A 57671-nucleotide genomic window follows, 5' to 3' on the forward strand; every position below is an offset into this window, starting at 1 on the left:
CGACCCAGCAAAATGCGGCGTTAGTTGAGCAAGCGGCGGCGGCAGCGAAATCAATGCAGGATCAGGCTGGGCATCTTGAGGAGCTGGTAGATAAATTTAAACTTTCTGACAGTAGACACGGCTCTAGTTCGAAGAAGGCATTGAGTGCTGGTGTAAGAAAGCATCCTGAAGTTACGGCTTTGCAGGTTAAACGTGTAAGCGCAACTCAAAAAAATGTAACAGGTCTGCCTCCATCATCACAACGGGATGATGAGTGGGAAGCTTTTTAGCAATTGAGAATGAGTGGGTTGATGATGACGTTAATTTACAGGGTATGGTTGGATGTGCGTTTCATTAGAAATAAAATGAGTTTGGTGAATAAGATAAAATTAGGAGCAGGATAATGTTGAAAAATCTAACAATTAAATCAAAGCTCATTTTTGTGATCAGCTTTCTCAGCCTGTCATTGGTTGGTGGGGGCGTGATGGGTATCTATTTTCTTGGTTTGTCCAATAGTACTGTGAAAAGTATGTATGAAGACAAGGTGATGAAATTAAGTGAGCTTGATTCGCTGGTACGGTTGATGAATCGTAATCAGTTGCTGTTAGCACAGGCAGTATCAGGGAAAATGGCCGCATTCCCGGACGATGATGCCAAAACAGCCAAGTATGTAGATGAGGCCGAACAGCAAATTCAGGATATCAATAAAATTCAGAAACAGTTGTTGGCACGACAGTGGGCGCCAAGTGAAAAGGAACAACTTGATAAATTACTGAGCGCTCGCCTACGTTATGGGAGGGAGGCTTTTCAGCCTGCATTAGCAGCACTTAGGGCGCATGATTTCCAACAGGCGACTGAAATTCTGCAAGGTCCATTGCTTGATCGTTTTGCCGAATTGACCACAATTTTTAATTCCCTGATTACGATGCAGGTCGAAGCATCAAAGAGCGCTTATGATCATGGGCAGGAGCACTACGAGCTGGTCAAACTCCTCGCAATTATGTTGACCGTGGCAGGGGTGCTTATTGCAGCTATCATGGCCTGGTGGTTATTGAATTCCATTACTCGCCCTTTACAAGAGGCGGTGAATGTTGCCAAGCGCGTTGCAGCAGGTGATTTAAGTCAGCATATCCATGTGAATTCTCATGACGAGACTGGCGTGCTGATGCAGGCCATGAAGGAGATGAATGATGGTTTGCATGATATTGTTAGCCAGGTAAGAACCGGCACTGAGGCGATTGCATTGGCATCACAGGAAATTGCAGCAGGTAACCTGGATCTGTCAAACCGAACTGAATCGCAAGCCCATGCCCTGTCCATGACTGCAGCAGCAACAGCACAGATGACGACCGCCGTTGAACAGAATACCGAGAGTGCACATCATGCGCAGAAGGTTGCGGCAACGACGCGGGATATCGCTGAAGCCGGTGGGCAGACCATGACGGAAGTGGTCAGTACCATGGCAGAAATCAGCACCAGCTCGAAAAAAATTGTCGATATTATCAGTGTCATTGAAGGTATCGCATTCCAGACTAATATTCTGGCACTTAATGCAGCAGTGGAGGCAGCCCGGGCAGGAGAGCAGGGGCGTGGTTTTGCTGTCGTCGCAGGTGAAGTAAGAAGTCTGGCTCAGCGCAGTTCTGCGGCGGCTAAAGAAATCAAAACATTGATTAATCATTCCGTACTGAAGGTTAAAGATGGTTCCCGTCTGGTTGAAGAAGCCGGTGAGAACATGGAAGAGATTTTGACGGTTGTTGGCTTGTTCACCGATTTGCTGGATACCATATACAACGCATCTTCACAGCAGAGTTCGGGAATTGTCAATATTAACAAATCTGTTTCCGAGATGGATGAAATGACTCAACAAAATGCGGCATTGGTGGAGCAGGCTGCTGCTGCTGCACAAAGTATGCAAGACCAGGCAATGAATTTGGAGCAGGCTGTAAGCGTCTTTAAATTAGCTAAAAATGAAAAATCAACTCATCAATTCCAGTCCGCTTCTTATGATGACGAACCGTCGGCCAGCAAGGCTGCACCAAAAAAATCGACCGACATCGAGGGTGTAGGTGAAGAGTGGGATGAGTTTTAGTCTATAGTAATTCACTTTATTATATTGATCGATGACTTTTACGTTGATACGTATTGTTTTACCTATGGTGAGAAGGTGAGCTAGCATGGCTTTGGCAGGTAAAGAACACGTTGCAACAAAAGAGTTCATCTTTACTGCACGCGATTTTTCGCTGGTTCGGGAGTTGATTTATCAACGGGCGGGTATTTCACTCTCCGGGAATAAACAGGATATGGTTTATAGCCGGTTGGCTCGGAGGTTGCGCGCGGTTGGTGTCGATACGTTTACTAAGTATTTAAGTGCACTGCAACAAGATCCGGATAGTGAAGAGTGGGAAGCGTTTACGAATGCATTGACCACAAATCTGACTTCTTTTTTTCGTGAATCTCACCACTTTCCAATTCTGGCGAATTTTGTAAAGACCAGGCAGTCGGAAATTAATATCTGGTGTTCTGCGAGTTCGACGGGTGAAGAGCCTTATTCAATAGCCATGACGGCATGTGAAGCTTTTGGTACGTTGACACCACCTGTGAGCATTATTGCGACTGATATTGATACTAATGTACTGGAAGTGGCAGCTACCGGAGTGTATACCGCAGATAGGCTGGATAAAATGTCCCCGGAGAGAATTAGACGATTCTTTCTTAAGGGTAAAGGCAGTAATGAGGGGACGGTTCGAGTACGTAAAGAGTTGCGAGACCTAATAACTTTCAAGCAACTTAATTTATTAAGTGCCCAATGGCCTGTTAGCGGGCCATTTGATGTTGTATTCTGCCGTAATGTAATGATTTATTTTGATAAACCGACGCAAGCGAAAATTTTGAATCGATTTGCTCCATTGATGAAGCACGACGGGTTGTTGTTTGCCGGGCATTCAGAGAACTTTCTGAATATAACTGATACTTTCAGTTTGCTCAGCAAAACCGTATATGAGTTAAATAACCAGTCAGCAAAATCTAAATCATAAGTATAAGGAGGGAGCAATGAGCTGGGAGGCGGCGGAAGAGCACTTCGCAAGCAATATATATTATGACGCAACATTTAAATGTGATGCGGCCAAATTATTGCCAGGTGAGTATTACTACACCGACAAAGAAATGCTGATTGTGACTGTTTTGGGGTCATGCGTTTCGGCGTGCATACGCGATAGGGTAAAGGGTATCGGTGGTATGAATCACTTTATGCTGCCTGATCCAGGTGGGGATGGTGATAGCCCGGTTTCACCCTCTATGCGCTATGGTACGTATGCAATGGAAATTCTGATTAATGATTTGTTGAAAGCAGGCGCTAAACGAGAGAATTTGGAAGCCAAGGTTTTTGGTGGCGGTAATGTATTGAAGGGCTTTAGCAGTATTAATGTGGGTGAGCGTAATGCACAGTTCGTACGGGATTTTTTACGAGCTGAACGGATGCGGGTGGTTGCAGAAGATTTGAATGATGTCTATCCCAGGAAAGTGTATTTCTTCCCCCGTACCGGGAAAGTTCTTGTTCGTAAAATCAAAGAGTTGCGTAACTCTACGCTTGCGCAGCGTGAGGCGGAGTATGCTAGCCGGTTGAAGGTAAATACAGTGTGCGGTGAAATTGATTTATTTTAAATTTTATCACTTGATACATTGTTGAGTGAGTGGGATACAGAATAGCATGATGAAAATTAAAGTACTGATCGTTGACGATTCTGCATTGATTCGTAGCGTTATGTCGGAGATCATTTCTGATCAGCCAGATATGGAAGTGGTTGGCGTTGCTCCCGATCCTATTGTCGCCCGTGAAATGATCAAGGCCACTAATCCGGATGTGTTGACGCTGGATGTGGAAATGCCAAAGATGGATGGGTTGGATTTCCTTGAAAAGCTAATGCGCTTGAGGCCTATGCCAGTCGTTATGGTCTCTTCGTTGACCGAAAGAGGATCAGAGATTACGATGCGTGCCTTGGAGTTGGGTGCCGTTGATTTTGTGACTAAGCCTAAAATTTCAATTAAAAACGGCATGATGGAGTATGCTGAGCTCATTAGTGACAAAATACGCGCTGCATCTAAAGCGCGTGTAACAGCGCGTAAAATTCAAACTGAAGGTGCTTCAGCATTGCTACCCTCGATGGGCAATCCGTTACTGAGTAGTGAAAAACTGATTATGATTGGTGCTTCGACGGGTGGTACTGAGGCCATAAAAGAATTTTTGATTCAGATGCCATCCGACTGTCCTGGTATTCTTATTACTCAGCACATGCCGGAGGGATTTACTAAGTCATTCGCTAATCGATTGAATAGCTTATGCAAGATAGCGGTAAGTGAAGCTGCGGGTGGTGAGCGTATTTTGCCCGGGCATGCGTACATAGCGCCAGGCCATTCTCATTTATTACTGACGCGCAGCGGAGCGAATTATATGACACAATTAGACCAAGGCCCGCCGGTAAACCGACATCGTCCCTCTGTTGATGTTTTATTCAATTCAGCAGCAAAGTTTGCTGGTAAAAATGCGATAGGTGTAATCTTGACGGGTATGGGTAAAGATGGGGCTCAGGGCATGATGGAGATGAAACGCGCCGGATCTCAGAATTTTGCGCAAGATGAAGCTTCATGCGTGGTGTTCGGCATGCCGCGTGAAGCTATAGCAATTGGTGCAGTTGATGAAGTTGCGGCTATCAAGGATTTACCGGGTAAGGTGATGCATTATTTAGCGGCACAGGGTAGCCGTTCCTTGCGAGTTTAGTCTCGATTACTGGCTGCCTGTTTAATAGATTGTTTACGATGGAGTGATGTATGGCGGATGCAAATTTAAAGTTTTTGGTTGTAGATGATTTTTCGACTATGCGACGCATTGTCCGTAACTTATTAAAGGAACTTGGTTATTCCAATGTGGATGAAGCTGAGGATGGCGTGATAGGTTTGTCGAAATTGAGAAGTGAGCATTTCGATTTTGTTGTATCCGATTGGAACATGCCGAACATGGATGGTCTGACGATGTTGCAGCATATTCGTGCGGATCCTAATCTGGCAAAACTGCCGGTGTTAATGGTTACTGCTGAAGCAAAGAAAGAAAATATCATTGCGGCAGCACAAGCCGGTGCGAATGGGTATGTGGTGAAGCCGTTTACGGCGGCAACACTGGATGAGAAATTGTCAAAAATATTCGAAAAATTAGGTATGTAAGAGGGTGAAATGAATAGCGATAATAATAATCCTGTTACAACGATGGAGGATGATGCGAGTTCAACCCCGCCAGGCGAGTTGTTGTCCCGGGTAGGGCATTTAACTCGTACACTGCATGATAGTTTGCGTGAGCTAGGTTACGATCAAGCCATTCAAAATGCGGCACATGAAATACCCGATGTCCGGGATCGTCTGAATTACGTGGTTAAAATGACTGATCAGGCGGCTCAGCGGGTACTCAATGCCATCGATCTGGCATTGCCGTTGCAGGAGAAAATCGCTACTGAAGGCGCAGTGCTGAGCAATGATTGGCAAAGACTATTGGATGGGCCTTTTGATGAGGCGGCTTACCGACAAATGGCGAGTTCGACAGTGCGGTATTTAGGTGATACGAATAGTCATTCAGATGCCACCAAACAGCAATTGATGGAAATCATGATGGCACAGGATTTCCAGGATTTGACAGGGCAGGTTATTCGCAAAGTTACGGATATTGCGCATAGCCTGGAGAATCAGCTGGTCCAGCTTTTGCTCGAATATGCACCAACAGAAATTAAACGTGAGAAAAACTCAGGATTGCTGAATGGGCCTCAAATTGATCCTGAAAACACAGTTGATGTGGTTTCAGATCAAGGTCAAGTGGATGATTTGTTGGATAGCTTGGGCTTCTGATTGATATACTGGGAATGTTATGAGTTATGTGCGTTTAGTTGTTAGAGAGCCTTTATTAGATACCCAGCAGCAAGTCGTCGGTTATCAGTTTTCCTGGATGCAAGACGTATTGTCGGCTGCAGATGAAATAGATGATACGCGCAAACTCATTGATTTAATCTTAAGTACGCTGAACAGCAATGATGACGAGCTCTCATCATCAAAATATATTCGGTTTTTACGTGCTCCGGCAGCATTATTGCTGGAGGATGCATTCGCATTGCTGCCACCAAGAAATACCAGCTTGATTGTTACGGTAGATGATTTGGCTGATGAGGCAGTTTATGCCGAGGTAAAAGTATTGCGCAAGGCAGGGTATGGGATTTTGTTGCGCGGGGTCGATATGAAAGATTTAAACCCCAAGCAGCTTATTTTGTCGACTGCCATCGAAGTGTATTTCGATCCGAATAATTTTGCGTCTCAAGCACGTATATATGGTGTCTTGAAAAATTCGCCAATTCGCATGCTCGCTCGTAGAGTGAGTAATTGGCAAGAATATGATGCATGCTGCACGCTGGGCTTACAGTCATTTGCTGGGCAGTTTTATTTGTTGCCAAAAGAAGCCGTACTTAACAGTAACGGCTTAAATCCTTCTCAGATCATGTTGTTGCAATTGATGGAGCTGGTCCGTAACAATGCGGAAATTCATCAGATAGAAGAAAAGCTGAAACACGACCCGGCAATTTCATACAAACTGTTACATTATATTAACTCTGCTGGATTTGGTCTGGGCTTTGAAATTGAATCCATGCGCCATGCAATTCAGGTGCTTGGCTATAATCCATTGTATCGTTGGCTGTCCGTATTATTGGCCAGCGCGAATCCGACTACGGCTTCGCTAGTGTTGATGCAAACTGCTATTACCCGTGGTCGGATGACAGAACTTTTGGGTAAAGCTTATCTGTCAAAATCTGATGCTGAGAATTTATTCATAACGGGTATGTTTTCATTGTTGGACCGCTTACTGGGTGTTTCCATGGAACAGGCCTTGGAACAAATTCAGTTGCCTGATGCTGTGCTGGATGCGCTGATTTCTCGCGAAGGTATTTATGCCCCATTTCTAAGGCTGGCTGAAGCATGTGAAGCATCTTCTGATGCACCTGAGCAGCAGTCATGCGAACTAAATATCGATGCGGATACCGTTAATCGTGCCCATTTGTCTGCGCTGGCATGGGCGCAAAGTTTAGAAGCCTAATGTCGATTCTGGTTATTAGTTACGGAATAGCTGCTGTGTAAAGTTAAATCCTTGCTGCATCAGTGCCTGCATGGGTGTCGCCAGATATGGTAACGCCAACGTTAATACAATGAAACCTATGCCCAGGGTGATAGGAAATCCTATCCCGAACAGATTCAGCTGTGGTGCTGAACGGGTAAGTATGCCTAAAGCAATGTTCGTAATCAATAATGCTGCAACCATGGGCATGGATAACTGTATGCCGGCACTAAAAATAGTTCCTCCCCAATTTGCCAATTGTAGAAAGCCATGGTCGTTAATTGGCAGCATCGCGATGGGTAATGTAGTAAAGCTCTCGACTAGCCCTTCAATAAGAATTAAATGGCCGTTAATCGCAAGAAAAACCAGTGTGACTAACATGGTTAGTAGCTGGCTTATGGCGACAGATTGCCCTTGCGTCTGCGGATCAAAAAAACTTGCAAAACCAAATCCCATGGTCATGCCGGTAATTGTGCCGGCCATATCAACGGCCATGAAAATAATGCGCATAGCAAAACCCATTGCTATGCCTATGATCAGTTGTTGAATCAGTATCATTATGCCTGCGAGGGAGGCTGGGTTAATGGTGGGAGCCTGGGGAATCGTAGGGCCAATAATAATTGCCAGAATCACTGCCAACCCTATCTTGCTGGTAATAGGGATGCTGTTGTGACTAAAGACAGGCGCTGCACTGATTAATCCCAGAATGCGTGTAAGTGGCCATATGAACCCGCCTAGCCAGGCGTAGATTGCTGTGTCAGTAAACGAGATCATGGATAGGCGTGGCGCTGCTATCCGACCAAATTGGGGATATTGGTAAATACTTCACGCATATAATCAACCATAACAGATAACATCCAGGGGCCTGCAATAACGAGGGTGATGAAGATACCTACCAGTTTTGGAATAAATGAGAGTGTGGCCTCATTGATTTGCGTGGCGGCCTGAAAAATACTCACTATCAGACCAATAATCAGTGCCACTAATAATAGCGGTGCAGATAACATCAAGGTGATTTCCAGAGCATGCCTGCCGATGGTCATTACACTTTCCGGACTCATGTCGACTCCTTAATAAAAGCTTTGAGCAAGTGAACCCATTAATAACTGCCAGCCATCTACCAGAACAAACAGCATGAGCTTAAAGGGTAATGACACTATAGATGGTGACATCATCATCATACCCATTGACATCAGTACGCTGGCAACGACCATGTCGATAATCAGGAATGGGATAAAAATGGCAAAACCGATTTGAAAAGCTGTTTTAAGCTCGCTGGTGACATAAGCGGGAATAAGTACTCTTAATGGAACATCCTCTGGCCCTTGTAACGCTGGCGTATTGGAGATCTTAACAAATAATGCCAAATCAGCCTGTCGGGTCTGTTTCAACATAAAGGCTTTTAACGGGACGGCGCCTTTACTTAGCGCATCATTAAAACCGATTTTATTTTCGGAAAACGGCTGGTAGGCCTCTGCATATATTTTGTCAAATACCGGTCCCATTACGAACAGTGTCAGAAATAAAGCTAACCCAACCAATACCTGGTTGGGTGGTGACCCCTGAGTACCTAATGCCTGCCGTAGCAATGAGAGCACGATGATGATACGGGTAAAACTCGTCATCATCAGTAATGCGGCGGGTAAGAAAGACAGTGAGGTAAGAAATAACAGCGTTTGGATACTGAGCGAATAGGTTTGCCCTCCTGCACCAGGTGCGCTGGTAAACGCAGGAATTGCAGCGGGCTCGGCTAGTGCCAAAAGCGGCATCAGACTCAATGTTGTTACGATGCCGATGAGTGTCGATCGGGTTCGCGATGATTTAAGCATGACCTTTATCCATCATTTGCTTAAGCCAGGCAGAGAAAGCTTTAGGTTGTTCGGTATTGGGTGGTGGTGTGACAGTCTGGCGTGGCATTGTTGTCAGCGTGCTGACATGTCCAGGCGCAACACCAATAACTACCCATTGCTCACCGATTTCCAATAATAAAACTCGTTCACGCCCCCCCACATTGATGCCGCCTATCATTTTGATAGCAGTGCCTGCGTGGGTGTTAATCGTTAAATAGCGTTTTGCCATCCAGGCGGCACCAATGATCAATGCCAGTATTACCAACAAACTCAATACTACTTGTAATAAACCCAGAGTAGGGGAGGTGGTGCTGGTAGATGCCGTCGCTGCATGTGCAATTGTTTGGCTACATAAAACGGGTAAGGGGAGTAAGTGTTTGTAATTCATTTATTTAACTTGCGAATGCGTTCAGCAGGACTAATGATATCTGTGACGCGTATACCAAACTTGTCATTCACCACCACCACTTCGCCTTGGGCTATCAAAAATCCATTGATGAGTATGTCCATAGGTTCGCCAGCCATACCCGCTAATTCAACGACAGAGCCTTGAGCTAACTGCAGCAGATTTTTGATTGCTATTTTAGTGCGACCGAGTTCAACTGTAAGTTGTACAGGAATATCAAGAATGAAATCAATATCGTTGTGTGTGTCAGTTGGCACACTGCTGCCGGAGAACTCCTTGAAAATGGAAGGATTGGCAACGGATTCTGCCGCTTCAGGTGCTGGTTCAGAAGCGGCTTGTTCCGCCATCGCGGCGCCCCAGTCATCCATTGCTGAGTCGTCTTCGGTTGCTTCGGTCATGATTTCTCTCCTTGATTGGCATCTTGTGTGCTGTATGAAATGAGTTTCTCCACGCGCAACGCATATTGCCCATTTAATGTCCCATAGCTACATTCCATAACCGGTACCTGGTCAACGGTAGCTTGAATGACTTCGGTAATGTTTAGGGGGATTACATCACCCACCTGCATATTCAGGACGTCACGTACTGACGAATCGGCCGTGCCCATGTTGGCGACGATTTCCACTTCGGCAGTCTGGATCTGCTGAGTCATCAGGCGTGTCCAGCGTTTATCTACATCAAGCGTTTCACCTTGTAGGCTGCTGCTGAGGAGGTCACGAATCGGTTCTATCATGGAGTAGGGCATGCAACAGTGAATTTCACCGTTTGATGGGCCTATTTCCAGTGTGAAAGTCGTGGTAACTACGACCTCATTCGGTGTGGCAATATTGGCAAACTGGGTATTCATCTCCGAACGCACATATTCAAATTCGATTGGGTAGATGTGTGACCATGCTTTTGAATAGTTTTCGAAGAAGATATTTAAAACCCGTTGAATGATACGTTGTTCAGTTTGGGTAAAATCTCTGCCTTCAACCCGCGTATGAAAGCGCCCGTCGCCGCCAAAAAGGTTGTCGATAATTAAAAAAACCAGAGTGGGGTCAAAAACGATTAATGCTGTACCGCGTAATGGCTTGATTTGTACCAGGTTCAGGTTGGTCGGTACGACAAGGTTGCGAATGAATTCACTGTATTTTGTAACGCGTACGGGGCCGACTGATATTTCAGCGGTGCGGCGCATAAAGCTAAACAGTCCTATGCGAAAAAGTCGGGCAAAACGCTCATTAATGATTTCCAGTGTAGGCATACGCCCGCGCACAATTCGTTCTTGTGTGGCAAGGTTGTATGGACGTACACCGGAAGTATCTTCCTGAATCTCAGTATCATCCTGTTCGCCAGTGACGCCCTTGAGCAGAGCGTCAACTTCGTCCTGAGAAAGGAAATTTTCTGCCATGATGTGTTACTGGATAACCAAAGAGGTGAAGAAAACGCCAGTGACTTTTTGTGCCTCAGCATTGGCCTCAAAGGGCTTATTTACCTCAGTCATGATGTCTTTGGCTAGTTTGGTTTTGCCCGGTTCATTGGACAGATCAGATGCTTTTTTGCTGGAAAGCAGCAGCAATATCCGGCTACGTACCTGTGGCATACGTAATTTCAGTTCTTCTGCGTCTTTCTCTTCAGGAACTTGCAATGTTAAAGCCGTCTGCAAATACTTATCCCCTTCAGCGCCTTCATCAGGTGTAAGGTTAACGGTGAAGTTCTCCAGTGTTACAAATACTGGAGGTTTGGCGGGTTCAGCCTTTTTTTCTTCATGATGTGAGCTTGGTTCGCGTGTCAGGAACCAAGCTGCTGCACCGCCACCACCGGCGAGCAACACAACGACAGCGCCGATAATAATAAATAAGGTTTTTTTAGATTTTCCTGCAGGCGCTTCATCTGTCGCTTCAGGTTTTGCCGGGGCTTTTGCCATTTTGTATGCCTCTAATTATTAAATTCAGGTGCGACTATTGTAATTGGATTTAGACAAATGTGTTGACCAAACCTTGGCTGGTTACGGTTTTTCTTGGAATATTGATATTTTCCGTGGTTATCTCCGATATTGAGCTGGACTGGCGGGGTGTGCGTGAATCAGGCTGCGAGCCTTGCTGGCTGGAGTTGTCTGCACTTACGTTTGCTTGCCCTAGCTGTATTCCAGCATCGCTCATCATCTCACGTAATTTGGGCATGGCCGCCTCAATAGCCTGTCGAACTTCGGGTTGGGCAGCGATAAAGGTGGCGCTTGCCTGATCGTTAGTTACGTTGAGCACAACTTGTAGCGGACCTAAATCAGGCGGGTTAAGTGAAATGGATGCCGTCTGTGTAGCACCTCCCACCATCCATACTATTTTTTGTCCTAATGCCTGATCCCAGGCAGGAGTGCCTACTCGAGGTGTCAGTTTGTCAGTAAGCTGGCCCGCCAGATTTTGCGCCATATCAATAGTTGACGGTTGGGCGACTGCGGCAGTAGCCAGTAATTGGTTTTGTGCTTGTGTGTCTAGCGCATTAATGTTGTTGTCCATACGTATGTTTCGTGGATCGGCCAGCATAACATCAGCATTTTTCAGCGTGTCCGCGAACTTTGCGTCTGCACGTAATTCCTGCATAGTATCCGGCTTGGCAGAGTCCATGGCGAGTTTATCCGTGACCAAAGATGCCGACTGCCTGGTTGTCAGCGCATTGTTTTGCGCGATATCCTGACCAGCGAGGTTGTTTGCAACAGCCGCTTGCAGGTTACGGCCTGATATTGCTGCCAGCATATCCTGGGATGATCCGGCTGCTTTAGTGCCTGCCAATAGAGGCTGGCTATCAGTTTTGGCCACATGATCTTGTGGCAGGGTAGTTGCGGGTTGCAGATTGCCTAACATGGCCAACATCTCAGCTGATGCCTGCGGTGATGTATCCTCGATTTGCGTTTTGCTATCAACCTTATCAGACGATTGTTGTGTGTCGACCTTGCCATCTTTGCTTGCACTTTTGCCGGATGTTTTTGGCTGTTGGTGTTGTGCCATTTCGTTAGATAAAACCCGATTGAACGGTACATCGGGTGTAGTCGTATTAGCTGTTTTATCAACGCTTGCCTGTGGCGTTATGGTGATAGGGGTCACTGCCATTTTGTTTATCCTCGTCTCGATAACAACGTGATTATTCGTGCCCAATTGAATGCTTGTAAATGTGCCCTTTATTTGCCGAATTTCTGTTGGCATATTCATCCGTCGCCTTTTGTTCACGGCGTACAGCTTGCTGCTGCGCTTGTTGCTGCGCGCGATGCGCCAGCGTATCAAAGGACATGCGTTTACGTTCAGCGGTTTGCCACGCTTGACGCTCCACTTCTATATGATGTTGTGAATGTTTGATAATCTCACGTTGACCATCAATGGCATCGTCCAGCTTGTTGAGAAAAACCCTGAAATTCTGATAGCCTTGAGTCGATAAGCCCGAGGACAAGTCCTGCTGGCAACGATTCGCATAGTCTTCACGGTACTGTAGCAGTAGCGTCAGTTTTTGCTCATTATCTTCGTGTGTGCGCATAGCGACACCGAGCCGTCTGGCGAACTCATCCACTTCCTTGCTGGCTAACTCTATGAGTGTTTGAATTGCCGAATGATTTGCCATGCTCAATTCCCCACAGGAAGTCGTAAAACAGGATACTTAACTACCCCTACAGTACTAATTGTAATCCTGTTTTTTAAATTCAATCACTCGAATAGAGCGGAAAGTTGCCCTAAGCTCTCTTGAATGCCCGCTCTTTCGTTTATGTTTTGTTGCAAGAAATGTTCAATATTGGCATGGCGAGCAATTGCGTCATCCACTACCGGGTCGCTGCCGGCACTGTATGCGCCGACATTTATCAGATCCCGGTTGCGTTGATAACTTGAATACAGCTGTTTGAGTCGCCGCGCATTCTGTTGATGTTCTACAGAGGTAATGTTATGCATTGCGCGACTAATAGATTGCTCAATATCGATGGCTGGATAATGACCGCTTTCAGCCAGACTGCGGTTCAGCACAATATGTCCATCCAGAATCGCGCGTGCGGCATCAGCAATTGGGTCTTGTTGGTCATCACCTTCGGTAAGTACCGTGTAAAACGCCGTAATTGACCCGCCGCCGGCCTTGCCGTTGCCGGCGCGCTCCACCAGTGTTGGTAATTTGGCGAATACCGATGGCGGGTAGCCTTTGGTTGCAGGCGGCTCACCTATCGCCAATGCGATTTCCCGTTGTGCCATGGCGTAGCGGGTGAGTGAATCCATGATGAGTAATACATTTAATCCCTGGTTGCGGAAATTCTCTGCAATCGTCGTTGCGTAAGCAGCACCTTGCAGGCGCATCAGTGGCGGGGTATCGGCAGGTGCCGCAATGACGACGGCTCGGGCTAGCCCTTCGGGTCCGAGTATTTGTTCTATGAATTCTTTGACCTCACGGCCGCGTTCGCCAATCAGACCGACTACAATCACATCGGCACTGGTATAGCGGGCCATCATACCGAGCAATACGCTTTTACCGACACCGGAGCCTGCAAACAGCCCCATGCGTTGGCCTCGGCCAACCGTGAGTATGCTGTTAATCGCACGCACACCGACATCCAGAATCTCGGTAATAGGTGCTCGGCCCAGTGGGTTGGCTGCACGTACGCTAAGTGGTGCTGTTTCCATGGCGGGCAGAGGGCCCAATTGGTCGAGTGGGCGGCCGGCACCATCCAGTACACGGCCTAATAAATCTGCGCCTACAGGCAAGTGGCGTGTGCGGTCAGTAGCGCGTCGCTTAGGTTTGGATGAGGGCAGGTGAGTCGGGCCGGCGCCGGCTATTTCCAGTGGCAACACGGGGGTGCCGGGTATGATGCCTTCGACGTCACTTTGTGGCATCAGGAAAAGGCGCTCGCCATCAAATCCTACAACTTCTGCTTCCAGCATTGCGCCGGTTGGCAGCGGGATGACACATGCGCTGCCAACGGGTAGTTTTAATCCCACTGCCTCCATAACCAGTCCTGCGACACGTGTGACTCGGCCGGCAACTAGGATAGGTTTTGCGGTGTCCAGTAACGACACACAGCTATTGAGGTAGGCTTTCCAGTGTTCGCTATGGCTGTGTGTTGAGCTCATGTTTTAAGCCAGTCTGCTTCCTTCCCTAAGGCCAGCGCCAGTCTTTCCCAGCGTGTACTGAGGGTTGCATCAATCTGGTTGGAATTGGTTTCGATACGGCAGCCACCTGCTTCGATCTGACTGTCTTCGATGATGCTCCAGCCATTCTGGCTGAGCTCATCAAGCAAATGCTCTTTTACCAACGTGGCGTCATCCGGGTTGAGTATCAGTTTGGCATTGCGTTGCAACGCCGGTAGATCGCGTATCGCTTCGTTAATGATAGGGATCACTAGTTCCGGACGTATTGGCAGCGCGGTTTTAATCATGGCCTGGGCAATATTCATGGTGAGGTCGAGCAGATCTGCGGCGATGAGATTGTCAGCCTGGGCTAGTTCATTGTTGAAGTTTTCGACAATGCTGGAAAACTGGTTAATTAACAGTGCTGTTTGCTGGCGACTCTCTGCTAGCCCAGCTTCCAAACCTTCACTGTGTCCAGTTTGATAACCTTCAGCCAGGCCTTTGGTATAGGCTTCGCGTCGCGCCTGTTCGCGAATGGCAACAAGCTCCTCATTAGTGGAGGACGATGCTGCTGCCACTTTATTCGAGGGCTCATCTAATGAGGCCATTTCCCAGCGTTGATAGGCGGTAAGTTGTTCCTTGGGTATCATGATTGCGCCTGTTCGATATTAGAGGAATGCATCCTCACCTTTACCACCTAACGCAATCTGGCCTTCGTCGGACAGGCGGCGTACGATGATCAGGATCGCTTTTTGTTGCGCTTCGACTTCCGATACGCGTACCGGCCCCTTGGACTCCAGGTCTTCGCGCATCATTTCAGCAGCACGCTGTGACATATTCTTAAGTATTTTGTCACGTAATTCCGGCGCGGCACCTTTCAGCGCAACGATCAGTGAATCAGACTGCACTTCGCGCAGTAATAACTGTATGCCCCGGTCATCAATCTCCATCAGATTTTCAAAACCAAACATTTCATCCATGACCTTCTGCGCCATGTCGTTATCGTAATTCCTTAATGCTTCCATAGCCGATTCTTCAATAGCGCCGCTCATGAAGTTGAGCAAATCTGCAGCGGTGCGCGTACCACCCATGGGCTGCTTTTTGACGTTGTTTTCATTGCCGGAGAGCAGTTTGGTCAGTACGTCATTCAATTCGCGCAGTGCCGCCGGCTGGATGCCGTCCAGCGTGGCTATACGCAGCAAGACGTCATTGCGTAGCCGTTCGGTGAAGTGTGTCAGGATTTCAGAAGCCTGTTCCCGCTCCAGGTGAACCAGGATCGTTGCAATAATTTGTGGGTGTTCATTGAGGATTAGGTCCGCAACAGATTCGGCATCCATCCATTTCAGGCTTTCTATACCGCTGGCATCATTGCCGCCCAAAATCCGGTTCAGCAATGATGATGCTTTGTCCGAGCCTAATGCCTGCGTCATGACTGCGCGGATATACTCGTCAGAATCGACACCTATGCCCGAGTTAAGCGATGTGATCTTGTTGAAATCACTTAATACATTGGCAATTTCTTCATGGGGGATGGTGCTCATTGCTGACATCGCCTCACCCAGTTTCTGGACTTCGCGTGGACTCAAGTGCTTTAATACTTCAGATGCCTCATCCTGCCCTAGCGACAGCATCAGGATAGCGGCTTTATGTACACCGTCATTACTCATTATTCACCCATGCTTTTACGACATTGGCGACGACTTTAGGATTGTCTTTGGCAACTTGCTTCGCCATGTCTAGATTTTTTTGATAAGTGGTGGTGGGGTGAGGGGTGTGCTCCCCGGCTTTACCTTCTTCCGAAAGATGAACTTCGCTACCTTCATCTTCATCGTAGTCAGTATCTTCTTCACCCTCAACATGATGGTGTTTATGCGGAGGGTGCGTGAGTTTTTCCAGCAAGGGTTTTAGCACCTTTTTATACAGGTACAGCAAAGCAATAAATGCGAGCAAATATCTGCCAATATCTTTGGCGAGCTGAATGTTATCCGGCTGTTTCCATAATGGAACTTCAGGGATGATCTCAGGTTTGGCTGCTGCGAATGGGCTGTTTACCACATTCAGCGTATCACCACGAGCCTGGCTGTAACCCATGGCTTCTTTGACCAGATCGCTGATTTGGGTTTTTTCAGCTTCGGTAAGTGGGACGTCTTTGGTTTTGCCTTTTTTGTCCGTAGTCTGTTTGTAATTCACTACGACTGCAACTGACAAGCGTTTTAATCCGCCCATAGGCTGCTGGACATAACGTATGGTTTTGTCGACTTCGTAATTGACAGTCGAGTCCTTGTGAATAACAGCGGGTGGTGTCGTGGTCGTGGCAGTATTGGCGGCTGCATTTGCGCCAGGCGGAGTCGTGCCGGTGGCTGGTGGTGGCGTAGTAATTGGAGCAGTAGCCGGTACCGGTGGCTGATTTGACAGCGCGCCAGGTATGCCACTGGCATTCCCTGCGCCATTCATGCTCTCGCTGGTTTGCTGGCTACGCATCGCAGCCGCTTCCGGTGGGGTGTTGGGCTTGTACGTTTCTGCGGCCTGCTCACTGTGCGAGAAATCAACGTCAGCGGTGACTTCGGCGTGGACGTTATTAGCCCCTACGATAGGGGTGATGATGGATTCGATACGTTTGGCGACATCTTGCTGCAATTCTTGTACGTATTTCAACTGACTGGGGTCGAGTCCATTGTTGGCCAGTTTTTTACTGGTGTCAGAGAGTAGATTGCCATTTTGATCGACAATGGTGACATTGCTGGGTGTCAATTCAGGTACGCTGCTGGCCAGTAAATGCACGATGGCGCTGACTTGAGCGGGGTCTAACGCGCGGCCTGGTTCGAGGTTAAGTAATACCGACGCAGTCGGCTTTTGCTGGTCGCGGACAAATACGGAAGCTTTGGGCAGAGCGAGATGAACGCGTGCAGCCTGCACTGCGCTGACAGCTTGTATGGTTTGCGCTAGTTCACCTTCGAGCGCGCGTTGAAAATTAACCTGTTCCAGAAATTGCGAGGTACCCAGTTTCTGATTTTCCATCAGTTCAAAGCCGACATTGCCGCCTTTGGGCAAGCCCTGCGAGGCTAATTTAAGGCGGATGTCATGAACCTGATCAGCCGGTACCAGAATTGCACCGCCGCCTTCAGCGTATTTGTAAGGCACATTCATTTGCTGGAGTGAGGCGACAATGGCACCGCCATCCCTGTCGCTGAAATTGGAAAATAACACACGATAGTCAGGTTTCTGACTCCACATCCACACTCCGGCCATCACAGCAACGACCGCCGCCACTCCCAGCATGAGGGCGAACCTGCGCCCCATTGCGGATTGCGTAAAGTTGGAAAATCCAGTTGTCGCGGTTAGTTGGCCTTCAGCAGCCATGGTTATGTTCCCATCTAAGATGTAGTTGCATTAATGCCGCATGGTCATGCGTCTTCCAGAGGCGCAGATTCTTATTATCCATTATCAATGAGCAATATTATTTTAATAGCGCAAATAAAGCCAGATTTACCCCGCTAATCTTAAGCTGATAAATGACAACCATGACGTAAGATTACGAATACATAGCATAAATGGAGAAATGTCATGATAACCGGTGCGATCGATACGAGTAAGATCGAAGCCATGATGGCGCAACTGAAAGCTGCCTCGGCCCGTGCTCAGGGTATAGAAAATCCTATACAGACTGAGAAAACTACGCCAAAAGTTGATTTTGCTGATGCACTGAAATCGTCTTTGGATCACGTTAGCCAGTTGCAGCATCAATCCAATACACTTGGACAGAACTTTGTTATGGGCGATGACAAGGTGAGTCTGTCAGAAGTCATGATCTCCATGCAGAAGGCCAATCTCTCTTTCCAGGAGACAATACAGGTGCGTAATAAACTGGTCGCTGCTTATCGTGAAATCATGAGCATGCAGGTTTAAGTTAACATTTTCAGCAATTCAGTTCCACTGGTAGGGCGTTATGTCCATGCTGGGTGACAGACCTAAAATCATCTCGGCGATCAAATCTGCGCTAATCGGTGCCATGGTCACTCCATAACGGAAATGTCCCGCATTGGCATAGAGATTCTCAATTTCTGGATGGCGTGCAATCGTAGGCACATTGTCCGGCGATCCAGGTCGCAAGCCACTCCAGTGTTGCACCAGTGTCGCCTTACTTAATGCAGGCAGCAATTTAAATGCCGCACTCATCAAGTCATGTCTGGTTTCGGGTGTCGTTGATTTGTCAAAGCCGACATCTTCAACTGTACTGCCTACCAGTATATGCCCATCCAATCGCGGTATCAGGTAAATTCCCTGTTGATATATGACATGTTCAAGTACGTGCGGTTGTGTCTTGAATAACAGCATTTGCCCGCGCATGGGTTTTATGGTTTTGGCGGGTGGCTGATTGGTAAGCAATTCCTGTGTCCATGCGCCGGCGCAGGTGATATAGCCGCCGGCGAGCAGTCTGCCATTGGTCGTGTTCACATGTTTGATGCTGTGTTGGTCAGCGAGCATCGGCATAATGGTAGTGCGTTCAATCAGCTTCACGCCGCGGTCTAGCACGGCTCCACGTAGCGATTTGATCAGGCGCGGGTTGCGTACTTGTGCCACGCCAGGCAACCATAATGCATCGGCCTCAGCCATATCGGGCAAAATATCGCGTGCGGCTACCAGCTCTGATTGCCACTGATGTTGTTGACACCAGTTCTGCGCAATTTCCAGCTCATACGGCGGTAAAACCAGCATGCCGCAATCCCAGTATTCTGCATCCAGCCCGCTGCTCGCTTGTACGGACGCTATCCAATCCGGGTAGCGTGCCACACTCAAATCACATAAGTCGGTAACGGCCGGAGAATACTGCCAGGGCATAAGGGGTGACAGTATGCCGCCGCCAGCCCAGGAAGACTCAGCGCCGATGATATTGCGTTCGACTACGGTGACTTGAGCCCCTTCATTGGCAAGACGAAATGCAGTGGCCAGACCGATAATGCCGCCACCTATGATGAGAAAGTCAGGGTTCAAGATGTTTTTGTGACAGAATGCTAATATGAAGGACTCACAGCCTAACGTAAAGATGATTTTTTTGAAACTGAAAAATAGAGAAATCCAATTTGTTTGGAGTTATATTGAGGTGGGAATTCTTCTGATGGGTATGATATTAAATAACTTCATATGAGTGAAGCTATTTAATATCAAGCAACAACACTATCATTCTTTTTGGATGTCATTTCGAGGGCACAATCCAAATTTCGCTAATCACTTCTTTTCCAGTGAATCCTTCTTTTATCGTATTAAAACGGATCAGAGTACCTACTTCTAGGTTGGTTTTATTTCCATGTGATAGGGGATTGGCAGCATGAATGGGGATGGACGTTGTTTGTATTGAATAGCGAATTTTATCTACCGATATTGTGTGCTGACTGGTATCTATTGCCGTAATCTTGCCGCCGCGTTGCGTTACGGCCTTTGCTGTTGCCAAAGGGGTTGCACCCGGTTTTATTTCATTGGATGGCATTACTGCCCATACCGACTGGTTTATAAACAATAACACTATGCTGACTAATATAGTTCGATGGTTGGGTTTCATATAGCGCCTTTTGTATGAAAAATAATGTTCAAGGTTTATTCCAGAATCTCACGCCAGGATACTCTGCCTTTTGTAGCGGAGGATGTCGCTACAGGAACTGGTGGACTGATTGTGGTGCCGTCAGATTTGCGTATCAATGCATTAATTTGGCCGCTAGGTAACTGGATGATAATAGGACGGCTTGCCAGCGAGCTTCCTAAAGCTAGACCGCCATTCCAGGTTGCTGTAGTGCCATCAGCAAGTGTTGTCGTGCTGCTAATGCTGGTTGTGCCGCCAGTTTGATAGTCTAAGTAATATAACCAGCTACTGCCGCCCGGTACGCAAATGGTTGTGCTTGGGATATTGCTGGTAAAAGCTAACACATTGGATACTAATGCCGGGTCGGTATTGATACGTTCACCAGTCGTTGGGAAATCTACATACCAGCCTTTTTTGGTGGTGTAATCCACTGTATTGTTACTTATTGAACTTGTGCCGTTTGTGTTTATAGTCAGGGTCTGCTGTTGTAAAACGCTACGTACTGGGTCTGTTAAGGTGCTGGTCAGATTATCCAGCAAACCATATATCGTCTGCGTCTGGGTTGCATGGGAATTGGGTGAACTGGAGGAAGGGACGTCCGAATCACCTAAATACTGTCCTGTGCCCACATATACGAATCGTGTCGCCGCTCCATTAATGGTGATGCTAGATAATTCTGGTGTAGTGGTAATCGGCTGCGTTGCTCCGGAGCTGTCTTTCAAGACAGCTAATTTGGCAACAGACCATTGTGATACTGAGCCGGAAAGGTCAAAGCGCCATACATTGCCCATTAAATCTCCACCATACACGTAGTCTGTGGTCATATCCTGGTCGGGATTTGCAACATAGGCGCTGATTTGTGCCAAGCCGCATGGATTGCTTGTAGGTGTGCCAGTACATCCGGTGGTGGGGATGTCTTTGATTAATGCCCCGGTTTTAGGGTTGAGCACAAATAAATGGCCAAGGCCATCGCCACCACTGTCGCCGGAGTTGGTGCCATTATTATAGCCGGACGTTACCAGAACTACCCAGCCATCGGCAGCTGTTTTGACGATCACTGGTTTGCCGAAACTATAACCGGTATTTTTGGTTACGGTTGTTGATCCTGCGCTGTTAGGAAATTCCCATAATACTTTGCTCGCAACAGCTGATTCGCTGGTAGCAGTCGGGGTTGTAACATCCAGAGCATAATAACCGCGTCCGCCTTTGCCAAGTCCACCTACTATTATGCTATGCCAATTCGGTGTGTTTGCGCCTGTTGCACCATCGGTGTTGCGGAAATCAACATCGCCCAAGGCTGGCGTACCATCCACATAATATTTATGCGTAAAGTTGGATTTGCTGCTTAAATTATTCAGATTGGCCATCACCAGGTTAGGAACGTATGCCCATAATTCGGCACCGGTTGATGCGTTAAATCCATGCAGCATACCGTCATTTGAGCCTTGATATACCATGGTAGTGCGCGTTGCATTGGCTTCTTTGAATGTTGTGCTGGTACCCATATAGCCGGAATCTGCATAATTAGCACTTGGTGGAGGCGCTACTAAAGGTTCTGCATTGACCAGATCTCCCAGCAAATGGGCGCGTGCCCTGTAAGTGCCACTTGTTTCGCCAGAAGTATCTCCACGCAAATAGGCTAAAACTGCCGTGCCGTCAACCGGGGAAACACTAGGTGTGTTCAGCAAAGTGAGTTGTGTGCTACTCAGTGCAGTGGATTGAAATGCTATCCCGCCAATAGCGCCTGCCGCATCGGTTGAGGTTGCAATAAAGCGATTGGCTGAAGTACGGCTATCCAGTTGGTATTGAGCTGAGCCGGATGCCCATAGTGACGTTGTGCCTACAGTACCAGTGTTGATGTCAATCGGATAAGCATTTAAATCACCTGTCCAGGTGCCTGAATTGTAGTTGGTTGTATAAGTTGCATTATTGGTAGAAGTGACGTGGGCATTTGCCACGGCTACTGCAGCGGAAGCGCCGACTTTGGCCGTGATGTCTGTGGTAATTGCGTTAATTGCGCTATTTAAAGTGGCTGTGTCGCTAGCAAGTAACGCGCTATTGGTTCCACCGTTATAGGCCATGGCATTCATGACCGATAAGGCATTGGCATTAGCTACTGTATCGCCCAGTGCCACGACATAGGTTTGGATATCGTAAGGGCTGGTGTTGTGGCTGTTGCTGGTGGTGCGCAAGCTACTAACAGCGTTGATTGCATCGGTAGCGGCAGTGCCGAAGCTACCGCTGGTGCAGCTATTAGTGGTAGTGCTCCAGGTGCATGTGTTGGTTCGCTCTGTGTCAGAATACATGGTGCCATCAGTTTTTCCGGTAGGCAATCCATCTGTTACCAGCATGACGAAGTTCTGTTGGCACGAATATGCAATGGGGCTATTTTGATCCTGATATGCGGTTGCGAAATAGGATTTCGCAGAATTCAATGTACCCTGAAGAGGGGTAAATACCGCCGCATTTTTAATTTCGCTCGTTGTTTTGTTGTCGGTTTCGCTACTTAACTTTGCGATTAAATTATTGTAATGGGTCGAAGAATCGGTCTGGATTGGTTCATTAAGCTTGCCCGCTCCGGTGATATCGGCGAGGTAGCCCCATCCCCTGGGCAAGTAAAGCTGGCGATAAACGGGTGGAGTGGCTAAATAGCTGGATAAGAAACCGGCATCAGTTGCCGTGAATGTGCCTCCGCCTACACTACCGGAGAAAGCATTGGTAGCCCATGAATTACCGCTGGATGTTTTATGCGTTGTATAAAGATCGTAATTGGTTGGAGAAGCTGAATTTTGTTGAGAAAGTCCCCACAATGATGTGTATGCCGCAGCGTTACCTGATGTGTAAGCGTCAAAGTACAACACATCCAGAATATTGGCATCATCACCAGATTGATTATAGGTGACGTAATTACCGCCGGTAAAAGGTTGCGGATTGGCTAGGCATTTGAGGTTTCCGTTAGTGCTGTCGATTCCTGGTGTTGCTACGTAACTATTTGCAGAAGATGGTGCGACATAACCAGTGCAGGTATCAGTAAACAACATGCCAGTACCAGCACCTGTCCCCGTGCCGTCAGAGCCTAAATAATAGGCATAGGTATTGTATATTGCGGGCGTCTTTGTCTCATAAGTCATCAGTCCCCAGTTAAAGGCAGTGCGGTAAGAGTCGATGGCATCCCGCATGACTGATCGCCCGATATTTCCCCGAGTGTTTGGATTGTTGCCAGACACCATGGTGCCCGCCATGTATGCATCCATGGATTCGGAATTGTCGTAAATTAGCAGTAAATTCGGTGTTACCGAGTTTTTAACTGCCATGGGGACATTGGCGATATCAGTGGAAGCCGCATTCGCTGAATTTTGGCTTAGTCCCATAATTAGCATCGATACCGCTATCTGTATCGGAAGGTATAACCTGGAATGGTTAGGATTGTTCATTATGGAAACTCCTCAAAAGTAATCTTTTAGACAGCGGCGTCTTCAATGCGTAGGGAAATATCAAGATGAGACGATTGCCTGCACCATGCTGGTGGTATTGCGTGGTCCGGTTACTCGGACTGTGACGCGATAGTAGACCAGTGTTGCTGAAGTGAATGACGTGGAACTGCTTTTTTTGCTACCACCACCACCACTTGTTGGGGTGTTTGAATAGCAATTGCCGGTGACATTGGTAACAGGCAGGCTGCCAGTGCATAAACGATCAATGACGTATTGGACTGAGTAGTCAGTATTGACCGTGGTGTTGGGCACATTGGCCCAATTGATGATAGTGGGGACACCTCTAGAATCTGTGGCTTGCATGAGGGCATAGTAGCTACATCCACTTGTGCAGCCTGATGGATAATTGGCGTCGAGAGAGGTGGTTACAATGGTTGCTAAGGCATTTACAGCGGTCTCAATGCCTGTATCTGTAGTATGTAGGGCCGATTCCCTAAAGGCGAGGTTGCCTGAAATCAAATTATTTGTATCCACTGACCTTACCATTGCAATGCCGGCAAGCGTCATGCTGACTAGGGCTATGAGCGCAATAAATAACGCAGCACCCTGCTGTTTAGGTATGCAACCCACATGCGTGGTGACGGAATTAGGGGTGTGAATGTGCGTTTTCATACGTTTGCCCAAATAACATTGCGTAGTGGAATGATGGTTGTGTATACCTTATAGCGATATTGTTGCCAGTTAGGCAGGTACGATATGTTGATGGAGGTGGTGGTGCCAGTGCTGGCATCGTAATAAGTAGGCGCGCTGCTGGTGACGTTGGTAACTTCTTTTTTGTTACTGCGGGCAACAATGACCAATTTAATAGCCTTGATGCGCTTGATGTTAGCGGAGCTCAAGGGTGCGGCAAATCCATTTGCAGCAGTAGCGTCGACCCAGGAAGATACTGGTTGCACACCCGCTGCACTGGAGATTCCATATTGCGCATCCATACGTACAATATCCGACATTTGTGGGAGAGTTGTGCCCGTAGCGCTATCGGTTAGCTGCAAATTATAATTCGAATCAATCGCGTAGGTGTGTGTAGTGAAAGAACCAAAATCGGTGACAGTAGCGCCAGTTGTGTAGGATGGCCATCCTGATGGTGGTGTAGAAGGATTGTAAGGCGCGCTGCTACCGGAGTTGTGCTGGATTTTTAAGGCTGATGGTTGAACGGTGGTTACCTGCATTACCGTACAAACACCACCTTGCATTAATAAAATGAGTTGGCCAACAGAAAATCCTACGGTACTGCTTATATTGAACTCTGCAGACGTCGGCGGCATGGTCACAGTAATATTGGCAGGTATACCCCCTAATGAATTAGCGCCACCAGTGCTTATTGTTAAAGTGTCTGAAGCGCTTGCGCCCCCATCTGTGATGGATACTGGCGCGAATCCGCCTGACGTTGGCATGCCCGGTGCGGGCACTGTACCGTTATAATAGCTATTTACTGTATTGCAATTCATTACATCGTGATTGATCAAACCAGCACCCGCGCCGCGAATATCCTGTTCAAGCTGTACCATAGCCATTAAACCGTTTTCCTGAGCGTCCGAACCTGCTGTAGTGGTTTGCTTCTGGAATTCAAACACAGAAAATGTTTTCATGACAACCAGGACGGTCAGCAGTCCCAACGTCATGCCGACCATCACCTCAACCAGGCTGAAGCCTTTATGGAGTGCCTGATTGTGTAAGGTATTATTGGTCATGCTAGCCTCGCCTTAGTTAGTGTTGATCTGGGCTGTTGTCACGAAGTTATGCGCTGTCGTGTCTTGGGGGCCTTGCCAGCAAATGGTGACTTTGACCAGCTTTGTATTTGTGAGTGGACTGGTGACCATGATTTGTTGCTTGGTAGCCACTGCGCCAGGTAATAAATTGCTTATCTGGCTTAGCCAATTACTTACATTGGCAGCCGTCGAAGCAGTTCCTATCGAACACGCTGCGCCTGTGCCACCCGTTGCATAATTATCAATATTTGCCCTGTCTACCCACATTTGTCCAATAATCTGATTGGCTGCATAGGCAGCATCTGCTCGGTATTTTGCATCGCTACTGTTTTTTATAGATACAGCTTGTAACCCCATTAGTCCAATAATACCGATTGAAAAAATGAGGATTGCGACTAACGCTTCAAGAAGTGAGGAGCCGTCTTGTTGTATTGAGGGTATAGAGTGAGTGTTCATATTAATAACAATACCTGGGGTCGGAAGTATTGGTAATGCTGGGGGTGCAACTACGAATTTGTCCCCCGGCAGATATTTTAATTCTTAATGGCTGGTCTTGGGCGCTGGCAGTATCGATGTCAATTTGCGTAAGCGCACCGGTATTAGAAATTCGGCCAAGACGATTATATGTAACGGTTGTTGCGCCGGATGGTGTTACAGTTGCTGTAACATTAGGCGAACCGTCACTACTGGAACGTTGCTGTATTTGTACTCCCGCCACGGTGCTTACAGTCCATCCTGTACCCGTAACACTGCTGAGCACAAAATTGACCGGCTCATTTCTGCGAATCGCTTCTGCTCTTGCCAGTTGCAGACCATTTTTGACTGCTTCTGTTGCTGTACGTATTTGCGTGTTCTGTAACCATGTTGTGAAACTGGGTACAGCAATGCCAGCCAAGATAGCTACAATTGCTATCGCTATCAGCAATTCAATAAGCGTCACCCCTTGCTGTATTTTTTCATAATCTAACATTCTGTACCCTTAACTAACCAGCAGGATTTGTTGACTGCGCCACCTGCAAATGAGGTCGTGGATTTAGTGTTTGTTTCATTAATCGTATAGACATAGCCGTTGGCACCGGTGCCTAGTCCGACCCCAGCTATACTACTTGCTGTTGCCGTGTAGGTTTGCGCGGGGCTGCCTGCTGTACATGTAAACGTGAAATATGTGGAAGTCGGTAAGGTTGAACCGCAAGCTCCGCCAGCAGTACCATAGTTTCTATTATCTTGGTAATACTGTTCTAATTGGATGCGGTATTGAGCTAGCAGGGCGTGCCCATCAATAATTTTGCCGCGTGTTATGTAATTGGTATAGGCAGGGTATGCGATTGCAGTCAGGATGCCGATGATGGTAACAGTGATCAGCAATTCAATCAGCGTGAAGCCGGATGAATTCTTTTGTAAAACATAATTATGAGGGTGCACTGATTTCATCGGACTTCCTTCGGCTTTTATATTTTTGATACTAGCTAATTGCATTCTGCAATGCCAATCTTTGTGGATAAACGGTTACTTTGATCGACTGAGTGGTATAGCAGCGACTTTTTCCTTTATTTCTTCTTTAGGTGTGTATTTTATATGTAATAAGTTTTATTCCAACGTTACGACTTCCCCCTTGATTGCCGAGCTGTCATCTCCCATCAAGTACAGGTAAGCAGGCATCAAATCAGCCGGTTGTGTCATGTGCAGGTGATCTTCACCAGGGTGGGTTTTGCGGCGGATGGGGCTGTTGACCGGGCCGGGAATAAGCGCGTTGATACGCAGGTTGGGGTGCAGGTTTTCCCATTCCTGTGCCCAGATTTTGACCATGGGTTCCAGAGCGGCTTTGCTCACGGCATAAGCTCCCCAGAATGCGGCGGGGGTATGGCCGTGTGATTCGCCGGTCATGATGATGGAGGCGCTGGGAGAAGCTTTGAGCAATGGCAGGCAGGCGCGGGTCAGTGCGGCAGGGGCGGCGACGTTGACGCGGAGTAGTTGCAGCCATTGATCCATGCTGTGCAGTTCCAGTGGGAATGGGCTCAACGCGGCGGTGGCGTTGTGCAGTATGCCGTCCAGGCGCTTGAGTTGCAGGCCTATTGATCCGGCCAGGCCTTCAAATGCTTTATCGTCTGCTTTTTCGAAATCCAGCGGAATAATCGCGGGCTGTGGATGGCCGGCATCTTCGATTTCGTCATATACCGCTTCCAGTTGCCCCACGTTGCGGCCATGCAGGATTACTGTAGCGCCATGGGCGGCGTAGGTTAGGGCGGCTTCACGGCCTATGCCGGTGCCTGCGCCGGTGACAAGGATGACGCGGTTATGTAATAAATCTTTAGGTGCCTGGTAATTTTTCATGGTCTAGTGGGTGTTGTTGGTTGCTAGTATCAAGTGTGCGCATTTTACCCCGCTTTGGGTAGCGGCTTCCAGCGTGGCGGGATAATCGCTGGCGGTATAATCGCCAGCGAGGTGGAAATTTGCTAACGCTGTGTGCTGTGCTGGCCGGGGCAGATCGACGTCACAGGCGAAAGTGGCACGCTTCTCGACGATGACCTGATGCCAGATTGCGGTAGGTGGCGTGGCGAATGTCTGCTGTAGTTCTGCGGCGATGCGTGTGGCCAGTGTGGCATGATCGAGTGCGCTGTGCGCGCCGGCAGTGCTGATAACCACGGCTAACAAGCCATGCTGCTGATGGGTGATGCCACGATCAAATACCCACTGCGCTATGGTGTCGGTCAATCCGGTCATGGGACGTGGCAGCCGGATATGCGGGGGGTATTGCAGATAAACCGTGGTAATGGGTTGGTAGCTGTATGTTTTTAATTGTTGCGCGATCGGTGCTAGCTCTGGCAGCTTGCTGATCAGCGCGGCAACTTGATGTGCAGCGACAGCACAGATGACATGACTATGCTGATTGCCATCTATAGTGTAGCCATCGGGGGATGCGCTGATGTGCCTGATGCGCTGGTGGAGGTTTACGCTACCGCCACGCTGCCGTACATAATCTGCTGCTGGAGTTGGGAAAAATGCCGACAGATCTACGCTGGGTATGATGAGGTCGCTGTCATGCTGGCTGCGGGTGAGGCTGTCGCGCAACACGTTGAGAAACACCTGGGCTGACGCTGTGGCGATAGGTGTGTTGAGCGCGGCGAGGCACAGTGGCTCCCACAACAGCTTGATTAGTACATCGGGCTGCTTTGCCAGTAATTGCACGACGCTGCAGTCCTGTTTCAGTTTGAAGCCGCGTAGACGCTGTTGCAGCATGAAGGCGATGGCAGCCCAGCGCTGTGCCGTGCTGATGCCATGAGCAGTTAATAACGCCAGCAAGGTATTGAAGGGCGCGGGGAGTTGCGGTGCAGACAGTTGTAGCCCATTTTCGCTATGCAGAGTCAATGGCTGTTGCAGCCAGATAGTCGTATTCGGATTGACGAGGCGGGCTAATGCCAGTGTGGTTTGGTAGGCACCCAACAGCAGGTGCTGGCCGTTGTCGAGCGGCGTATCCAGTTGCGCATGGCTGAGTTGCCGGGCACGGCCGCCTAATACGCCGCCGGCCTCGTATACCGTTACTTTGACGCCGTTTTGTGCGAGCGTTACTGCCGCTGCCATGCCGGCGTAGCCGCCGCCGATTACGGCAACGTGCTTGCTGCTATGCGTTTCCTGCACGCAGGTCAGCCCTTCATCCAGGTGCGCCAGGCTATCCACAGTTTGCGGATAGGGGTCAGTGCGGTGCGCTGGGTGAGTACCTGAAAACCATCGTGGCGGATTTCTTCCAATAACGTGCGGTAAATGCCGGCCATGACCAGCCCGGTTTTCTGTGCCTTGCGATCGGCGGCAGGGAGGGCGGCAAATGCCTGCTCATAGAACTGTTGTGCACGCTGGTATTGAAACTCCATCAGTTGCTTGAAATTCTCCGTCTGGCGCGCATTGAGGATGTCGCTGGCAGGAACGTTGAATTTCGCCAGTTCATCCATAGGCAGATAAATGCGGTTGCGCCGCGCGTCTTCACCGACATCGCGGATGATATTGGTAAGCTGGAATGCCAGCCCCAGATCAGCAGCATAGTGCAGAGTGGCGCGGTCGGTATAACCGAAAATGACTGCTGACAGTTCTCCTACCACACCGGCTACGCGGTGGCAGTACAGACGCAGTGATTTGAAGTCTTCGTAGCGATGCAGGCTCAGGTCCATTTCCATGCCGTCGATGATTTCCAATAACTGTTCGGCGGGCAGGTTGAAGTCGCGAATCACTGGTAACAGGGCGTGGCTCACCGGATGGTGCGGCTGACCCTGATAGAGGTCACTGATTTCCTGGCGCCACCAGTTGAGCTTGGTTTGCGCGACATGCTCGTCAGTGCATTCATCGACGATATCATCGACTTCTCTGCAGAATGCATACAGGGCGATAATGGCGCGGCGGCGCGGCGCGGGCAGAAACAAAAAGCTGTAATAAAAGCTTGATCCGCTAGCAGCGGCTTTATCCTGGCAATACTGATTCGGGTCCAAAGCGGTTTCCTATTTAGCGCGCAAAGCGCGGTAGAGCATGTTTAGCCAATCGCGGGTGCCGAGTACGGGGCGTTGGGTGTAGATATCGCCTTTGCTGGCGTGGAGCTTTTCCAGTACGGTTGCGCCACCCATAATGATCATGCGTAATTCCAGGCCAATACGGCCTTTTAGTACTTTACCCAGCGGTGCACCCGCTTGCAACAATTTGCGCGTGCGTTCTATCTGCATCAGCATGAATGGCGACCATGCACCGCTGCTGTCATGTCGCGCAATCTGCGCTTCGCTGATATTGTATCTGGCTAATTCATCCTGCGGCATGTAGATACGGTCTTTATCGTAATCAATGGCAATATCCTGCAGGAAATTGATAATCTGTAATGCTGAACAGATCGCATCGGAATATGCGAGGCTGCGCGGATTATGTTCACCATATAAGGCCAGCATCAGCCGCCCGACAGGGTTGGCCGATTTTTTGCAGTAATCCATGACTTCGCCAAAATTGGCATAGCGTGTTTTAACCACATCCTGCGAGAAAGCGTCGAGCAGGTCATTGAATGGCTGCAAAGGCAGTTTATGGCGAGCAATAACTTGCGCCAGGTCGCGAAATAATTCAGTTTGTGGTTCGGTGTTGCTGGCAATGCGGGATAGTTCGGCACGATAGCCGTCCAGAGCCGCCAGCCGTTCGCCGGCGCTGGCATCGCCTTCATCGGCAATGTCATCAGCACTGCGTGCGAAATGGTAGATGATTTCTACTGCGTGCCGTAAGCGGCGGGGCAGCAGTATGGACGCGACCGGAAAGTTTTCGTAATGGTTTACTGGCATGCGAATAATCAGCGAGTTGGAAAATTTTAATGTTTTTTAAGAATTGATGCTGACAGCACCTACCCAATTATATTACACTAAGCAGCTTGCGAAAGTGGCGGAATTGGTAGACGCACTGGATTTAGGTTCCAGCGCCGTAAGGCGTGAGAGTTCGAGTCTCTCCTTTCGCACCATCTTTATACTCTAGGATTACTGTGCGCCCGCTTGTGGCGCACTTTTCACATTATCTATCCAACTCAATCAAGGATAATTCATGCAACACGCTAATATCGAACAAATCAGTGCTTTGGAACGCCGCATTAACCTTTCTGTGGAAATGCAGGCAATCGAGTCCGAAGTGGCCAATCGCTTAAAGCATATTGCACGTACGGCTCGTGTGGATGGTTTTCGTCACGGTAAGGTTCCTATGTCGATTGTTGCTAAGCAGTATGGCGGCGAAGTGCGTCAGGAAGTGCTTGGTAATGCGGTGGAGCGTGCTTTTTCAACAGCTGTTCAGGCAAACCAGTTAAAAGTTGCCGGTTTCCCGCGTATCGAGCCAAAAACAGATGCTGCAGATCAGGCTTTGTTTGAGTTCTACGCCGTGTTTGAGGTTTACCCTGAAATTACGTTGGGTGATATCAGCACTGCCGAGATTAGTCGTCCGGTTGTGGCAGTTGGCGATGCTGAAATTGATAAAACACTGGATGTGTTACGTAAGCAGCGTGTGCAATACGAAAGCGCCGATCGCGCCGCGCAAACCAATGATTTGGTGACACTGGATTATGTAGGCAAGGTTGACGGTGAAGTGTTCGCTGGTGGCGAAGCCAAGGGTTTCCGCGTAGTTGTTGGTGAAGGCCGCACCCTGCCTGATTTCGAAGCGGCTTTGCTGGATGTTAAGGCGGGTGACAAGAAGACATTTGACGTGGCTTTCCCCGTTGATTATCAGGCTGCCGAACTGGCGGGTAAAACAGCGGAATTTAGCGTCGAAATTACTGATGTAGCTGCGCCTAAGTTGCCTGAAGTCGATGCGGAATTTGCCAAGAGCCTGGGTATTGAAGACGGCGACGTAGCTAAAATGCGCGCCGAGATCAAGGGCAATCTGGAACGTGAAGTGAAAAACCGTGTTCTGGCGCAAGTAAAAGATCAGGTCATGCAGGCTCTATTGGCTGCAACGTCTATCGATACGCCTAAATCTCTGGTGCAGAATGAAGCGCAACGTTTGATGGAACAGGCGCGCAATGACTTGCAAGCGCGTGGCATGAATGTTGCTGATATTCCTATGCCTACGGATTTGTTTGAAGAACGTGCGCAACGCCGTGTAGCATTGGGACTGATTTTGTCGGAAGTCGTACAAAAGCATGCGTTGGCAGCGAAAACCGAACAAGTTAAGGAAATGATAGAAGAGCTCGCGCAAAGTTACGAAGACCCGCAGAACGTTGTTAACTGGTATCGTAAAAATCCGGAAAAAATGCAAGAGATTGAATCCTTGGCATTAGAGAACAATGTTGTAGAATGGGTACTAGGGCAAGCTAAGGTAACGGATCAAGTGCTCGCTTTTGATGAATTAATGGGGAAGGCATAACGTAATGATGACCAATAGCAACTGGGATCCACAAGCCTTGGGTTACATCCCAATGGTGGTTGAGCAAAGCGGGCGTGGCGAACGCTCCTATGATATTTATTCGCGCCTGCTGAAGGAGCGAGTGATATTTCTGGTAGGTCCGGTTAATGAGACGTCTGCAAATCTCGTGGTGGCTCAGTTGCTGTTCCTTGAATCGGAAAATCCTGACAAAGATATTTATTTCTATATCAATTCACCAGGTGGTTCAGTTTCAGCGGGTATGTCTATTTACGACACCATGCAATTTATCAAGCCTGATGTCAGCACACTGTGCATGGGTCAAGCGGCCAGTATGGGTGCGTTTCTGCTGACAGCGGGTGCCAAGGGTAAGCGTTTTGCATTGCCGAATGCGCGCGTAATGATTCATCAGCCATTGGGCGGTTTCCAGGGTCAGGCATCGGATATTGCGATTCACGCCAAGGAAATATTGTATTTACGTGAGCGTTTAAATGGCATGATGGCATTCCATACCGGACAGGATATGGCTACGCTGGAAAAGGATACCGATCGCGATAATTTCATGAGTGCCGAAGAGGCTGTAAATTATGGTCTGATCGATAAAGTGATAACAAGTCGCGCTGAAGCTGCGGCATAATTAAGTTAAATCTTAACGGAGGATATGCCATGTCTGACAAAAATAGCGGCGAAAAACTGTTGTACTGCTCTTTTTGCGGTAAGAGTCAGCACGAAGTGCGTAAACTCATTGCAGGGCCATCCGTATTTATTTGCGATGAATGTGTAGAGCTGTGCACGGATATCATTCGCGAAGAAATTCAACAGGACAAGATGGGTAAAACGGACAAATCCGCTTTACCGACACCGCAACAGATACAGATTATCCTGAACGATTATGTTATCGGCCAGGATAAAGCCAAGCGCATTCTGGCGGTTGCTGTCTATAACCACTACAAGCGTTTGCGTCATTCTGACGGCAAAGGCGATATCGAACTGGCAAAAAGCAACATCCTGCTGATCGGACCTACCGGTTCGGGTAAAACCTTGCTGGCTCAGACCTTGGCGCGATTGCTCGATGTGCCGTTCGTCATGGCTGATGCAACTACACTGACTGAAGCCGGTTATGTGGGTGAAGACGTCGAAAATATCATTCAGAAGCTGTTGCAGAAATGCGATTACGATGTTGAAAAAGCCAAGAATGGTATTGTTTATATTGATGAAATTGATAAGATTTCGCGTAAATCCGACAACCCATCCATTACCCGCGATGTATCGGGCGAGGGTGTGCAGCAGGCTTTGCTGAAATTGATCGAAGGTACTACCGCGTCGATTCCGCCACAAGGCGGTCGCAAGCATCCTAATCAGGAATTTGTGCAGGTTGATACCACAAATATGTTGTTTATATGTGGTGGCGCATTTGCCGGCCTGGAGAAGGTAATCCAGAATCGTTCTACCAAAGGCGGTATTGGTTTCGGTGCTGAAGTGAAGAGCAAGGATGACAGCAAGGATATTTCTGCGCTATTGCAGGAAGTTGAGCCAGAAGATTTGATTAAGTTTGGTCTGATTCCGGAGTTAATTGGGCGTTTGCCGGTTATTGCTACGCTGGAAGAACTGGATGAAACCGCTCTGATGACTATCCTGACCCAGCCGAAAAATGCATTGACCAAGCAGTATGCCAAATTGTTTGAAATGGAAGGTGCGGAGCTGGAATTTCGCGAAGATGCGTTGATTTCGATCGCCAAGCGAGCGCTTGCACGTAAAACAGGCGCGCGTGGTTTGCGTTCCATTATTGAACATGCGTTGCTGGACACCATGTTTGAATTGCCTTCGATGGAAAATGTAACAAAAGTTGTTGTTGATGAAAATGTCATTAATGGCACTGCTAAGCCATTAATGATTTATGCTGATCAGGCAAAATTGGCTTCATGATCAAAACTGACTGGTTGCCAGTAATTATGGCAACCGGTTGGTTTTTTGGTAATATAAACACGCTTGGATTCAGGCGCTTGCGGATAATATGTGCAGGTACGGCTTGAATTTTGTTAAGCTGCCCGTATATGTGTCCTATGTCGTTCAATTCTCATATAGGGTGTCACTATCATGGCCTTACTCCAAGACGCTGAAGCTTTAACACTGCCATTACTCCCGTTGCGTGACGTAGTGGTATTTCCTCATATGGTGATCCCATTGTTCGTGGGTCGCGCCAAATCAATAAAAGCACTTGAAATTGCCATGGAAGCCGGCAAGAGTATTCTGCTGGTTGCGCAGAAGTCCGCATCCAAAGATGAGCCTACACCTGAAGATTTGTATCATATCGGCAGTGTGGCAACCATATTGCAGATGCTGAAATTACCAGACGGCACCGTAAAAGTGCTGGTCGAAGGTAACCAGCGTGCAAAAGTGCTCGAATATGCTGATCTGGACAGTCATTTTGTCGGTACCGTTGAGCTGGTGCCAAATGATGATACGACTGATGATAATGAAGCTGAAGCCACGCGCAGAGCCTTGGTTACCCAGTTCGATCAGTATGTCAAACTCAATAAAAAAATACCCCCTGAAATTCTGACCTCATTGGTTGGTATCGATGAAGCTGGCCGTCTGGCGGATACTATAGCCGCGCATTTGCCACTCAAGCTTGAGCAGAAACAGGACATTCTTGAAATGTTCCCGGTGCAGGCGCGCCTCGAACATTTAATGAGCTTGCTCGAAGGCGAAATCGATATCCTGCAGGTGGAAAAACGTATTCGCGGACGTGTTAAGCGTCAAATGGAAAAGAGTCAGCGCGATTACTATTTGAATGAACAGGTTAAGGCGATCCAAAAAGAACTGGGTGATGGTGATGAAGGCGTAGAGCTGGAAGAGCTGGAAAAGCGCATTAAAGAAGCCAGAATGAGCAAGGATGCCGAGGCTAAGGCTGAGTCTGAGTTGAAGAAACTCAAGATGATGTCGCCTATGTCAGCTGAAGCTGCTGTGGTGCGTAGCTACATCGAAACCTTGATCAGCCTGCCGTGGAAGAAGAAAACCAAAATCAGTAAAGACTTGGCAAAAGCTGAGATGATTCTGGATAAGGACCATTACGGCCTGGAAAAAGTTAAAGAGCGAATAGTTGAATACCTTGCTGTGCAGCAACGGGTAGAAAAACTCAAAGGCCCGATTTTATGTCTGGTTGGGCCTCCTGGTGTGGGTAAGACCTCGCTAGGGCAGTCTATCGCTAAAGCCACAAATCGTAAGTTCGTGCGCATGGCTTTGGGTGGTGTGCGCGATGAATCAGAGATTCGCGGTCACCGCCGTACATACATTGGTTCTATGCCGGGCAAGATTTTGCAAAGCATGAGCAAGATAGGAGTGCGTAACCCGCTATTCTTGCTGGATGAAGTGGACAAAATGGGCCAGGATTTCCGTGGCGATCCGTCGTCAGCGCTGTTAGAGGTGCTGGATCCTGAACAAAACCACACTTTTGCGGATCACTACATCGAAGTGGATTTCGATCTGTCTGATGTGATGTTCGTAGCGACAGCCAATACATTGAATATTCCTGCGCCGCTGCTGGATCGTATGGAAATCATTCGTCTGTCGGGTTATACCGAAGATGAAAAAGTGAGTATTGCCGAACGTTATCTTGTTTCCAAGCAAATGGCTGCAAATGGATTAAAGCCGGAAGAGTGTTCTATTTCCGAAAGTGCGTTGCGCGACATAGTGCGGTATTACACGCGTGAGGCCGGGGTGCGTAACCTGGACCGTGATGTGGCAAAAATTTGCCGCAAGGTGGTAAAGGCATTGCTCACCAAAACAACCAAAGCTGGGAAGATTACAGTTACCGCGCGCAATCTGGATAAGTATTTGGGAGTGCGTCGCTTCAGTTACGGCGTGGCTGAGAAATACAATCAGGTTGGCCAGGTTACCGGTTTGGCTTGGACAGAAGTGGGGGGTGAACTGCTGACCATTGAAAGTGTGCTGTTGCCGGGTAAAGGTAAAATGATCACTACTGGCCAGTTGGGCGATGTGATGCAGGAATCGATACAGGCAGCCATGTCAGTGGTTCGTAGCAGATCCCAGGCATTAGGTATTCCGCAAGATTTTTATCAGAAGAATGATATTCACATTCACTTGCCTGAGGGTGCTACACCCAAGGATGGGCCAAGTGCGGGTATCGGCATCTGTACCGCACTGGTGTCGGTATTGACGGGTATACCTGTAAGGGCTGATGTTGCCATGACGGGTGAAATTACCTTGCGCGGCGAGGTCTTGCCTATCGGTGGTCTGAAAGAAAAGTTGTTGGCTGCACATCGCGGCGGTATCAAAACAGTGCTGATTCCAGAAGAAAATGTCCGTGATTTGGTCGATATACCTGAGAATATTAAAAACAAGCTGGATATTCAGCCTGTGAAATGGATTGATCAGGTATTGAAAGTGGTGCTGGAGCGTCAGCCGGAACCATTGGCCGAGGTTCCTGTGGTGGCTGGGGAAGTCGTTCCTGCAGTGGCAGTTCCAGCCGAAATTGTAACAACCAAGCATTAATTTTGACTAATTTACCAATTTATCGGTAAAATCGCTACAAGCCGCTTGACACAAGGTTTTGCGGCTTGTTATAAAGCTGGTTGCAGGATTTTCCTGTAATAACTTAACAGAAGGGGATACACGTGAACAAATCTGAATTGATTGATGCTATCGCAGAATCAGCTGATATTTCCAAAGCTGCTGCTGGTCGTGCGTTAGATGCAACTGTTGCTGCTGTTACAGCATCATTGAAAAATGGTGAAATGGTTACTTTAGTTGGTTTTGGTTCTTTCTACGTAGGCGATCGTGCAGAGCGCGATGGTCGTAATCCCCAAACTGGTAAAGCCATCAAAATCAAAGCTGCGAAAGTTCCTAAATTTCGTGCTGGTAAAACATTGAAAGATGCTGTAAACTAGTCGTCTTTCCTGGGTGCTTAGCTCAGCTGGTAGAGCACCGCCCTTACAAGGCGATTGTCGGGGGTTCGAACCCCTCAGCACCCACCAAGTTTCATATTGTTTTTGGAGTGGTAGTTCAGTTGGTTAGAATACCGGCCTGTCACGCCGGGGGTCGCGGGTTCGAGTCCCGTCCACTCCGCCAACACGAAAGGCGAACCTAGGTTCGCCTTTTTTTTCGTAAATTTTTTAGTGTGACTACCAATGCTAGATTCGATTCGTGAGCGTACCCATGGTTGGTTGGCTAAAGTTATTTTAGCGTTAATTACCATTCCCTTTGCGTTATTTGGAATTGATTCATATTTTAATAATCGTGGTGGTGACACTACGGTAGCAACAGTCAATGGTGACAAAATCAGCCGCCAGGCGTTTGACCGTGCGCTTAAAGATCAACGGGCAGAATTATCTGCATCCATGGGGGCGAGTTTTGATCCTGCGGTGCTGGATGATCCTAAAATTCGCCAATCCATACTGGATGATTTGATCAAGCAGCAGCTATTGGTCGGGTCTGCCCATAAAGTGGGGATGGTGGTCAGTGACGCCAAATTGGCAAAATTTATCGGCGAAATACCTGCATTTCAGGAAAACGGTCAATTTTCCAATACACGTTATGAGCAATTGCTGCGCCAGCAGGGGATGACAGTTGGCGAGTTTGAGCGTCGTGTACGTCAGGAGTTGCTGCTGAATGATATGCGTGTTGCATTTTCGCAATCTGCATTTATGCCGGCAAGTGTTGCTAAACTGTTTTCTGCCGCATTTGATCAGCAGCGTGAAATCAGTTCATTTAAAATTAGTGCATCTGCATTCCTGCCCCAGGTAAAGATCACCCCGGCGCAGATCAAAACATACTATGATGCGCATCAGGCTGAATACAGTGTTCCTGCACAAGCCAGGTTCGAATATGCAGTATTATCATTGGATAACATGGCGCAGCAAATCGCTGTGGATGATGCCGCTATTAAGCAATACTACGACCAAAATCTCGCTAAATACAGCGAACCTGAACAACGTCAGGCACGTCATATACTGATTGCGGTGACACCTGCGGATGATGCCGCTAAGCGGGCTGAAGCCAAGGCGAAAGCGGAGCAGATATTCAAGCAGGTAAGTGCTTCACCTGCTAGCTTTGCTGAACTGGCAAAGCAAAATTCGGCTGATCCGGGTTCGGCTGCTCAAGGTGGCGATTTGGGATGGTTTCCGCGTAATGCAATGGTTAAACCCTTTGCAGATACCGTTTTTAGTATGAAGCAGGGCGAAATTAGTGCTCCTGTTGCTACTGACTTTGGTTACCATATCATTCAATTGACCGGTGTCAAACCCGCGCAGGCACGCAGTTTCGATTCCGTTAAGGCAGAGATTAAAATTGAGTTGCAAAAGCAGCAGGCCGGTAAACTCTTCGCAGATGCGGCTGAGCGTTTCAGCAATCAGGTGTATGAGCAATCTACCGAACTAAAATCTACTGCTGCGGCGCTGGGGATTAAGCTGGTTACTTCTGACTGGATAGCCCGTAAGGGTGGCGCTAATGCCGGGGTGCTGAATTCACCTAAGATGCTGCAAGCAATGTTTTCGGACGATGTGTTAAAGAACAAGCGGAATAGCGAAGCAGTGGAAGTCGCACCGAACACCTTGGTCTCAGCGCGTTTGGCTGAATACAAACCTGCCAGTGTGCAAGGGCTTGCGACCGTCAGTGCAGCGATAGAGTTGTTATTAACACAGCAACAGGCGCGTGCCTTGGCAAAACAGCATGGCGAAGCTATGCTGGCGCAATTAAAGGCAGGTAAAGAGCCCGGCGATCTTCATTGGGGTGGCTTTCAGTTAGTGAGTCGCAGTCATGCCGAGAGTGTGCCCGCTGCCCTAGTGGAAGGTATATTTGCTGCAGACGAGAAGTTGATGCCAGGTTATATTGGCGCGGCGGATGCGGATGGTGGATACCAGTTGGTGCGTGTTACTCGTGTCATGCCGACACCGGCTCCTGATGCGATGAAGTTGAAAGCTATGCAAGGTCAATTGGCAAATATTGTTGCTCAACAGGCCTTTTCAGACTATCTGGCAGGCTTGAGTCGTGTTGCCAAGATTGATATTAAAGCTGCGGCTATAGAAAAAACTGCCCAGTAATTTGCAGTTAATGATTTACGCCAGTTGTGCTGGTTATAAAAAAGCCCCAAACCAAGGTTTGGGGCTTTTTTATTAGTCACATAATACGTTTGCGTTCATGGAATCAGTCGAAACTGGCGCCTACCGTGGTATTGAAGCCAGCATCCACATAGGTGATTTCGCCGGTAATACCGCTTGCCAGGTCTGAGAGCAAAAATGCGGAGGTATTGCCGACTTCTTGAATCGTGACGTTACGACGTAACGGTGAATGTTTTTCCACATGGTTTAATATTTTACTGAAGCCGCCGATACCACTTGCTGCCAAAGTTTTGATTGGGCCTGCGGAAACAGCATTGACGCGAATGCCTTTGGGTCCCAGACTTTGCGCCATGTAGTACACATTGGATTCCAGGCTGGCTTTGGCTAAGCCCATGACGTTATAACTTGGTACGGAGCGTATCGAACCAAGATAGGACAATGTCAGCATGGCAGCGTTACGACCCTGCATCATCGGCAAACCGGCTTTGGCAAGTGCAGCAAAGCTGTAGGAGCTGATGTCATGCGCTATCTGGAAATACTCGCGGGTAACGGCATCGAGATAATCACCCGTCAGTGCAACTTTAGGTACGAATGCAATCGCGTGCACGATACCATCGAGGCTATCCCATTCTTTACCCAGATCAGCGAATAGCTGGTTTATTTCGTCATCGCTGGCGACATCACATGGTAATACGATGTCACTATCAAACTCTTTGGCCAGGGCGGCAACACGATCCTTGATTTTTTCACCCTGATAGGTAAAGGCCAGGGTTGCGCCTTCGCGACGACATGCCTGAGCGATGCCGTAAGCGATAGAACGATCACTGATCAGGCCTGTAATGAGTATGCGTTTGTCTTGGAGGAATCCCATGTTTTATCCTTGTCTATCTGCAGTAAAAAGCTAAGCTATTATACCCATAGTCCGAGGACTAGGTTAAACTCGCATTCATGAATCGGATCTGGATATTTGTCATATTGGTGCTATTGGGAGGATGTGATCAGCATGTCTGGAACGACCCTTATCCAGCGCGTGAGCGTAGCGCGAACATCATGTATTCCTCGTTCGAGGAGCGTCCCAAGCACCTTGATCCGGCACAATCGTATAGCAGTAATGAAACCGAGATCATATCGCAGATTTATGAGCCGCCGCTGCAGTATCACTATCTGAAACGGCCCTACACGTTAATTCCGCAAACACTGTCAGCCATGCCCAGTGTGACCTATCTGGATGTGGCAGGGCATGTGCTGCCGCATGACGCTGCACCGGCCAGCATTGCTCAGACTGTGTATGAACTGCATGTACGTCCCGGCATCTATTATCAACCTCATCCTGCTTTTGCGCGGGATAAAAACGGCCAATTGCGCTATGGGCATTTACGCCCTGATGAGCTGGCGCATATCCGTGATTGGCAGGATTTTAAGCAGCTTGGTACACGAGAGTTGATAGCTGCTGATTATGTCTACGAAATTAAACGTCTGGCATCACCGCAGATCAACTCACCGATTCTGGGTTTGATGGCCGAGTATATTGTCGGACTTAAAACCTATGCAGACACCCTCGCTGCACAAACCCGGCACTTGCCAGAGCATGCCTATCTGGACTTGTCGCGCTATCCGCTGGCCGGGGCAGAAGTGGTTGATCGTTATACTTACCGCATTAAACTCAATGGCAAATATCCACAGTTCTTGTACTGGCTGGCGATGCCGTTCTTTTCCCCTGTTCCGCCTGAAGTTGATCAGTTTTACCACCAAGCGGGTATGGCCGAGCGCAATTTCACGCTGGACTGGCATCCTGTTGGCACGGGCCCCTATCAACTCAGCGTAAATGACCCTAATCGGCAAATGGTACTTACACGTAATCCCGCCTACCATGGTGAGACTTATCCCACTTCGGGTGAGCCAGGGGATGCCGCAGCCGGTCTGTTGCGCGATGCTGGCAAGCCGTTGCCGTTCATAGATACGATGGTGTTCAGCCTGGAGAAGGAAAGTATCCCGTATTGGAACAAATTCTTGCAAGGCTATTACGACCTGTCAGGGATCAGTTCGGATAGTTTTGATCAGGCTGTGCAGATCAATGCACAAGGTGAACCGCAATTGACCGATGCCATGCGCCAGCAGGGAATGGCGTTAGTGACGGCTGTCACTGCATCCAATCGTTATATGGGTTTTAATATGCAAGACGGCGTGGTTGGCGGATTATCCGAACGCGCGCGTAAATTGCGGCAAGCGATTTCTATTGCAGTCGATTACGAAGAGTTTATCTCGATATTTGTGAATGGTCGCGGCATACCTGCTCAAGGACCGATACCCCCCGGTATCTTTGGCTACGATGGCAGTACGGCAGGGTTTAATCCCGTGGTATATCATTTGGTGAATGGTCGCGTTGAGCGCCGTCCTGTCAGTGATGCGTTGCATTTACTGGCTGAAGCTGGCTACCCCAACGGGCGCGATGCAAAAACGGGTGCACCATTGGTGTTGTATTTCGATACGGCTGCAACCGGACCGGATGCCAAGTCCCGACTGGACTGGATGGTGAAGCAGTTCGCCAAATTAAACATCCAGCTGGTGGTGCGCAGCACGGATTACAATCGCTTTCAGGACAAGATGCGACGCGGTAATGCGCAGATATTTGAGTGGGGCTGGAACGCGGACTATCCTGATCCGGAAAATTTCCTGTTTTTATTGTATGGACCGAATATGAAAGTTGGTAAGAACGGGGAGAACGCTGCCAATTATCAGAATCCCCAGTTTGATGCGCTGTTTGATCGTATGAAATATCTGGACAATACGCCCGAACGCTTGGCGATTATTCGCCATATGGTTGGGATAGTGCAGGAAGATTCGCCCTGGATATTTGGTTTCTTCCCCAAGGCATTCAGTTTGCGTCAGGCATGGGTTTCACCCACCAAACCTAATGTCATTGCGAATAACACATTGAAATACCGGAAAATTGATCCGACATTGCGCCAGCAGCTCCGTGATAAATGGAATCAGCCGGTACTGTGGCCTGTCTTTGCGTTGTTGGCGCTGGTTGTGGCTTTGCTGTTGCCGGCCATATGGGCGTGGCGGCAGCGTGAGCGGAGTCTGGCTAAATGATAGCTTATCTGCTCCGACGTTTGCTCTACGCGGTACCTATCTTGCTCGGGGTCAATGTGCTGACCTTTCTGTTGTTTTTTGTGGTTAATACGCCGGATGATATGGCGCGCATGCATCTAGGCAGCAAGCATGTGACAGAACAGGCAATCAGTCATTGGAAAACCGAACATGGCTATGACAGGCCCTTATTTTATAACCAGCCTGCCAGTGGTCCGGCGAAGCTGACCGACACCATATTCTTTGATAAGTCTATCCGTATGTTCGTACTGGATTTCGGCGCCTCGGATGATGGCCGTGATATTGCCCATGAGATTAAGACTAGAGCCGGTCCCAGTATGGCAATTGCCCTGCCGGTGTTTGTGTTGGGCTTAATGGTGAATGTCAGCTTTGCACTGCTGATGGTGTTTTTCCGTGCGACTTATCTGGATAGGCTGGGAGTAGTGGCTGCCGTGGTGTTGATGTCCATCTCAGGTTTGTTTTATATCATTGCCGGCCAATATTTTCTGGCCAAGCTCTGGCACCTGCTGCCGATTTCCGGATTCGCTCCGGGGCTGGATAGCTGGCGTTTTGTCATGTTGCCAGTGCTGGTTTCTATCATTGCCGGGATGGGCAGCGGTACGCGCTGGTACCGCAGTATTTTCCTGGAGGAAATGAGCAAGGATTATGTGCGTACAGCACGTGCCAAAGGCTTATCTGAGTGGCGTGTGCTGTTCCGCCATGTGCTGCAAAACGGCATGATCCCGATACTTACTGGCGCTGTGGTGGTGTTGCCGCTGCTGTTCATGGGCAGTTTGCTGACCGAGTCATTCTTTGGCATTCCTGGTCTGGGGTCTTATATCATCGATGCGATTCAGGCACAGGATTTCGCGATAGTCAGGGCTATGGTGTTTATCGGCTCTGCTTTATACATTCTGGGGCTGTGGTTGACCGATATCGCCTATAGCTGGGCTGACCCCCGGGTGAGGCTGTCATGAGCTGGCAGCCGGTGGTGTTATGGACGGACGCGTTGGTGTTCTTGCTGGTAGCCGTGATTACGCTTGTACTCATGCGGAAACATCCGCAAGGGCAGCTCTATGAGGCCTGGCAACGGTTGTGGCAAATGCCGATGGCAATGGCGACCGGGTTGGTGTTGCTGGTGTTCGTGGCGATTGCCTTGCTGGATTCGTTGCATTATCGCCCAGAGCTGCCGGCGCAGGCTGGGCACGAAGCACAATACAGTGTTGAGGTTCTCAGCGTGCTCGATACTCTGCTGTTGCCATTGCGTGAGCATAATGAAAAGACCTATTCAGCACCGTTAGCTACGCAGCTTTACGTCAAGGAAAGCATGACGCTGACCAATGGCACGGTTGTCCGTGACTATCCACGGCTGCAGTTTGGCGGTGCGCAACTGCAGCATCCCCGGCAAGAGAGTCAGGCTGATGTGCGGCACAGATTGCTGCTCGGTAGTGTCATTGGTCTATTGATCACTACGCTGCTGGGTGGGTTGGGTGCATGGATACTGATGCTGCGTCGCAAGTGCGGCTGGCGTGTGCTTAGGCAGCAACTGCTGTCTGTCGAAAATCGTTTACCCTGGCGTACGGCACTGCTCACCATAATGCTGCTGAGCGTAACGACAGCTGTGCTGGTCCAATTGGCTGCTGCCTACCATGTGTTTGGTACCGACAAGATCGGTCAGGATGTACTGTATGGCAGTCTGAAAAGCATACGTACCGGTTTGCTGATCGGTACCTTGACTACTTTGATTATGCTGCCATTTGCCGTGCTGTTAGGGATTAGTGCGGGTTATTTCGGCGGCTGGATAGATGATGTGATTCAGTATGTGTACACCACATTGAATGCGATTCCCGGCGTATTGCTGATAGCAGCGGCTGTGTTGATGATGCAGGTGTATATCGAAACCCATCCGGCCATGTTTGATAGTGCAGCAGCGCGCACTGATTTCCGGCTGCTGTTTCTGTGCGTGATTTTAGGTGTTACCAGTTGGACCGGTTTATGCCGGTTGTTGCGGGGTGAAACGCTGAAATTGCGCGAACTTGACTATGTGCAGGCGGCACGGGCATTCGGGGTATCTGACTGGCGGCTGATGGTTAGGCATATCTTGCCTAATCTTTATCACCTGGTATTAATCAGTGTGGTAATGGATTTTTCCGGCCTGGTGCTAGCCGAAGCTGTGTTGTCCTATCTTGGAGTGGGTGTTGATCCGGCCATGCAGAGCTGGGGCAATATGATTAATGCCGCCAGGCTGGAAATGGCGCGTGATCCGGTGGTGTGGTGGCCATTGGTTGCTGCATTCAGCCTGATGTTTGCACTGGTTCTGGCGGCAAATCTGTTTGCCGATAGTGTGCGCGATGCGTTCGATCCGCATGGGAGGCAGCGATGAGCGAATCGTTATTGCGGGTTGAGCAGTTATATACCCGCCTGGGTAAATTGCGCGTGGTGGATGGCGTGAGTTTTACTGTGAATCGCCAGCAGACCTTTGCATTGCTAGGTGAGTCGGGCTGTGGCAAGTCCATGACCGCGCTGTCAATTATGCGCCTGTTGCCGGAAGTGGCTCGCATTCAGTCCGGGGAAGTCGAGTTTAACGGTCGTGATTTGCTGATGTTGCCTGAGTCAGCCATGCGCGATGTGCGTGGCGGCGAAATCGGCATGATCTTCCAGGAGCCGATGACCAGTCTGAATCCGGTACTGACCATAGGTGAACAGATAGGTGAAACGCTCGGCCGACACCGGCGTATGCATAAGCGTGGTGCGCGGGACGAAGCAGCAGCATTGCTGCAGGCAGTCGGGTTGCCGGATGCCACGCGACGCCTCGGTGAGTATCCGTTCCAGCTTTCCGGAGGCATGAAACAGCGGGTAATGATTGCGATGACACTGGCAGGCAATCCGTCACTGCTCATCGCCGACGAGCCGACCACCGCACTGGATGTGACCATACAGGCCCAGGTGCTGGCGTTGTTGCGCCGTATCCAGCAGCAGCGCGGCATGGGGATGCTACTGATTACTCACGATCTGGGGGTGGTTGCCGAAATGGCAGATCAGGTGGGCGTCATGTATGCCGGTGAACTGGTGGAAATCGCACCGCGCGCTGCTTTTTTTGCCCATGCGCAGCATCCTTATAGTCAGAAATTGTTTGCGGCTTTGCCTAATGGTGTGCAGCGGGAGGCGCGTCTGGCCAATATAGCTGGCAATGTGCCGCCACTGGATACGGAGTTTGTCGGCTGTCGCTTTGCGGATCGCTGTGAGTCGGCATTCAGCCGCTGTCGTGAACAATCGCCGGTATGGACACAGCTGGCGGACGGGCACGCGGCCCGTTGCCATCTGCTGGAGACGCATACTGCACCTGTGGCTGTTAGCGCATCGGCTAGCGGGCAGATCAGGCCGGTTTCCGAGGAGGTTCTGTTAACAGTAAGCGATCTTAAAGTGCACTTCCCGTTACATGCCAGTTTCTGGGCAAACAGGCATACTGTAGTCAAGGCAGTGGATGGGGTTGATTTGCTAGTACACAAAGGTGAAACCTTGGCCTTAGTGGGTGAATCTGGCTGCGGTAAAACCACGGTTGGGAAAGCCATTGTGCAGTTGCAGGCGGTTACCGGGGGGCAGGTTGTGCTGGATGGAGTGGACCTTGGTTCTCTTAACAAGCGTCAGTTGCATGAGCAGCGTGCGCACGTACAAATGATCTTTCAGGATCCGTTTTCTTCGCTGAATCCGCATCTGCGTGTAATGGATTTGCTGGAGGAGGGCATGGTGGCGCTGGATGTAGAACGGGATGCGGTGCGCCGTCAGCATATTCTGGTAAAATTGATGGACCAGGTGGGGCTACCTGTAAACGCATTGCAGCGTTATCCGCATGAGTTTTCGGGTGGTCAGCGGCAACGCATTGCGATTGCTCGTGCACTGGCGGTGCGGCCAAAGCTGATCGTTTGCGATGAGCCAACCAGCGCTCTGGATGTATCGGTGCAGGCGCAGATTATCAATCTGCTCAAAGACCTGCAGGCGGAATTTAATCTGAGTTTGCTGTTTATTACGCATAATTTGCCAGTGGCTGATTATCTGGCGCAACGTATTGCCGTTATGTATATGGGACGCATTGTGGAGACGGGTAGCAGCATGGAAATCATGACGCAGCCACGTCATCCTTACACGCAAGCCTTACTGGCCGCTGTGCCTGGTATGGTACGGCCTGTTGATGGTCGTCCGATTAACAATGATATAGCTTCGGCTGCCTATCCGCCTCAGGGTTGTCATTTTCATCCGCGATGCCCGCTAGCAATGCCTGTTTGCGCTGAGTATTATCCGGGTGTAACGCATCTGGGTAATACCCATCAGGTGCGATGCCATGCTGTCGAGCAGGCGCACACGATAGTCACCTGACTCTGCGTGTGATAAACCGGAGTTTTGCTGGCTGTTTAGTTGCTTTCGTTAACGACCGTATCTGCCGGATATCTCGACTACAGATCGAACGGGATGTTTATCCCGCTTTGAGCACTAATTTAGTGCCTGGCTTGAGCGTAGTATGATGTTTGAGCTTGTTCCAGCGCTGGATATCGTCCACTGCTATATCATGCTTCTGGGCGATGCTGGACAAGGTGTCGCCTTTTTTGACGGTATATGATTTGGGTTTATCCTGTTTAGCGTGCTTCGTTTCGGCATTGGTCGCTGTGATTTTAGCTGGCTTTTCATCACGTCCGTGTTTAGTGCTTGATTTATTACTTGTATCTTGACGCTCATCGGGTGCTTTGAGAGTAAGTTTCTGGCCGAGTTTCAGTTGATTTGGTTGGATGTTATTCCATTGCGCTAAATCGTGAGGTGCTATTTCATAACGTCGAGCCAGACTGTATAAGGTATCACCTTGATTGACTGTAATTTCGTCAGGGATCTTCGCCTGAGAAGTCTGTTCACGCTTTGCCGGTTTGTCGAGCGTATCTTTGGTGGACACGTCTTTTACCACGGCTTTGGTTGTTGTATTGTCTGCCAGTGCGATTTTATTGGTTGTGGCTGGTTGTGTCTGACTAATAACAGTTGATGTCGTATCTGTGTTGCCTTTCAGAGGAACCATCAGCGCATGGTCGCTGGTCAGTTTGCCTTTGTGAGACAGTTGTATGGGATTGTGCTCTTTCAGCCAGGCCACTGTGACATTGAATTTTTTGGCTATGGTGCTAGCCCGTTCCCCAATTTTGGCGGCATAAACCTGCCAGGTAACCAGCGGTCGGTCATAGTTTTGCAGGTTGTTGGAAAAGGTATCGACTTTATCAACAGGCAACAATAACTGTGCAGGCGTGTCTGACCTTACTACGGGTTTGTTGTATGCGGGATTGAGCGATACAAATTCATTAACTGGCATGTTTGCCAATTTTGCTGCCAGGCTAACATCAATGGGCTTATTTAATGTAACCGTGGTGAAATAGGCCTGGTCAGGAATGCGGTCAAGATTAAGTCCGACACTGGCTGGATCGGCGATGATTTGTTTGACGGCCAGCAGTTTGGGTACGTAATGTCTGGTTTCGGTAGGCAGGTTCAGACTTAAATAATCAGTAGGCAGGCCTTGTGCCTGATTCTTGGCTATCGCCCGTGCTACGCAGCCTTCGCCGCAGTTGTAGGCGGCTAATGCGAGTTCCCATGTGCCAAATTGATTATGCAGCTTGGTCAGGTAATCCAGTGCGGCATCTGTTGCGGCAACAATGTCGCGTCGTCCATCGTACCAGCCATTCTGCTTCAGTCCGAAATCCTTGCCTGTGGACGGAATGAATTGCCATATGCCTGATGCATGGCTGGTTGAGTATGCCATGGGGTTAAATGCGCTTTCTACCATGGGCAGTAACGCGATCTCGGTAGGCATGCCGCGTTTCTCAACTTCACCCAGGATATGATAAAGATAGCGACGGCTACGTTCTACGGTACGGCGCACATAGTCCGGGCGTTGCGCGTACCAGTTAACATGTGTTTCTACCAGCGGCGTATTCAGGATATCCATGCCGAAGCCCATGCGGATCCGGTCCCATAAATCGGAGGTGTCAACTTGGCTGTTGTCTGGATTGGGCGGTGTGTTGCTTCCTGGAATGTTGCTGATATAGGTGGTGTTAGGTGTTGCTGTCAGTTTGATGCCAGTTGTGTCTGCGAGGCCCGTGAGTGGTGAAAGCAAGCCGAGACAAAGCAGGAGTTGCTTGAATTTATTTGATAATTTTTGCAGATTTGGTAATTTAATCATGGTGGCATGATACCCGAATCGACATGCTCGGGCAAGGCTGCGCTAGGAAGGGCGGAAGTCGTTCTTCAGGGTGCGCATGGTGCTGAAGATGTCGACTGTGTTGTTTGCAGGCTTGCCAGTGATTTTCTCGACAGCAAGCCTGATGCTGGCCAAATGACAGCGCAGAAAAGGATTGGTGGCCAATTCCATGGCGATGGTCGATGGCAGGGTCGGCAGGCCGGCGTTAATCTTGCTGCGGTCTGTTTCGGCGCGTGCTTGCAGTACTGCATTGTCCGGCTCCAGACGCAGTGCAAAAGCAATATTGCCGAGCGTGTATTCGTGAGCGCAATAGACGCTTGTATTTATGGGCAGTTGTCCCAATTTAGTAAGTGATGCCAGCATTTGTGCCGGAGTGCCTTCAGACAGTCGACCGCAACCGCAGCCAAACAGCGTGTCACCGCTGAAGAGCATGTCTGTGGCGTGATAGGCGATGTGTCCAGCTGTGTGTCCTGGGACATCAAGCACCTGCAGGCTGAGATTAAGCCCAGCTAGGCGTACAGTGTTCCCTTCCACGAGTGGCTGCGTCAGATGCGGGATAGTTTCACGGGCAGGTCCATAGACCGGCACATTAAAGGCGTGAACCAAAGCGGCATTGCCGCCAGTATGGTCATGATGGTGGTGGGTGTTTAAAATAGCGATGAGGGTTAGTTTGTGCTGCCGCAGGAATTCGAAGACAGCATTCGCATCGCCAGGGTCAATGACAGCAGCATGACGTTGATTATGAATAACCCATATATAATTGTCGCTGAATGCGGCAATTGGGGTAATGTGTAAATCGGTATCCATCGCTAGTATGATAACATGACAACTCGTTACACATCATTTTCCGACTGGCTGGCAAGTCCATTAGGCCAATATCTGCAAGCCCGTGAGCAAGCCTATTTTGACCAGGCAGTAGCGGATTTGTTTGGGTTTAATGCCCTGCAAGTCGGGTTGCCTTATTGGGATATGTTGCGTAACAGTCGAATTCCCCATCGTTTTCGTGTTGCTGACAGTGGCACAGACGATGTGCTGGCCGAACCAACCCAGTTACCGTTTGCTAACCAATCTGTTGATTTGCTGGTGTTGCCGCATCTGCTTGAGTTCTCATCTTATCCGCACCAGATTTTGCGTGAAGCCGAGCGAGTGCTTATTGCAGAGGGCAGTTTGTTGATTAGCGGTTTCAATCCTCGTAGTTTATGGGGCGTGCACCGCTGGTACAAGCATAAGGGCGGGGAATATCCGTGGCGTGGCGATTTTGTTAACCTCAGTCGATTAAAGGACTGGTTGTCGTTGCTGGGTTGCGATGTGGTCAGCGGGCGTATGTGCTGTTATGCGCCGCCTCTGGCCAATGCCGGCATGATGCAATATTTCGAATTTATGGAATCAGCAGGTGATCGCTGGTGGGGGATGGGTGGTGGGGTGTATTTTATTCATGCGGTCAAACGTGTGCATGGAATGCGTCTGATTACACCACGTTGGCAGAGCCAGGCAAAGTTAGCCAGGGCATTGAGTCCGGCAACGCGTAGCCTACAGAATGGAAGTAAATGTTGTGATGAGTGATTTGCCTGAGATTGAGATTTTTACTGATGGCGCCTGTAAAGGTAACCCGGGTGTTGGTGGTTGGGGTGCGTTATTGGTGAGTGGTGTTCATCGTAAAGAAATTTATGGTGGTGAGGCAGCTACGACAAATAATCGTATGGAATTGATGGCTGTAATCGCTGCGTTGCAAAGCCTCAAGGGGCGCAGTCGTGTATTGCTGCATGCGGATTCGCAATATGTTTTAAAAGGGATCACGGAATGGTTGCCTAACTGGAAGAAACGCGGGTGGCGAACCAGTGGTAATGCGCCGGTGAAGAATGTTGATTTGTGGCAGCGGCTGGATGCTTTGGCTGGCGAGCACGATGTGCAATGGTTCTGGGTCAAGGGTCATAATGGCCATCCTGGCAATGAACGCGCTGATGAATTGGCGAATTTGGGTGTCGCTGAACACCTTAACAGTATTAATTATTAATTTTTAGATTGTCTTTATGCCGTTATTAACGATAGAAAATGCTTCATTGGCTTTTGGTCACTTTGCGTTGCTGGATCGCACTAGCTGGGTGATAGAGCCGGGTGTACATATAGGTCTGATTGGCCGCAATGGTGCAGGGAAGTCCAGTTTGTTGAAAGTGCTGGCCGGAGAGTTCCCACCTGATGACGGGGTGGTGTGGCGTCAGCCGGGTATCAAATTAGGCTACGTGCCGCAGGAGCCGGTGCTGGACCCTGAACATACAGTTTATGAAGCAGTGGCCCAAGGCCTGGGCGAGGTGAGTCAGCTACTGCTGGATTACCATGAAGTTACCCATAAAATGGGCGAGCCGGATGCGGATTTTGATGCGCTGATGGCGCAGATGCAAACCTTGCAGACAGCTCTGGAAGCTCATGATGGCTGGAACTTGCAGGCGCGAGTGGAAACTGCGCTGACCAAGCTGAATTTGCCTGAAGATGTATTGGTTGGCACTTTGTCCGGCGGCTTGAAAAAACGGGTTGCTCTTGCGCGTGCATTGGTGGCTGAACCGGATCTGCTATTGCTGGATGAGCCGACCAACCACTTGGATTTGTCGTCGATTGAATGGCTGGAAGAGCTGATCCGTAACTATACCGGCAGCGTGGTGGTGATTACCCATGATCGACGTTTTCTGGATAACGTTTCGCAACAGATTATCGAGTTGGATCGCGGCAAGCTGCGTAGCTATGAAGGCAATTTTTCAGAATATCAACGGCTCAAGGCTGAGCAATTAGCTATCGAGGCGGTAGAGCAGGCCAAGTTCGACAAGTTTCTGGCGCAGGAAGAAGTCTGGATACGTAAGGGTGTGCAGGCACGCCGTACTCGTAATGAAGGTCGCGTCCGTCGTCTGGAACAGTTGCGCGTCACGCGTAGTGAGCGTCGCAATCATCTCGGTCAGGTCAATCTGAATGTCGACAGTGGCGAGAAATCAGGTAAGCGTGTCGCTGAGCTGGAGAATGTCAGCAAGTCCTATGGCGGTCGTGTATTGATCAAGGATTTCACGGGCATCATTCAGCGCGGTGACAAAGTGGGGCTGGTTGGGCCTAACGGTATTGGTAAAACCACGCTGATTAAATTGATACTGGGTGAAATCGAGCCGGATAGCGGTGAAGTGAAGCTGGGTACCAAGCTGTCGGTCGCCTATTTCGATCAGTTCCGCACACAACTGGATGAAGAACAGACCGTGGCTTACACCATTAGTCAGGGCGGTGATTATGTAGAAATCGGCGGCGAACGCAAGCATGTCATCAGTTATCTTGAAGATTTCCTGTTCGCACCAGAACGTTCACGCTCACCAGTAAAGTCACTGTCAGGCGGTGAGCGCAACCGACTATTGCTGGCGCGCTTGTTTACGCGTCCAGCGAATATTCTGGTGCTGGACGAGCCTACCAATGATCTGGATATCGACACACTGGAATTGCTGGAAGAGTTGCTGCAAGACTATCCCGGTACGGTATTGCTGGTCTCGCACGACCGTACCTTCCTGGATAACGTAGTGACGCAGGTGATTGCTTTTGAAGGCGATGGCCTGTTGCGTGAATACGCCGGTGGATATGAAGACTGGCTGATGCAACGTCCTAAAACGAATGCAGCTAATGCCCCGAAGAAGTCAGCGCCAGCAAAACTGGAGCCAACTCAGCCTGCACCGAGTAAAGCCAAGTTGAGCTGGAAGGATCAGCAGGAGTTGGATGCTTTGCCAGCCAAAATAGAGGCGCTTGAGCTGGAACAGGAGCGGATAACAGCCTGTTTGGCAGATCCTAATTTGTATGCTAACCAAAAAAATGAAGCAGCAGAGTTGCAAACCAAATTAACTGGATTGAACGCACAGTTGAATGACATGCTGGCACGTTGGGAGGCCTTGGAAGCCAAGGCTAACGCTTGATCTGAGCTATTGGGCACGTTAGCAGCGTGTCTGAAGCTTTGTTTGGCTGGTTTTAACTGCGTGGTGTAGTTCGATTACAGTAATACATCCCAGTTTTCTTGCATCAGCATGTGCGTCAAGGCGATTAATGGCAAGCCGATTAATGCATTGGGGTCGGTGCCTTCCATTTTCTCCATGATGGCGATGCCTAATGCTTCAGAACGGGCGCTGCCTGCACAGTTATACGGCTGATCTTTGCGCAGGTAATGTTCGATTTGCAGGTCGGTTAATGGGCGTATCTGTACTGTTGTCGGCACGATAGCGGACTGCAGATTTCCTGTTGCGGTGTTGTATAAGCTTAACGCGGTGTGAAACACAATCTGTTGGCCGCGCATCAGGCGTAATTGCGCTACTGCATTGTCATGATTTCCGGGCTTGCCTATGTGCTGCCCATTGAGGGTGGCAACCTGATCGGAGCCGATTATCAGTGCATCGGGGAAGCGTTCAGCGACAGCTTTGGCTTTGAGTGCGGATAATCGCAATGCCGCTGCATCGGGTGTTTCATCGGGTAGCGGGGTTTCATCAACTTCAGGAGCGGCAACTTCAAAGGCGACTTGTAATTTCGCTAACAGCTCCCGTCTATAGGGCGAAGTAGAGGCGAGGACAAGTGTTCTGGAAGCTGCCGTCATCAGTTGCTTTACTCTGGTTGAATTTCAAGCAATGCCTGATCGGGGGTGACGGAATCACCCTTGACGACAAACAGGTTGATAATCGTGCCGGAAATCGATGCCTGAATTTCATTTTCCATTTTCATGGCTTCGATAACGAGAACTGGATCACCAGCTTTTACTTTTTGCCCGGTGATGACAAGCACATCTACGATGTTGCCCGGCATGGCAGTGGTGACATGGCCGGCATGGCTAGGACGTGGGCGACCGCTACTGCTGACCTTGTTGGTCGACTTCGCTTTGCCGGTTGAGCTGCCATCGGCAGTGATCTCAACTTCGTTGAGTGCTTCAACAAAGACTTCTTCGGTCACGCCATCCACAGAAACGTAGTAAGGACGTTCGGTTTGTGAGCCGTGTCCAGTACCAGTCAGGCGAATGTGATAGGTTTCACCGTGCAAAGTGATGCGGAATTCATCAGCCGCAAAGCGGGTTGAAGAGTTGGCATTTTTCGCTTCAATTGGCAAAAGCACTTCCGGAGTGAGCTTGTCTGCATTACGTTCCTGCAGGAAGGTGCGGCCCAGATCCGGGAACATGGCATAGGTCAGCACATCTTCTTCTGTTTTGGCAACGTCTTCAATTTCGCTACGCAGTTTATCCATCTCATCCGGAATCAAATCAGCCGGACGACAGGTAATAACTTCCTGAGTGCCTATGGCCAGATCACGCACAGTATGATTAATGGTGCCTGGCGCCTGACCATAGCGGCCTTGCATATACAGTTTGACTTCGTTGGTGATGGTCTTGTAACGGCCACCAGTCAAAACGTTGATTACGGCCTGGCTGCCAACGATTTGTGAAGTTGGGGTCACTAGCGGCGGGAAGCCTAAATCTTCACGTACGCGAGGGATTTCTGCCAGGACTTCATCCATGCGATCCAGTGAGCCTTGTTCTTTAAGCTGATTGGACAGGTTGGAAATCATGCCGCCCGGCACCTGGCTAATCAACACGCGTGGATCGACGCCGGTAAAATTGCTTTCATATTGCCAGTACAATTTGCGTATTTCGCGGAAATAAGCAGCAATTTCTTCAAGATCGGCGAGGTTGATGCCGGTGTCATATTCTGTTCCTGCCAGCGCTGCCACAAAGCTTTCAGTGGTAGGGTGGCTGGCGCCTTCCGAGAACGGTGAGATGCAGGTGTCAATAATCGATGCGCCAGCTTCTACTGCTTTGAGGTGAACCATGCTGGCCAGGCCTGAGGTGGCATGGCTGTGGTTGTGTACGGGTAGTCCGGTTGCTTCACGTATGGCTTTGACGAGGTCATAAGCAACGGTGGGTGTAAGCAAGCCAGCCATGTCTTTAATTGCAATGGTGTCACAGCCCAGATCAGCCAGTCCTTTTGCAAGTTCGACGAAGTGCGGTATGTCGTGAACCGGGCTGGTGGTATAGGAAATCGCACCCTGAGCGTGTTTGCCTGATTTTTTGACCGCTTCGACAGAAACGCGCATATTGCGCAAATCATTCATTGCGTCAAAGATACGGAATACATCGACACCATTGTCGGCAGATTTCTGCACAAATGCGCGAACAACGTCATCAGCATAGTGGCGATAACCTAACAGGTTCTGGCCGCGCAACAGCATCTGGATAGGCGTGTTCGGGAGTGCCTTGCGTAATTTGGCGAGACGTTCCCATGGATCTTCTTTAAGAAAACGTACACACGCGTCGAATGTTGCGCCACCCCAGGCTTCAAGCGACCAGAAGCCGATATTGTCGAGCTTGGCGCAGATAGGGAGCATGTGTTCGGTACGCATGCGGGTTGCAATCAGAGATTGGTGGCCGTCACGCAGGACAAGGTCAGTTATAAATACTTTTGGCATAATTGATACAGTCTAAAATTTAATCGAATTACAATCCATTATGTGCTGCAATGGCAGCGGCAATGGCGGCGGCTAACATTTCTGGAGGCTGTCCCACGTCGTAGTTTATCAGTTCTGGGTGAGATTCGACGAATGACGTATTAAAACGGCCACTGCGGAACTCTTCATTTCTCAGAATTTCAAGATAATACGGGATCGTGGTTTTTACTCCGAACACAGTCATGTCATTTAAAGCGCGGCGACCGCGCTCTATGACGCTTTCCCATGACAGGTTCCATACAGTGAGCTTTGCGCACATGGAATCATAATAGGGCGGGATCACATAGCCGCTGTACATCGCAGCGTCTGTACGCACACCTGGGCCGCCTGGTGCGTAGTATCGGGTAATGCGCCCGAAGCTCGGCAAGAAGTTATTCTTCGGATCTTCGGCGTTGATGCGAAATTCCATGGCGAAACCGTTATGCTTAATTTCATCCTGTTTGTACTGTAACGGCAAGCCACTGGCAATGCGGATTTGTTCTTGCACGATATCGACGCCGGTAATGGTTTCAGTGACCGTGTGTTCCACTTGCAGGCGGGTATTCATTTCCATGAAATAGAACTGATTGTCAGCATCCAGCAGGAATTCAACCGTGCCGGCGTTGACATAACCTACCGCTTTAGATGCCTGGACGGCGAGTTTGCCAATATACTGACGTTGCGCTTCAGTGAGTTGAGGCGATGGTGCGATTTCTATTAATTTCTGATTGCGGCGCTGGATAGAGCAGTCGCGTTCAAACAGATGTATGGTGTTGCCGAAATTGTCGGCCATCACCTGAACTTCAATGTGTTTTGGATGTACGACGCATTTCTCCAGGAATACTTCGGGTTTTCCGAAAGCCTTGCCGGCCTCTGATACTACGCGATCGTAGTTTTTCAGCAGTTCAGCTTCTGAATCACAGCGACGGATACCGCGTCCACCACCACCATTAGTTGCTTTAAGCATGACCGGGTAGCCGATGCCGTTGGCAAGTTGACGTGCTTCCTCTACGTTTTCCAGGTTGTGTTCGCTGCCAGGGATAACCGGGATGCCGGCTTTGATCATGGCTTTACGTGCTTCAATCTTATCGCCCATCATACGGATGACATCCGCATCAGGACCAATGAACTGGATGCCGCGACGGGCACAAATCTCGGCCAGTGTTGGGTTCTCAGACAGGAAGCCATATCCTGGATGAAGCGCATCGCAACCACTGGCAACAGCCAGGTTGACTATATTATGCGCATTCAGATAACCCTGTACTGGGTCAGAGCCGATGTTATAAGATTCATCAGCTTTTTTGACGTGGAGCGCATGGCGATCCGCATCAGTATAAATTGCGACTGAGGTAATGCCGAGTTCAGAGCAGGCACGTACAATGCGTACGGCAATCTCACCTCTATTGGCTATAAGTATTTTCTTTATCACGCGCCGAAGCCTTCTTTTGACAATGCAATGATTAAATTATATCATGCGCGGCTTATGTCGGAACAGGCAGTCATAGATAGTCTCGCTTTTGCACGGAACAAAAGCACAATGAATGGTGTCATCACAGTGGGTGAATTACCCCGGTTGATGGAAGCCACGATGAGTGACGTCGGTACTTTAAGTTATATAATGACGGGTGGAGTTAATGTCCGTCCTTATTTATCACTTAAAATAAATGGCGATTTGTCATTATTGTGTCAGCGTTGTGCACGACCATTTCTTTGGCATTTGCAGCTGGAATGTCTGGTGTGGTTGGCTCACGATGAGCGCGAATTAGATGCGTGGGATCGTGAGGCGGATGGATTGGCGGATGCGATGTTGGCAGACGAGCGATTCGATTGGCAGGCTTGGTTGGAGGAAGAGGTGTTGTTGGCTTTGCCAGTATCGCCAGTTCACCCAAACGATGGATGTCCGGATTTGGCCGGGCAAGGGAAAAGTGAGCGACCAAACCCATTTGCGGTATTGGCGGCATTAAAACGGCAACATTAATTTGATTGGAGTAGTAAAATGGCTGTTCAACAGAACAAAAAATCCCCGTCTAAACGCGGTATGCATCGTGCACACGATTTTCTGACCAACCCACCGTTGGCAATTGAGCCTACCACAGGCGAAGTGCATTTGCGTCATCACATCAGCCCTAACGGTTTTTACCGTGGTCGTAAGGTTGTTGCTACCAAAGGCGAATAAACGCGGTGCACGTTTCGTGACCGAGTAAGCCGCAAGAAGTATTTCTTGCGGCATTTTGTTTTTATCGCGCACGAATTTAAAAATGACAAAAGATGTAACTGTGGCAATTGATGCAATGGGTGGCGACCACGGGCCGGTTGTAACCGTGCCTGCTGCGCTGAAATGCCTTGCGCGTGACCCCGCGCTTAATATTGTGCTGGTTGGTTTGCAGGATGCGATTGAAGCCCAGCTTCGCGCACTTCATGTCAAAGCTGATCCCCGTTTGCGCATTCATCATGCCACTGAAGTGGTCGGCATGGATGAGTCGCCTGCGCTTGCCATGCGCAACAAAAAAGATTCCTCCATGCGTGTTGCGATCAATCTGGTCAAAACGGGCGAGGCTGGTGCTTGTATATCTGCGGGTAACACCGGTGCGTTGATGGCGACTGCGCGATTCGTGCTGAAAATGTTGCCGGGAATTGAGCGTCCGGCGATTGCCAGCGAGCTTCCGACTATCAAGGGCCGCACCTTTGTGCTTGATCTGGGCGCGAACGTGGATT

At 49.1% G+C, this 57671-nt stretch carries 55 protein-coding genes, 3 tRNA genes and 1 pseudogene (1 of these 59 running past the window's edge); 28 read left to right on the forward strand and 31 right to left on the reverse strand.

Features of this window, described 5'->3' with window-relative positions; translation table 11 throughout:
* From EJE49_RS14215 to EJE49_RS08170, 8 genes and pseudogenes are all read left to right on the forward strand, one after another.
* Positions 1-269, forward strand: a pseudogene (locus EJE49_RS14215) (methyl-accepting chemotaxis protein); the annotation flags it as partial.
* 113 nt (positions 270-382) lie between these two features.
* Positions 383-2068: a methyl-accepting chemotaxis protein gene (locus tag EJE49_RS14330; protein WP_124949938.1), complete on the forward strand. Its 1686-nt coding sequence runs from the start codon at positions 383-385 to the stop codon at positions 2066-2068.
* Positions 2069-2153: 85 nt separating this feature from the next.
* On the forward strand, positions 2154-3014 hold the full coding sequence (locus EJE49_RS08145; protein ID WP_124949939.1) for a CheR family methyltransferase: 861 nt from the start codon (positions 2154-2156) through the stop codon (positions 3012-3014).
* Positions 3015-3030: 16 nt separating this feature from the next.
* A complete protein-coding gene (gene cheD / locus EJE49_RS08150) occupies positions 3031-3642 on the forward strand; it encodes a chemoreceptor glutamine deamidase CheD (protein ID WP_124949941.1) in 612 nt (203 codons plus the stop codon).
* A gap of 49 nt (positions 3643-3691) precedes the next feature.
* A complete protein-coding gene (locus EJE49_RS08155) occupies positions 3692-4756 on the forward strand; it encodes a protein-glutamate methylesterase/protein-glutamine glutaminase (RefSeq protein ID WP_124950051.1) in 1065 nt (354 codons plus the stop codon).
* A gap of 50 nt (positions 4757-4806) precedes the next feature.
* Positions 4807-5196 carry a chemotaxis response regulator CheY gene (gene cheY / locus EJE49_RS08160; protein WP_124949943.1) on the forward strand — a complete coding sequence of 130 codons (390 nt, stop codon included), beginning with the start codon at positions 4807-4809 and terminating at the stop codon, positions 5194-5196.
* Between the two features lie 9 nt (positions 5197-5205).
* Positions 5206-5868: a protein phosphatase CheZ gene (gene cheZ, locus EJE49_RS08165; protein ID WP_124949945.1), complete on the forward strand. Its 663-nt coding sequence runs from the start codon at positions 5206-5208 to the stop codon at positions 5866-5868.
* A gap of 19 nt (positions 5869-5887) precedes the next feature.
* Complete coding sequence (locus EJE49_RS08170; protein ID WP_124949946.1) at positions 5888-7102, forward strand: EAL and HDOD domain-containing protein; 1215 nt, start codon at positions 5888-5890, stop codon at positions 7100-7102.
* Between the two features lie 15 nt (positions 7103-7117).
* Here EJE49_RS08170 and fliR read toward each other — a convergent pair whose 3' ends face one another.
* The 13 genes from fliR to fliF all read right to left on the reverse strand — a co-directional run bounded on the left by fliR (position 7118) and on the right by fliF (position 17811).
* Positions 7118-7894, reverse strand: a complete 777-nt coding sequence (gene fliR, locus EJE49_RS08175) for a flagellar biosynthetic protein FliR (protein ID WP_124949948.1) — start codon at positions 7892-7894, stop codon at positions 7118-7120.
* A gap of 17 nt (positions 7895-7911) precedes the next feature.
* Positions 7912-8181 (reverse strand): flagellar biosynthesis protein FliQ, encoded by a 270-nt coding sequence (gene fliQ, locus EJE49_RS08180; protein WP_124949950.1) that lies wholly within the window; start codon positions 8179-8181, stop codon positions 7912-7914.
* Between the two features lie 9 nt (positions 8182-8190).
* The gene (gene fliP, locus EJE49_RS08185; protein WP_223246874.1) at positions 8191-8949 is read right to left on the reverse strand and encodes a flagellar type III secretion system pore protein FliP; all 759 of its coding nucleotides are present in this window, start codon (positions 8947-8949) and stop codon (positions 8191-8193) included.
* Positions 8942-9358 carry a flagellar biosynthetic protein FliO gene (fliO, locus tag EJE49_RS08190; RefSeq protein ID WP_124949952.1) on the reverse strand — a complete coding sequence of 139 codons (417 nt, stop codon included), beginning with the start codon at positions 9356-9358 and terminating at the stop codon, positions 8942-8944. The genes fliP and fliO overlap by 8 nt, the downstream gene beginning before the upstream one ends.
* Complete coding sequence (fliN, locus tag EJE49_RS08195; protein ID WP_124949953.1) at positions 9355-9774, reverse strand: flagellar motor switch protein FliN; 420 nt, start codon at positions 9772-9774, stop codon at positions 9355-9357. Before fliN ends, fliO begins: the two co-directional genes overlap by 4 nt.
* Positions 9771-10769: a flagellar motor switch protein FliM gene (fliM, locus tag EJE49_RS08200; RefSeq protein WP_124949955.1), complete on the reverse strand. Its 999-nt coding sequence runs from the start codon at positions 10767-10769 to the stop codon at positions 9771-9773. The genes fliN and fliM overlap by 4 nt, the downstream gene beginning before the upstream one ends.
* A 6-nt stretch (positions 10770-10775) precedes the next feature.
* Entirely contained in the window at positions 10776-11285 is a 510-nt protein-coding gene (fliL, locus tag EJE49_RS08205) for a flagellar basal body-associated protein FliL (RefSeq protein WP_124949956.1), read from the reverse strand.
* Between the two features lie 49 nt (positions 11286-11334).
* Positions 11335-12465, reverse strand: a complete 1131-nt coding sequence (locus tag EJE49_RS08210) for a flagellar hook-length control protein FliK (RefSeq protein WP_223246875.1) — start codon at positions 12463-12465, stop codon at positions 11335-11337.
* 31 nt (positions 12466-12496) lie between these two features.
* The gene (gene fliJ / locus EJE49_RS08215; RefSeq protein WP_124949958.1) at positions 12497-12967 is read right to left on the reverse strand and encodes a flagellar export protein FliJ; all 471 of its coding nucleotides are present in this window, start codon (positions 12965-12967) and stop codon (positions 12497-12499) included.
* Positions 12968-13050: 83 nt separating this feature from the next.
* Positions 13051-14454, reverse strand: coding sequence for a flagellar protein export ATPase FliI (gene fliI / locus EJE49_RS08220; RefSeq protein WP_124949959.1), 1404 nt, complete (start codon positions 14452-14454; stop codon positions 13051-13053).
* Positions 14451-15101, reverse strand: a complete 651-nt coding sequence (locus tag EJE49_RS08225) for a flagellar assembly protein FliH (RefSeq protein ID WP_124949960.1) — start codon at positions 15099-15101, stop codon at positions 14451-14453. Before EJE49_RS08225 ends, fliI begins: the two co-directional genes overlap by 4 nt.
* Before the next feature lie 18 nt (positions 15102-15119).
* On the reverse strand, positions 15120-16118 hold the full coding sequence (fliG, locus tag EJE49_RS08230; protein WP_124949961.1) for a flagellar motor switch protein FliG: 999 nt from the start codon (positions 16116-16118) through the stop codon (positions 15120-15122).
* Positions 16111-17811, reverse strand: coding sequence for a flagellar basal-body MS-ring/collar protein FliF (gene fliF, locus EJE49_RS08235; protein ID WP_124949962.1), 1701 nt, complete (start codon positions 17809-17811; stop codon positions 16111-16113). The genes fliG and fliF overlap by 8 nt, the downstream gene beginning before the upstream one ends.
* Before the next feature lie 204 nt (positions 17812-18015).
* On the opposite strand from fliF, the gene fliE reads away from it, so the two are divergent.
* Positions 18016-18357, forward strand: a complete 342-nt coding sequence (fliE, locus tag EJE49_RS08240; protein ID WP_124949963.1) for a flagellar hook-basal body complex protein FliE — start codon at positions 18016-18018, stop codon at positions 18355-18357.
* 18 nt (positions 18358-18375) lie between these two features.
* Here fliE and thiO read toward each other — a convergent pair whose 3' ends face one another.
* The 12 genes from thiO to hpnC form a co-directional block, all read right to left on the reverse strand.
* Positions 18376-19443 (reverse strand): glycine oxidase ThiO, encoded by a 1068-nt coding sequence (thiO, locus tag EJE49_RS08245; RefSeq protein ID WP_189941777.1) that lies wholly within the window; start codon positions 19441-19443, stop codon positions 18376-18378.
* A gap of 202 nt (positions 19444-19645) precedes the next feature.
* The gene (locus EJE49_RS08250; protein ID WP_124949965.1) at positions 19646-20008 is read right to left on the reverse strand and encodes a hypothetical protein; all 363 of its coding nucleotides are present in this window, start codon (positions 20006-20008) and stop codon (positions 19646-19648) included.
* Between the two features lie 35 nt (positions 20009-20043).
* Positions 20044-23397: a pilus assembly protein gene (locus EJE49_RS08255; protein ID WP_189941779.1), complete on the reverse strand. Its 3354-nt coding sequence runs from the start codon at positions 23395-23397 to the stop codon at positions 20044-20046.
* Between the two features lie 123 nt (positions 23398-23520).
* Positions 23521-24132 (reverse strand): pilus assembly PilX family protein, encoded by a 612-nt coding sequence (locus tag EJE49_RS08260; RefSeq protein ID WP_124949967.1) that lies wholly within the window; start codon positions 24130-24132, stop codon positions 23521-23523.
* Entirely contained in the window at positions 24129-25151 is a 1023-nt protein-coding gene (locus tag EJE49_RS08265) for a PilW family protein (RefSeq protein WP_223246876.1), read from the reverse strand. The genes EJE49_RS08260 and EJE49_RS08265 overlap by 4 nt, the downstream gene beginning before the upstream one ends.
* A gap of 72 nt (positions 25152-25223) precedes the next feature.
* Positions 25224-25685 carry a type IV pilus modification PilV family protein gene (locus EJE49_RS08270; protein WP_124949969.1) on the reverse strand — a complete coding sequence of 154 codons (462 nt, stop codon included), beginning with the start codon at positions 25683-25685 and terminating at the stop codon, positions 25224-25226.
* A gap of 1 nt (position 25686) precedes the next feature.
* Positions 25687-26199 (reverse strand): GspH/FimT family pseudopilin, encoded by a 513-nt coding sequence (locus EJE49_RS08275; RefSeq protein WP_124949970.1) that lies wholly within the window; start codon positions 26197-26199, stop codon positions 25687-25689.
* Positions 26193-26660, reverse strand: coding sequence for a type IV pilin protein (locus tag EJE49_RS08280; RefSeq protein ID WP_124949972.1), 468 nt, complete (start codon positions 26658-26660; stop codon positions 26193-26195). The genes EJE49_RS08275 and EJE49_RS08280 overlap by 7 nt, the downstream gene beginning before the upstream one ends.
* A gap of 156 nt (positions 26661-26816) precedes the next feature.
* Positions 26817-27560 carry a YciK family oxidoreductase gene (locus tag EJE49_RS08285; RefSeq protein WP_124949974.1) on the reverse strand — a complete coding sequence of 248 codons (744 nt, stop codon included), beginning with the start codon at positions 27558-27560 and terminating at the stop codon, positions 26817-26819.
* A gap of 3 nt (positions 27561-27563) precedes the next feature.
* On the reverse strand, positions 27564-28904 hold the full coding sequence (hpnE, locus tag EJE49_RS08290; RefSeq protein WP_223246877.1) for a hydroxysqualene dehydroxylase HpnE: 1341 nt from the start codon (positions 28902-28904) through the stop codon (positions 27564-27566).
* Positions 28871-29704: a presqualene diphosphate synthase HpnD gene (hpnD, locus tag EJE49_RS08295; RefSeq protein ID WP_124949976.1), complete on the reverse strand. Its 834-nt coding sequence runs from the start codon at positions 29702-29704 to the stop codon at positions 28871-28873. The genes hpnE and hpnD overlap by 34 nt, the downstream gene beginning before the upstream one ends.
* Positions 29705-29713: 9 nt before the next feature.
* Positions 29714-30526, reverse strand: coding sequence for a squalene synthase HpnC (gene hpnC / locus EJE49_RS08300; protein WP_124949978.1), 813 nt, complete (start codon positions 30524-30526; stop codon positions 29714-29716).
* A gap of 88 nt (positions 30527-30614) precedes the next feature.
* Here hpnC and EJE49_RS08305 point away from each other — a divergent pair.
* From EJE49_RS08305 to EJE49_RS08345, 9 genes are all read left to right on the forward strand, one after another.
* Positions 30615-30699: transfer RNA gene (locus EJE49_RS08305), tRNA-Leu, on the forward strand.
* Between the two features lie 80 nt (positions 30700-30779).
* Positions 30780-32087, forward strand: a complete 1308-nt coding sequence (tig, locus tag EJE49_RS08310; RefSeq protein ID WP_124949980.1) for a trigger factor — start codon at positions 30780-30782, stop codon at positions 32085-32087.
* Positions 32088-32091: 4 nt separating this feature from the next.
* Positions 32092-32721 (forward strand): ATP-dependent Clp endopeptidase proteolytic subunit ClpP, encoded by a 630-nt coding sequence (clpP, locus tag EJE49_RS08315; protein WP_124949982.1) that lies wholly within the window; start codon positions 32092-32094, stop codon positions 32719-32721.
* Positions 32722-32750: 29 nt separating this feature from the next.
* Positions 32751-34010 carry an ATP-dependent Clp protease ATP-binding subunit ClpX gene (gene clpX, locus EJE49_RS08320; RefSeq protein ID WP_124949984.1) on the forward strand — a complete coding sequence of 420 codons (1260 nt, stop codon included), beginning with the start codon at positions 32751-32753 and terminating at the stop codon, positions 34008-34010.
* A 171-nt stretch (positions 34011-34181) separates the two neighbouring features.
* Positions 34182-36599, forward strand: coding sequence for an endopeptidase La (lon, locus tag EJE49_RS08325; protein WP_124949986.1), 2418 nt, complete (start codon positions 34182-34184; stop codon positions 36597-36599).
* A 122-nt stretch (positions 36600-36721) separates the two neighbouring features.
* The gene (locus EJE49_RS08330) at positions 36722-36994 is read left to right on the forward strand and encodes an HU family DNA-binding protein (RefSeq protein WP_124949988.1); all 273 of its coding nucleotides are present in this window, start codon (positions 36722-36724) and stop codon (positions 36992-36994) included.
* Between the two features lie 11 nt (positions 36995-37005).
* Positions 37006-37081: transfer RNA gene (locus EJE49_RS08335), tRNA-Val, on the forward strand.
* 17 nt (positions 37082-37098) lie between these two features.
* Positions 37099-37175: transfer RNA gene (locus EJE49_RS08340), tRNA-Asp, on the forward strand.
* A gap of 59 nt (positions 37176-37234) precedes the next feature.
* A complete protein-coding gene (locus EJE49_RS08345) occupies positions 37235-39145 on the forward strand; it encodes a SurA N-terminal domain-containing protein (RefSeq protein WP_124949990.1) in 1911 nt (636 codons plus the stop codon).
* Between the two features lie 103 nt (positions 39146-39248).
* On the opposite strand, the gene fabI is transcribed toward EJE49_RS08345, so the two are convergent.
* Positions 39249-40034, reverse strand: coding sequence for an enoyl-ACP reductase FabI (gene fabI, locus EJE49_RS08350; RefSeq protein ID WP_124949992.1), 786 nt, complete (start codon positions 40032-40034; stop codon positions 39249-39251).
* Between the two features lie 77 nt (positions 40035-40111).
* Here fabI and EJE49_RS08355 point away from each other — a divergent pair, with 77 nt between their 5' ends.
* From EJE49_RS08355 to EJE49_RS08370, 4 genes are read left to right on the forward strand one after another with little or no spacing between them, the layout of a single operon-like run.
* Positions 40112-42259 (forward strand): ABC transporter substrate-binding protein, encoded by a 2148-nt coding sequence (locus tag EJE49_RS08355; RefSeq protein ID WP_124949993.1) that lies wholly within the window; start codon positions 40112-40114, stop codon positions 42257-42259.
* Positions 42256-43233 (forward strand): ABC transporter permease, encoded by a 978-nt coding sequence (locus EJE49_RS08360; protein ID WP_124949995.1) that lies wholly within the window; start codon positions 42256-42258, stop codon positions 43231-43233. Before EJE49_RS08355 ends, EJE49_RS08360 begins: the two co-directional genes overlap by 4 nt.
* Positions 43230-44639: an ABC transporter permease gene (locus EJE49_RS08365; RefSeq protein ID WP_124949997.1), complete on the forward strand. Its 1410-nt coding sequence runs from the start codon at positions 43230-43232 to the stop codon at positions 44637-44639. Before EJE49_RS08360 ends, EJE49_RS08365 begins: the two co-directional genes overlap by 4 nt.
* Complete coding sequence (locus EJE49_RS08370; RefSeq protein WP_124949998.1) at positions 44636-46630, forward strand: ABC transporter ATP-binding protein; 1995 nt, start codon at positions 44636-44638, stop codon at positions 46628-46630. The genes EJE49_RS08365 and EJE49_RS08370 overlap by 4 nt, the downstream gene beginning before the upstream one ends.
* Positions 46631-46727: 97 nt before the next feature.
* On the opposite strand, the gene EJE49_RS08375 is transcribed toward EJE49_RS08370, so the two are convergent.
* Entirely contained in the window at positions 46728-48464 is a 1737-nt protein-coding gene (locus EJE49_RS08375; protein ID WP_124950000.1) for a LysM peptidoglycan-binding domain-containing protein, read from the reverse strand.
* A gap of 42 nt (positions 48465-48506) precedes the next feature.
* Complete coding sequence (gene gloB, locus EJE49_RS08380; protein WP_124950002.1) at positions 48507-49289, reverse strand: hydroxyacylglutathione hydrolase; 783 nt, start codon at positions 49287-49289, stop codon at positions 48507-48509.
* Between the two features lie 15 nt (positions 49290-49304).
* On the opposite strand from gloB, the gene EJE49_RS08385 reads away from it, so the two are divergent.
* The 3 genes from EJE49_RS08385 to EJE49_RS08395 are packed head-to-tail and all read left to right on the forward strand — an operon-like array spanning position 49305 to position 52414.
* Positions 49305-50045: a class I SAM-dependent methyltransferase gene (locus EJE49_RS08385; RefSeq protein WP_124950003.1), complete on the forward strand. Its 741-nt coding sequence runs from the start codon at positions 49305-49307 to the stop codon at positions 50043-50045.
* Entirely contained in the window at positions 50038-50496 is a 459-nt protein-coding gene (gene rnhA, locus EJE49_RS08390) for a ribonuclease HI (protein WP_189941783.1), read from the forward strand. Before EJE49_RS08385 ends, rnhA begins: the two co-directional genes overlap by 8 nt.
* 16 nt (positions 50497-50512) lie before the next feature.
* Complete coding sequence (locus tag EJE49_RS08395) at positions 50513-52414, forward strand: ATP-binding cassette domain-containing protein (RefSeq protein WP_124950004.1); 1902 nt, start codon at positions 50513-50515, stop codon at positions 52412-52414.
* Positions 52415-52488: 74 nt separating this feature from the next.
* Here the strand turns inward: EJE49_RS08395 and EJE49_RS08400 are convergent, their stop codons facing one another.
* From EJE49_RS08400 to EJE49_RS08410, 3 genes are read right to left on the reverse strand one after another with little or no spacing between them, the layout of a single operon-like run.
* Complete coding sequence (locus EJE49_RS08400) at positions 52489-53082, reverse strand: Maf family nucleotide pyrophosphatase (RefSeq protein WP_124950005.1); 594 nt, start codon at positions 53080-53082, stop codon at positions 52489-52491.
* 8 nt (positions 53083-53090) lie between these two features.
* Positions 53091-54938 carry a sodium-extruding oxaloacetate decarboxylase subunit alpha gene (oadA, locus tag EJE49_RS08405; protein ID WP_124950006.1) on the reverse strand — a complete coding sequence of 616 codons (1848 nt, stop codon included), beginning with the start codon at positions 54936-54938 and terminating at the stop codon, positions 53091-53093.
* Between the two features lie 28 nt (positions 54939-54966).
* Positions 54967-56385, reverse strand: coding sequence for an acetyl-CoA carboxylase biotin carboxylase subunit (locus EJE49_RS08410; protein WP_124950007.1), 1419 nt, complete (start codon positions 56383-56385; stop codon positions 54967-54969).
* Positions 56386-56493: 108 nt separating this feature from the next.
* On the opposite strand from EJE49_RS08410, the gene EJE49_RS08415 reads away from it, so the two are divergent.
* The 3 genes from EJE49_RS08415 to plsX form a co-directional block, all read left to right on the forward strand.
* A complete protein-coding gene (locus EJE49_RS08415) occupies positions 56494-56934 on the forward strand; it encodes a YceD family protein (RefSeq protein ID WP_189941785.1) in 441 nt (146 codons plus the stop codon).
* A gap of 18 nt (positions 56935-56952) precedes the next feature.
* Positions 56953-57132, forward strand: a complete 180-nt coding sequence (rpmF, locus tag EJE49_RS08420) for a 50S ribosomal protein L32 (protein ID WP_124950009.1) — start codon at positions 56953-56955, stop codon at positions 57130-57132.
* A gap of 82 nt (positions 57133-57214) precedes the next feature.
* Positions 57215-57671 carry the 5' portion of a phosphate acyltransferase PlsX gene (plsX, locus tag EJE49_RS08425; RefSeq protein WP_124950010.1) on the forward strand. It continues 566 nt past the right edge of the window, so 457 of the gene's 1023 nt are visible here — the first part of the coding sequence; its start codon is at positions 57215-57217; the stop codon falls past the right edge of the window.

The organism is Sulfuriferula thiophila (genome assembly GCF_003864975.1).
Lineage (GTDB): Bacteria > Pseudomonadota > Gammaproteobacteria > Burkholderiales > Sulfuriferulaceae > Sulfuriferula > Sulfuriferula thiophila.

What these genes read in the sequence shown, in the direction of transcription:
- fabI (WP_124949992.1), bottom strand. Translation starts at nt 40,034, where the DNA reads ATGGGATTCCTCCAAGACAAACGCATACTCATTACAGGCCTGATCAGT.
- EJE49_RS08155 (WP_124950051.1), top strand. Translation starts at nt 3,692, where the DNA reads ATGAAAATTAAAGTACTGATCGTTGACGATTCTGCATTGATTCGTAGC.
- EJE49_RS08145 (WP_124949939.1), top strand. Translation starts at nt 2,154, where the DNA reads ATGGCTTTGGCAGGTAAAGAACACGTTGCAACAAAAGAGTTCATCTTT.
- EJE49_RS08225 (WP_124949960.1), bottom strand. Translation starts at nt 15,101, where the DNA reads ATGATACCCAAGGAACAACTTACCGCCTATCAACGCTGGGAAATGGCC.
- fliO (WP_124949952.1), bottom strand. Translation starts at nt 9,358, where the DNA reads ATGAATTACAAACACTTACTCCCCTTACCCGTTTTATGTAGCCAAACA.
- rnhA (WP_189941783.1), top strand. Translation starts at nt 50,038, where the DNA reads ATGAGTGATTTGCCTGAGATTGAGATTTTTACTGATGGCGCCTGTAAA.
- fliP (WP_223246874.1), bottom strand. Translation starts at nt 8,949, where the DNA reads ATGCTTAAATCATCGCGAACCCGATCGACACTCATCGGCATCGTAACA.
- EJE49_RS08365 (WP_124949997.1), top strand. Translation starts at nt 43,230, where the DNA reads ATGAGCTGGCAGCCGGTGGTGTTATGGACGGACGCGTTGGTGTTCTTG.
- gloB (WP_124950002.1), bottom strand. Translation starts at nt 49,289, where the DNA reads ATGGATACCGATTTACACATTACCCCAATTGCCGCATTCAGCGACAAT.
- EJE49_RS08275 (WP_124949970.1), bottom strand. Translation starts at nt 26,199, where the DNA reads ATGTTAGATTATGAAAAAATACAGCAAGGGGTGACGCTTATTGAATTG.
- fliR (WP_124949948.1), bottom strand. Translation starts at nt 7,894, where the DNA reads ATGATCTCGTTTACTGACACAGCAATCTACGCCTGGCTAGGCGGGTTC.
- EJE49_RS08395 (WP_124950004.1), top strand. Translation starts at nt 50,513, where the DNA reads ATGCCGTTATTAACGATAGAAAATGCTTCATTGGCTTTTGGTCACTTT.
- EJE49_RS08250 (WP_124949965.1), bottom strand. Translation starts at nt 20,008, where the DNA reads ATGAAACCCAACCATCGAACTATATTAGTCAGCATAGTGTTATTGTTT.
- EJE49_RS08255 (WP_189941779.1), bottom strand. Translation starts at nt 23,397, where the DNA reads ATGGGACTAAGCCAAAATTCAGCGAATGCGGCTTCCACTGATATCGCC.
- EJE49_RS08270 (WP_124949969.1), bottom strand. Translation starts at nt 25,685, where the DNA reads ATGAACACTCACTCTATACCCTCAATACAACAAGACGGCTCCTCACTT.
- fliN (WP_124949953.1), bottom strand. Translation starts at nt 9,774, where the DNA reads ATGACCGAAGCAACCGAAGACGACTCAGCAATGGATGACTGGGGCGCC.
- fliF (WP_124949962.1), bottom strand. Translation starts at nt 17,811, where the DNA reads ATGGCTGCTGAAGGCCAACTAACCGCGACAACTGGATTTTCCAACTTT.
- EJE49_RS08210 (WP_223246875.1), bottom strand. Translation starts at nt 12,465, where the DNA reads ATGGCAGTGACCCCTATCACCATAACGCCACAGGCAAGCGTTGATAAA.
- fliJ (WP_124949958.1), bottom strand. Translation starts at nt 12,967, where the DNA reads ATGGCAAATCATTCGGCAATTCAAACACTCATAGAGTTAGCCAGCAAG.
- clpP (WP_124949982.1), top strand. Translation starts at nt 32,092, where the DNA reads ATGATGACCAATAGCAACTGGGATCCACAAGCCTTGGGTTACATCCCA.
- EJE49_RS08285 (WP_124949974.1), bottom strand. Translation starts at nt 27,560, where the DNA reads ATGAAAAATTACCAGGCACCTAAAGATTTATTACATAACCGCGTCATC.
- cheY (WP_124949943.1), top strand. Translation starts at nt 4,807, where the DNA reads ATGGCGGATGCAAATTTAAAGTTTTTGGTTGTAGATGATTTTTCGACT.
- EJE49_RS08260 (WP_124949967.1), bottom strand. Translation starts at nt 24,132, where the DNA reads ATGAAAACGCACATTCACACCCCTAATTCCGTCACCACGCATGTGGGT.
- EJE49_RS08170 (WP_124949946.1), top strand. Translation starts at nt 5,888, where the DNA reads ATGAGTTATGTGCGTTTAGTTGTTAGAGAGCCTTTATTAGATACCCAG.
- EJE49_RS08370 (WP_124949998.1), top strand. Translation starts at nt 44,636, where the DNA reads ATGAGCGAATCGTTATTGCGGGTTGAGCAGTTATATACCCGCCTGGGT.
- fliI (WP_124949959.1), bottom strand. Translation starts at nt 14,454, where the DNA reads ATGAGCTCAACACACAGCCATAGCGAACACTGGAAAGCCTACCTCAAT.
- fliM (WP_124949955.1), bottom strand. Translation starts at nt 10,769, where the DNA reads ATGGCAGAAAATTTCCTTTCTCAGGACGAAGTTGACGCTCTGCTCAAG.
- tig (WP_124949980.1), top strand. Translation starts at nt 30,780, where the DNA reads ATGCAACACGCTAATATCGAACAAATCAGTGCTTTGGAACGCCGCATT.
- EJE49_RS08280 (WP_124949972.1), bottom strand. Translation starts at nt 26,660, where the DNA reads ATGAAATCAGTGCACCCTCATAATTATGTTTTACAAAAGAATTCATCC.
- EJE49_RS08415 (WP_189941785.1), top strand. Translation starts at nt 56,494, where the DNA reads ATGAATGGTGTCATCACAGTGGGTGAATTACCCCGGTTGATGGAAGCC.
- EJE49_RS08385 (WP_124950003.1), top strand. Translation starts at nt 49,305, where the DNA reads ATGACAACTCGTTACACATCATTTTCCGACTGGCTGGCAAGTCCATTA.
- EJE49_RS08355 (WP_124949993.1), top strand. Translation starts at nt 40,112, where the DNA reads ATGAATCGGATCTGGATATTTGTCATATTGGTGCTATTGGGAGGATGT.
- cheD (WP_124949941.1), top strand. Translation starts at nt 3,031, where the DNA reads ATGAGCTGGGAGGCGGCGGAAGAGCACTTCGCAAGCAATATATATTAT.
- fliQ (WP_124949950.1), bottom strand. Translation starts at nt 8,181, where the DNA reads ATGAGTCCGGAAAGTGTAATGACCATCGGCAGGCATGCTCTGGAAATC.
- EJE49_RS08265 (WP_223246876.1), bottom strand. Translation starts at nt 25,151, where the DNA reads ATGGTCGGCATGACGTTGGGACTGCTGACCGTCCTGGTTGTCATGAAA.
- fliE (WP_124949963.1), top strand. Translation starts at nt 18,016, where the DNA reads ATGATAACCGGTGCGATCGATACGAGTAAGATCGAAGCCATGATGGCG.
- lon (WP_124949986.1), top strand. Translation starts at nt 34,182, where the DNA reads ATGGCCTTACTCCAAGACGCTGAAGCTTTAACACTGCCATTACTCCCG.
- fliG (WP_124949961.1), bottom strand. Translation starts at nt 16,118, where the DNA reads ATGAGTAATGACGGTGTACATAAAGCCGCTATCCTGATGCTGTCGCTA.
- clpX (WP_124949984.1), top strand. Translation starts at nt 32,751, where the DNA reads ATGTCTGACAAAAATAGCGGCGAAAAACTGTTGTACTGCTCTTTTTGC.
- EJE49_RS08360 (WP_124949995.1), top strand. Translation starts at nt 42,256, where the DNA reads ATGATAGCTTATCTGCTCCGACGTTTGCTCTACGCGGTACCTATCTTG.
- EJE49_RS08400 (WP_124950005.1), bottom strand. Translation starts at nt 53,082, where the DNA reads ATGACGGCAGCTTCCAGAACACTTGTCCTCGCCTCTACTTCGCCCTAT.
- hpnC (WP_124949978.1), bottom strand. Translation starts at nt 30,526, where the DNA reads ATGCCAGTAAACCATTACGAAAACTTTCCGGTCGCGTCCATACTGCTG.
- fliL (WP_124949956.1), bottom strand. Translation starts at nt 11,285, where the DNA reads ATGGCAAAAGCCCCGGCAAAACCTGAAGCGACAGATGAAGCGCCTGCA.
- oadA (WP_124950006.1), bottom strand. Translation starts at nt 54,938, where the DNA reads ATGCCAAAAGTATTTATAACTGACCTTGTCCTGCGTGACGGCCACCAA.
- cheZ (WP_124949945.1), top strand. Translation starts at nt 5,206, where the DNA reads ATGAATAGCGATAATAATAATCCTGTTACAACGATGGAGGATGATGCG.
- rpmF (WP_124950009.1), top strand. Translation starts at nt 56,953, where the DNA reads ATGGCTGTTCAACAGAACAAAAAATCCCCGTCTAAACGCGGTATGCAT.
- EJE49_RS08375 (WP_124950000.1), bottom strand. Translation starts at nt 48,464, where the DNA reads ATGATTAAATTACCAAATCTGCAAAAATTATCAAATAAATTCAAGCAA.
- EJE49_RS08345 (WP_124949990.1), top strand. Translation starts at nt 37,235, where the DNA reads ATGCTAGATTCGATTCGTGAGCGTACCCATGGTTGGTTGGCTAAAGTT.
- EJE49_RS14330 (WP_124949938.1), top strand. Translation starts at nt 383, where the DNA reads ATGTTGAAAAATCTAACAATTAAATCAAAGCTCATTTTTGTGATCAGC.